Annotated in this window: 38 protein-coding genes (2 of these 38 running past the window's edge); 15 read left to right on the top strand and 23 right to left on the bottom strand. The window is 71.3% G+C overall.

Annotated elements, in window-relative coordinates; genetic code table 11:
• The 5 genes in view from JGU66_11490 to JGU66_11510 are tightly spaced (at most 28 nt apart) and all read right to left on the bottom strand, a layout consistent with a single transcriptional unit that may run on beyond the window.
• Positions 1 to 3,330: the 5' portion of a VCBS repeat-containing protein gene (locus JGU66_11490; protein MBJ6761389.1), read on the bottom strand. It extends 384 nt beyond the left edge of the window; only the first 3,330 of its 3,714 coding nucleotides appear in the window; its start codon is at positions 3,328 to 3,330; the stop codon falls past the left edge of the window.
• A 28-nt stretch (positions 3,331 to 3,358) separates the two neighbouring features.
• Positions 3,359 to 4,882, bottom strand: coding sequence for a hypothetical protein (locus JGU66_11495; GenBank protein ID MBJ6761390.1), 1,524 nt, complete (start codon positions 4,880 to 4,882; stop codon positions 3,359 to 3,361).
• Positions 4,883 to 4,887: 5 nt separating this feature from the next.
• A complete protein-coding gene (locus JGU66_11500) occupies positions 4,888 to 6,288 on the bottom strand; it encodes a DUF1501 domain-containing protein (protein ID MBJ6761391.1) in 1,401 nt (466 codons plus the stop codon).
• Between the two features lie 19 nt (positions 6,289 to 6,307).
• Positions 6,308 to 6,970, bottom strand: a complete 663-nt coding sequence (locus tag JGU66_11505) for a hypothetical protein (GenBank protein MBJ6761392.1) — start codon at positions 6,968 to 6,970, stop codon at positions 6,308 to 6,310.
• Positions 6,970 to 8,985: a DUF1585 domain-containing protein gene (locus tag JGU66_11510; protein MBJ6761393.1), complete on the bottom strand. Its 2,016-nt coding sequence runs from the start codon at positions 8,983 to 8,985 to the stop codon at positions 6,970 to 6,972. Before JGU66_11510 ends, JGU66_11505 begins: the two co-directional genes overlap by 1 nt.
• A gap of 158 nt (positions 8,986 to 9,143) precedes the next feature.
• On the opposite strand from JGU66_11510, the gene JGU66_11515 reads away from it, so the two are divergent.
• Positions 9,144 to 9,707 carry a DUF420 domain-containing protein gene (locus JGU66_11515; protein MBJ6761394.1) on the top strand — a complete coding sequence of 188 codons (564 nt, stop codon included), beginning with the start codon at positions 9,144 to 9,146 and terminating at the stop codon, positions 9,705 to 9,707.
• Positions 9,708 to 9,768: 61 nt separating this feature from the next.
• Here JGU66_11515 and JGU66_11520 read toward each other — a convergent pair whose 3' ends face one another.
• Positions 9,769 to 10,692 carry a LysR family transcriptional regulator gene (locus JGU66_11520; protein ID MBJ6761395.1) on the bottom strand — a complete coding sequence of 308 codons (924 nt, stop codon included), beginning with the start codon at positions 10,690 to 10,692 and terminating at the stop codon, positions 9,769 to 9,771.
• A 159-nt stretch (positions 10,693 to 10,851) separates the two neighbouring features.
• Between JGU66_11520 and JGU66_11525 the strand changes: the two genes are divergently transcribed.
• A complete protein-coding gene (locus tag JGU66_11525; GenBank protein ID MBJ6761396.1) occupies positions 10,852 to 11,880 on the top strand; it encodes an NAD(P)-dependent alcohol dehydrogenase in 1,029 nt (342 codons plus the stop codon).
• 27 nt (positions 11,881 to 11,907) lie between these two features.
• On the opposite strand, the gene JGU66_11530 is transcribed toward JGU66_11525, so the two are convergent.
• From JGU66_11530 to JGU66_11540, 3 genes are all read right to left on the bottom strand, one after another.
• A complete protein-coding gene (locus JGU66_11530) occupies positions 11,908 to 13,269 on the bottom strand; it encodes an ammonium transporter (protein ID MBJ6761397.1) in 1,362 nt (453 codons plus the stop codon).
• 169 nt (positions 13,270 to 13,438) lie between these two features.
• Positions 13,439 to 17,788 carry a DEAD/DEAH box helicase gene (locus JGU66_11535; protein MBJ6761398.1) on the bottom strand — a complete coding sequence of 1,450 codons (4,350 nt, stop codon included), beginning with the start codon at positions 17,786 to 17,788 and terminating at the stop codon, positions 13,439 to 13,441.
• Positions 17,789 to 17,961: 173 nt separating this feature from the next.
• Positions 17,962 to 19,122, bottom strand: a complete 1,161-nt coding sequence (locus tag JGU66_11540) for a hypothetical protein (GenBank protein MBJ6761399.1) — start codon at positions 19,120 to 19,122, stop codon at positions 17,962 to 17,964.
• Between the two features lie 168 nt (positions 19,123 to 19,290).
• Between JGU66_11540 and JGU66_11545 the strand changes: the two genes are divergently transcribed.
• Positions 19,291 to 20,256, top strand: a complete 966-nt coding sequence (locus JGU66_11545) for a cysteine synthase family protein (GenBank protein MBJ6761400.1) — start codon at positions 19,291 to 19,293, stop codon at positions 20,254 to 20,256.
• Positions 20,257 to 20,272: 16 nt separating this feature from the next.
• Here JGU66_11545 and JGU66_11550 read toward each other — a convergent pair whose 3' ends face one another.
• A complete protein-coding gene (locus JGU66_11550; protein MBJ6761401.1) occupies positions 20,273 to 21,103 on the bottom strand; it encodes a helix-turn-helix transcriptional regulator in 831 nt (276 codons plus the stop codon).
• Between the two features lie 157 nt (positions 21,104 to 21,260).
• Between JGU66_11550 and JGU66_11555 the strand changes: the two genes are divergently transcribed.
• Positions 21,261 to 21,668, top strand: coding sequence for a hypothetical protein (locus JGU66_11555; GenBank protein MBJ6761402.1), 408 nt, complete (start codon positions 21,261 to 21,263; stop codon positions 21,666 to 21,668).
• Positions 21,669 to 21,766: 98 nt separating this feature from the next.
• A complete protein-coding gene (locus JGU66_11560) occupies positions 21,767 to 23,131 on the top strand; it encodes a C4-dicarboxylate ABC transporter substrate-binding protein (GenBank protein MBJ6761403.1) in 1,365 nt (454 codons plus the stop codon).
• An 11-nt stretch (positions 23,132 to 23,142) separates the two neighbouring features.
• On the opposite strand, the gene JGU66_11565 is transcribed toward JGU66_11560, so the two are convergent.
• Positions 23,143 to 24,231 (bottom strand): aromatic ring-hydroxylating dioxygenase subunit alpha, encoded by a 1,089-nt coding sequence (locus tag JGU66_11565; GenBank protein ID MBJ6761404.1) that lies wholly within the window; start codon positions 24,229 to 24,231, stop codon positions 23,143 to 23,145.
• Between the two features lie 35 nt (positions 24,232 to 24,266).
• The gene (locus tag JGU66_11570) at positions 24,267 to 26,762 is read right to left on the bottom strand and encodes a heavy metal translocating P-type ATPase (GenBank protein ID MBJ6761405.1); all 2,496 of its coding nucleotides are present in this window, start codon (positions 26,760 to 26,762) and stop codon (positions 24,267 to 24,269) included.
• Between the two features lie 239 nt (positions 26,763 to 27,001).
• Between JGU66_11570 and JGU66_11575 the strand changes: the two genes are divergently transcribed.
• The gene (locus JGU66_11575; GenBank protein ID MBJ6761406.1) at positions 27,002 to 29,053 is read left to right on the top strand and encodes a hypothetical protein; all 2,052 of its coding nucleotides are present in this window, start codon (positions 27,002 to 27,004) and stop codon (positions 29,051 to 29,053) included.
• Positions 29,054 to 29,056: 3 nt separating this feature from the next.
• Here the strand turns inward: JGU66_11575 and JGU66_11580 are convergent, their stop codons facing one another.
• Together JGU66_11580 and JGU66_11585 are read right to left on the bottom strand one after the other, a co-directional pair.
• Positions 29,057 to 29,641, bottom strand: a complete 585-nt coding sequence (locus JGU66_11580; GenBank protein ID MBJ6761407.1) for an RNA polymerase sigma factor — start codon at positions 29,639 to 29,641, stop codon at positions 29,057 to 29,059.
• Positions 29,642 to 30,181: 540 nt separating this feature from the next.
• Positions 30,182 to 30,772 carry a hypothetical protein gene (locus JGU66_11585; protein MBJ6761408.1) on the bottom strand — a complete coding sequence of 197 codons (591 nt, stop codon included), beginning with the start codon at positions 30,770 to 30,772 and terminating at the stop codon, positions 30,182 to 30,184.
• A 134-nt stretch (positions 30,773 to 30,906) separates the two neighbouring features.
• On the opposite strand from JGU66_11585, the gene JGU66_11590 reads away from it, so the two are divergent.
• Positions 30,907 to 31,350 (top strand): tetratricopeptide repeat protein, encoded by a 444-nt coding sequence (locus JGU66_11590; GenBank protein MBJ6761409.1) that lies wholly within the window; start codon positions 30,907 to 30,909, stop codon positions 31,348 to 31,350.
• On the opposite strand, the gene JGU66_11595 is transcribed toward JGU66_11590, so the two are convergent.
• Positions 31,334 to 32,752 carry a sigma-54-dependent Fis family transcriptional regulator gene (locus JGU66_11595; GenBank protein MBJ6761410.1) on the bottom strand — a complete coding sequence of 473 codons (1,419 nt, stop codon included), beginning with the start codon at positions 32,750 to 32,752 and terminating at the stop codon, positions 31,334 to 31,336. The genes JGU66_11590 and JGU66_11595 overlap by 17 nt on opposite strands.
• Positions 32,749 to 34,209, bottom strand: coding sequence for a HAMP domain-containing protein (locus JGU66_11600; protein ID MBJ6761411.1), 1,461 nt, complete (start codon positions 34,207 to 34,209; stop codon positions 32,749 to 32,751). The genes JGU66_11595 and JGU66_11600 overlap by 4 nt, the downstream gene beginning before the upstream one ends.
• A 136-nt stretch (positions 34,210 to 34,345) precedes the next feature.
• On the opposite strand from JGU66_11600, the gene JGU66_11605 reads away from it, so the two are divergent.
• A complete protein-coding gene (locus JGU66_11605) occupies positions 34,346 to 35,281 on the top strand; it encodes an MBL fold metallo-hydrolase (protein MBJ6761412.1) in 936 nt (311 codons plus the stop codon).
• Positions 35,282 to 35,322: 41 nt separating this feature from the next.
• Positions 35,323 to 37,086 carry a peptidase M14 gene (locus tag JGU66_11610; protein ID MBJ6761413.1) on the top strand — a complete coding sequence of 588 codons (1,764 nt, stop codon included), beginning with the start codon at positions 35,323 to 35,325 and terminating at the stop codon, positions 37,084 to 37,086.
• 118 nt (positions 37,087 to 37,204) lie between these two features.
• Here JGU66_11610 and JGU66_11615 read toward each other — a convergent pair whose 3' ends face one another.
• The gene (locus JGU66_11615; protein ID MBJ6761414.1) at positions 37,205 to 40,609 is read right to left on the bottom strand and encodes a VWA domain-containing protein; all 3,405 of its coding nucleotides are present in this window, start codon (positions 40,607 to 40,609) and stop codon (positions 37,205 to 37,207) included.
• Positions 40,610 to 40,801: 192 nt separating this feature from the next.
• Between JGU66_11615 and JGU66_11620 the strand changes: the two genes are divergently transcribed.
• Positions 40,802 to 41,551 (top strand): TIGR02266 family protein, encoded by a 750-nt coding sequence (locus JGU66_11620; GenBank protein ID MBJ6761415.1) that lies wholly within the window; start codon positions 40,802 to 40,804, stop codon positions 41,549 to 41,551.
• Positions 41,548 to 42,483, top strand: coding sequence for a serine/threonine protein kinase (locus JGU66_11625; GenBank protein MBJ6761416.1), 936 nt, complete (start codon positions 41,548 to 41,550; stop codon positions 42,481 to 42,483). The genes JGU66_11620 and JGU66_11625 overlap by 4 nt, the downstream gene beginning before the upstream one ends.
• Positions 42,484 to 42,493: 10 nt before the next feature.
• Here the strand turns inward: JGU66_11625 and JGU66_11630 are convergent, their stop codons facing one another.
• Positions 42,494 to 46,345, bottom strand: a complete 3,852-nt coding sequence (locus JGU66_11630) for an AAA family ATPase (GenBank protein ID MBJ6761417.1) — start codon at positions 46,343 to 46,345, stop codon at positions 42,494 to 42,496.
• Entirely contained in the window at positions 46,342 to 47,586 is a 1,245-nt protein-coding gene (locus JGU66_11635) for an exonuclease SbcCD subunit D C-terminal domain-containing protein (GenBank protein MBJ6761418.1), read from the bottom strand. Before JGU66_11635 ends, JGU66_11630 begins: the two co-directional genes overlap by 4 nt.
• Before the next feature lie 234 nt (positions 47,587 to 47,820).
• Here JGU66_11635 and JGU66_11640 point away from each other — a divergent pair, with 234 nt between their 5' ends.
• Positions 47,821 to 48,405 (top strand): hypothetical protein, encoded by a 585-nt coding sequence (locus JGU66_11640; GenBank protein ID MBJ6761419.1) that lies wholly within the window; start codon positions 47,821 to 47,823, stop codon positions 48,403 to 48,405.
• Between the two features lie 109 nt (positions 48,406 to 48,514).
• The gene (locus JGU66_11645; GenBank protein ID MBJ6761420.1) at positions 48,515 to 49,171 is read left to right on the top strand and encodes a hypothetical protein; all 657 of its coding nucleotides are present in this window, start codon (positions 48,515 to 48,517) and stop codon (positions 49,169 to 49,171) included.
• Between the two features lie 66 nt (positions 49,172 to 49,237).
• Here the strand turns inward: JGU66_11645 and JGU66_11650 are convergent, their stop codons facing one another.
• Both JGU66_11650 and JGU66_11655 read right to left on the bottom strand, forming a co-directional pair.
• Positions 49,238 to 50,278 carry a hypothetical protein gene (locus tag JGU66_11650; protein MBJ6761421.1) on the bottom strand — a complete coding sequence of 347 codons (1,041 nt, stop codon included), beginning with the start codon at positions 50,276 to 50,278 and terminating at the stop codon, positions 49,238 to 49,240.
• Positions 50,279 to 50,310: 32 nt separating this feature from the next.
• Positions 50,311 to 53,010: a PQQ-dependent sugar dehydrogenase gene (locus JGU66_11655; GenBank protein ID MBJ6761422.1), complete on the bottom strand. Its 2,700-nt coding sequence runs from the start codon at positions 53,008 to 53,010 to the stop codon at positions 50,311 to 50,313.
• A gap of 177 nt (positions 53,011 to 53,187) precedes the next feature.
• On the opposite strand from JGU66_11655, the gene JGU66_11660 reads away from it, so the two are divergent.
• Positions 53,188 to 55,005 carry a hypothetical protein gene (locus JGU66_11660; GenBank protein MBJ6761423.1) on the top strand — a complete coding sequence of 606 codons (1,818 nt, stop codon included), beginning with the start codon at positions 53,188 to 53,190 and terminating at the stop codon, positions 55,003 to 55,005.
• 135 nt (positions 55,006 to 55,140) lie between these two features.
• On the top strand, positions 55,141 to 56,145 hold the full coding sequence (locus JGU66_11665; protein MBJ6761424.1) for a formylglycine-generating enzyme family protein: 1,005 nt from the start codon (positions 55,141 to 55,143) through the stop codon (positions 56,143 to 56,145).
• Positions 56,146 to 56,148: 3 nt separating this feature from the next.
• On the opposite strand, the gene JGU66_11670 is transcribed toward JGU66_11665, so the two are convergent.
• A complete protein-coding gene (locus tag JGU66_11670) occupies positions 56,149 to 57,402 on the bottom strand; it encodes a threonine/serine exporter family protein (protein MBJ6761425.1) in 1,254 nt (417 codons plus the stop codon).
• 146 nt (positions 57,403 to 57,548) lie between these two features.
• Positions 57,549 to 57,671, bottom strand: partial view of a symporter gene (locus tag JGU66_11675; protein MBJ6761426.1) — the 3' end only. The gene runs 789 nt beyond the window's last position; the window shows 123 of its 912 coding nt (coding positions 790-912); its start codon lies beyond the right edge, outside the window; the stop codon is at positions 57,549 to 57,551.

The raw sequence follows: 57,671 nt of genomic DNA on the forward strand, positions 1-57,671 counted from the left end.
GGACACCAGGACCTCGGTCCCCGGAGCGGGCCGCAAGCTCGCGAGCGGTGCCACGTCGAAGAGCAGCACCGCGGGCTGCGTCACTCCACCCACCGGGATGCTCGCGGCGCTGATGGCCAGGAAGTCTCGCGTACCGCCGAGGAAGCGGCCCACGCGCGTCGTGGCCACGCCCAGTCCGAGCATGTTGAGGTTCACCTCGCCGTCTCCCGCCACGCGGACCATGGCCGGCTGCGTGCGTCCGCCGCAGCGCGCGCCTCCCGCGTCGTAGCCAAAGAGGATGACGACGCCAGAGCGCGAGCCGTCCGAGTAGCGCCACGACACCTCGGCACACGTGTCCCCGTCCAGGTCTCCCAGCGCCGCGGGCGCGGAGGTCTGCTGCACGGACGTGGGCCACGTGTAGACGGGGTCACATCCCATGCTCAGCTTCGCCAGCGTGGCGTCATCCGGAGCGCGGCCCAGGTACAGGTCGAAGCCCTTGTCGCGCAGCACGCCCAGGTCCTCCTTGCCGTCCCCGTTGAAGTCGAAGCCGCCCACCACGCCGCGGCCGATGCTGGCGCGCTTGCACTTCGCATCCGTGTCTGGCGTGCAGCCCGCGATGAGCGTGGGCGCCCACAGCCGATAGGCCGGCTTGAACGTGCCATCCGCCTGCCCCAGCGACACGAGCACGCCACCCACGGACTGCGTGCTCGCGGCGACGCACTCGGCCCGCACCTGCGCGTAGGCGTCACGCTCCGCGGCCGTCGAGTTCATCCCCGGCGCGACGAAGGCCGGCGCGCTCATCACCAGGTCCTTGATGCCATCGCCGTTGAAGTCGGTGAACGTGACATCGGTGCCCACGCTCCGGCCGCGCGTCAGCGGCGCACCCGCGCCCTCCCCCGCCACCGCGGGCGTGGTGGGCGTGGCCATGTTGAACGCATAGGCCCGACCCACGGACAGGTCCGCGCCGTCACCGTTGACGCCCGGGCCCGAGAAGCCCGGCGCCCCCACCGCCGCGACGACACGGTCGGCTCCGAAGCGTGCCACCGCGACCGCCTCGCCGTAGCGCTCCACGCTCGCCTTCGCCGGCACGGGGATGCCCGTGCGCGTCCACTCCGCGAGCGACGCACCCGCGCGCTGGAAGACATCCACCCGGCCCGTGAAGGCACCCTGATCCGACGAAGCCCTGCCCGCGAAGCCCACCAGCGCGGGCGCGGCCGATGTGCCAAGGACCGCGAGCCCCGCGCCGAGCACCTCCGCCTTCGCCGCGCCTCCCAGCGATGCGATGGGCTTGTTGAGCGTGCTGCCCTTGGCCAGCGTGGCCAACGGATACGCGAGCACGCGTCCCGCGCTGCCCAGCGTGGTGCTGCCCACCATCGCCGTCCCGTAGGGCGCGCCCAACAACAGCTCCGGCCCGGCCACGCCATCCACGTCCATCACCGCCCAGCTTCGGCCCGCGTTGATGGACTTCACGTCGCCGTAGATGCGCGCATAGGCAGCGTCGCGCGTGAGCTGCACCGGCGTGGCCGCGGCCTCACCCGTGGGCGTCTGGCCGGTCAGGTCGAACAGGAACGCGCCACCCGCGTCGGCGCCGGACTGAACGCCTCCGGACGTGCGCAGGTCGGGCGAGTCCGCGCGATCCGCCAGCACCATCAGGAGCGGAGGCCGCGAGCCCTCGCCCGGGATGGCGCCCAGCCGCCACGTGCCCTCGTTGGCGATGCCCTCCGCGAGATTCGAGGGCAGCACGTACACGTCCGGCGTGGCGTTGAAGCGCGAACCCGAGGCCCGCGCGAAGAAGACGGAGACGGAGATCTGCTGTCCGCCCACGCTGCCATCCGCGTTGTACCGAGAGGTCTTCCCGAGCGCGGCGACGTCCGGCCGCCCGTCGTTGTTGAAGTCCGCCATCACCACCGCGCGGCCCAGGTCCGTGTTGCTGCGGGCCACCAGGCCTCCCGCCTGCGTCAGGTCCGTGCCACCGAGCCGCACCGACGGCAGGTCCGGGATGGGCTTGCCGCGCTCCAGCACGAAGAAGTCCACCACGCCGCGCTTGTTGATGGCCGTCGTGGCCGCGAGGTCACCCACCGGCGAACCCACGAGCAGGTCCAGGTCGCCATCGCCATCCACGTCCGCGATGGCCAGACCCGTTCCGAACCCACCGCGCCCCAGCCCCGTGAGCGGGGCGCGCATCGGCAGCGGCTCTCCTGACTTGAAGGTGTAGACGTACACCGCGCCCGAGTCGCCCACCGTCACGTCCGCGCCGGGCGAGGACACCGCCAGCTCCGCGCGTCCGTCGCCGTCCAGGTCGCCGGCCGCGAGCATGTCGCCGAACTGCGCCGTGTCCGAGTCGCCCATCAGCACCCACGTGGGCTTCGCCGGCAACCCCGACGCGCTCCCCTTGAAGATGAAGACCGCGCCACCCGTGGGACGCGACAGGTCGCTCTCGCGCTGGCCCACCGCGAGATCCAACGTGCCATCGCCGTCGAAGTCCGCGGTGAGCAGCGTGGCCGCGTCCGACAGACGACCATGCGGCTGCGTGGGACGGATCAGCTCGGTGAGCACGCGCACGGACAGGTTCGCCACGTCCTTGGTGAACCGGTCCTCCGCCTTCAACACCGTCACGCCCGAGGCGCTCGCCTCCACGCTCAGTCGCCCATCCGCGATGACGCCGGGACCGGACACCTTCGACCAGGTGATGGAGTCACTGCCACCGCGCGTGGCCAGCGGCACCGAGCCGCCCGCGGGCAGGGCCAGGAAGCCCGGATCCCCCACGAGCTTCGCGTCCGGACGCACGTCGTACTGGAGCAGGACCTCGTCGCCCGTCTTCGCATCCCGCACGGAGATGAGGTCGAGCCCCGTGCCAGCGCCCGCCGTGTAGACGCCGTCCGCCGTGAGCGTGGCGCCCGAGCCCGACTTCACCAGCAAGTACGTGGGCGAGCCCACCAGGCCCGACACCTCGACCTTGAAGGACGTGGTCGGGCGCACCGCCGCGCGCGCGGGCGCGACGTTGAACGACGCCACCACCTTCACCGCCGCGCTCACGTCTCCCGAGCACACGGCGTCCTGGGCGACGAGCACGTCATTGCCCGGCGTGGAGCCCGCGACGAACCGGTCTCCGCGCACCTCGCCGGACGAGCCACCCGGCATCGCCACGAAGCGGTAGTGGCCGCTGCCGCCCGACGCGGACAGCACCACCACGCCGCCCACGCGCACGTTCGCGGGCTCGGCGGTGAGCTTCAGCGGGGCCAGGCCATCACAAGGGCTGGCGTAGGGGACTTCCGCCGCCGGTTCGAGCCCGTCTCGACAGCCCACGGACAACAGGGCGAGGAGGGGGGCCGCGCGGGTGATTCGCTTCATGATGAAGAGCCTCGAGGATGCGGAGACGTCAGGGCTGCGCGCCGGACGCAGCCCAGCGCTGGATGAGGGAGATCTGCTGCGGATCCATCGGACCGTCCGCGGGCATGCGCTGGTCGCGCACCGCCGCGGTGATGAGGGCCGCGTTCTCCTTCCACAGCGCATAGGTGTTCAGCGGCCGGCCCGGACCCGTGGTGTGGCACTTCGCGCAACGCGACTCATGCAAGGGACGGATGTCCTTGTCCCAGCTCAGCGCCACCGTGTTGAGCGGCTGGTAGCTGAAGGGCACCGAGCGGCGCGCCTCCGAGCCATCCGCGAACCGCGCGACGACGCCCAGCGTGTGCATGCCGGGCGTCAAGGCGGAGAGCGAATACGCCTTGGGCGTGCCGTCCGTCTCCATGCCACCGAGGCTGTAGTCAGGCGCGGTCGCGGGCACCTCCGCGTCGCCGAGCTGGAAGAAGACGCTCGCGCCCGCGGCGCCAGGAGGCAGCACGGCGCGCACCACCACCCCGTCCTCGACCACGAGCGCTCCCTGGTTCATGCCGGTGACACGCGGCGCGGGCGCGGCGCTCAGCGCCACGGTGTCCTCTCCCAGGCGAACCCAGGCGCAGCCGCTCTCGTCCACCGCCAGGAACGTCACCGCGTTCGCATCCACGTCGCTGGCCGAGCCCCAGGTGTTGGCGTCCGCGTCGTAGAGCCACAGCTCGGCGCCGGCCTTCGCCCAGAGGAAGCGCCCCGCGGCGTGCAGCTCCGAGGGCAGCCGGGACAACACCACGCTCTGCCATCCGCTCTTCTGGTAGCGCAGGAGCCGCTCGGTGGTGAGCACCCACGGCTCTCCGGAGGTGCCCACCCCCGGCCCCAGCGCGGCCACCGCCGTGACGATCTCCCCCTGCTTCAAGGGGATCTCCGTGCCCATCACGCGGTACGCCTTGGCGCCCGCCGCCACCGCCACCGCGAGCGTCTGCTGGCGCAGGAACAACAAGCCCGACGTGCCATCCGCGGTCGGCGCCGCCGCCAGCGACACCACGTCATCGAGCGGCCGGCCGTTCACCTTCAGCTCGGACAGCACGCCATCCTGGAGCCGGTACAGCCCCTGCGGATGGGCGAGCCACACCGCGCCATCGGGCGTCTGGGCCGTGCCCCGCAGGCCCGACGTGAAGGGCGCGCCCCACGGCGCCGCGAGCAACCAACCGCTCTCGGCGAGGAACAAGCCGTTGGAGGTCTCGGCCAGCGCGGAGTGAGGCCCCAGCCGATGCACGGCGAGCACCGTGCCCACCGGGCCCGGGTTGGCCGGATGCGCCTCCAGCGGCGCGCGCGAGCCATCCAAGCGCAGGCGCACGGCGGTGCCATCGGACGAGACGAAGATGCCGCCTCCCGACTGGTCCGCGAACGACACGGCCGCGCTCACGCCCAGCTGCGCCTTCACCCGTGTCGGGGTGAAGGCGACGGGGCGGATGGGCTCCGTCGAGGGGGTGTCCTCACAGGCGGTCAGCACCACCCCGGCGGACAAGAGAAGAGAGACGAGGACGGGACGGACGAAGGAATGAGCGGGCATCTCGGTCAGGCGAGGATGGGACGCAAGGGGTCCACGCGGGTGATGCTGTAGTCCAGCTTCGCCGAGGCCAGCACCGTGGCGATGACGTGCTCGGGGAAGATGTTCGTGCCGCTGGGGTCGGCGGCGCCAGTGCGCAGGTCGAACGTGCCGGGCGCCATGCCAATGTCGCCGCTGCGGCCGAACACGTAGTTGTGCTTCACGCCCGCGCCCATGAGCATGCAGCTGCTGCACAGGTGGTGGTCGCGACCGCCCTGGCTGTTGATGAGCGGCGTACGGGCGAACTCGCTGAACACCATGATGGTGGTGTGGTCCATGAAGTTGCCACCACTCGGGTGCGTGCTTCGCCGGAGGTCATCCACCAGGAGCGCCAGCGCGTCGAAGCCCACGCGCAGGTTGCTCGCGTGCGTGAGCTGCGTGCCGAAGTGGGTGTCCAGGCCGCCCGTCAGGTTGATGGACACGCACTGGCTGATGCCCTTCTTCAGCGCCGTGGCCACGGTGGCCGCGCGCCCCGCCGCGCTGTTGAACGGGAAGGCCTGGTTGCGCAGGCCGTAGAAGTCCAGCAGGCCGCCGGCCTCGGTGGCGTTCTGGAACTTGAACGCGTCACTCAGCTTGTTGGCCATGACCGCGCTCATCTGGCCGCGGCTGTTCTCGTACGTGGTGCCCACGCCGCGCGCGCCGTAGGCGGCCTCCTCGCACGAGATGGGCTGGCCGTTGAAGTCGACGAGCTGCTTCTCGATATCGCTGTCGAGCTGGCGCGTGCTGGGCGACAGCGTGAGCACCAGGTCGTTGAGGCCGCTGACGCGCAGCGCGTTGGCGTAGCCCGCGTACCGGTCGTTGTACGACTCGATGTTGTACGCGATGGAGGCGATGGGCACCGTGGGCTTCATCTGCCCCACGATCTCCGTCGCCGTGGACGAGCCGCGCGCCGCGCTGCCGTTGGGCTGCTTGCCCGTGAGGAAGTAGCGGTAGCCCACCTCGTGACCGAGCGTGGTCATGTTGATGCCGCGCACCACGGTCATCAGGTCGTAGTGGTCCGCCAGCCGGCCCACCGCGGGACCGAAGGTGATGTTGCTGCGGCCCACGCCCGGCTTCTCGGCGGGGATGATGGGCTTCGTCTGGAAGCGCGTGTCCGTGGACAGCAGGCTGTAGCCCGGGAGGATGCGCGTCTCCGTGACGCGGTCCGGGGTGAACTCGTCCGGGTCTCGCGGGTCGAAGGCGAGGAGCTGATCCCACCCTCCCGCGAAATAGACGAAGACGAAGCAGCGGTCCGGGGGCGCCAGGTTCGTCGCCTGGGCGAAGGCGCGGAAGGGCACACCACCCAGCAGCGTGGAGCCCATGAAGCCCGCGGCGGCCTTGAGGAAGGTCCGGCGCGCGGGACGCAAGTCGTCGGGGGGCGTCTTCTTCATCGGAGGCACCTGGGAGACGTCAGTAGGTGATGAACCGCGAGTCCGTCATCATGGCGATACACACCACCGCCAGCGCCTGGTCTCGCTTCTTGATGGTCTCGGCCCGCACGGCGGCCTGGGTGAACAGGTTCACGTACCGGGTCAGCTCGTCGCCAGACAGCGGAGCGCCCCAGAAGCGGGTGGACTGCTCCACCAGCAGCGTGCGCACCTGCGCGTCCGTCAGCTTGCGCAGGTCATCGAGCTTGCCTGGGATGGAGCGGGTGAGCACCCGGAGCTGCGGATCCACCTGGTTCAGCTCCGCGGCGGCTTGGAGCATGCAGACCTCGCGCGCGCCGTCGTCCAGGAACTTGGCGAACACGAGGTTGGGCTCGGTGTTCTCGCTGGCGATGAGCGCGAAGTCCGCGCGGCCGAGCGACTGCGCGCGCGACTCCAGCTCGGACCAGTCGCGGCCCACCACCGTGCGGATGGACTCCTTGAGCTGCGCCACGGTGATGCGGCGGGGCGCGCGGCCCACGTGCCCACCCTGCGCCTCGGGGTCCGGCAGCGGCACGGGCTCCTGGGCGTGGGGGTTGTTCACCGGCTCCAGCTGGCCGTCACGGTCCACCGGCTTGGGGGCGTCCACGGAGCCCTGGGTGCAGCCCGCGACGAGCGCGAGCAACGCGGTCAACACGAGGCGGCGCATCAGTCGATCCTCCGGTAGGCGTCGGACATCACCACGCGCTCGATGAGCGCCTTGAGGCGGTGGCCGCTCTTGGCGAAGTCCTGCGAGAAGGGCACCAGGTACATCGACTGCTCCTCGGCCGTCATGGGCCGGCCAAGGAACTCGTTCCAGATGCGCTTGACGGCGCAGCGCTCCAGGTCGCCCGTCTGCATCATCCGCTGCACCAGCAGCGCCGGGCCGCCCTCGATGTTCTTCTCCTCGTCCGCGGTGCGGTACAGGTACGTCTTCAGGAGGCCCAGCGAGTTGGCGCCGTCGCCGTCGTAGGCCTGCATCACGTACTGCGCGCACTCGCCACCGCAGCTCGTGTCGCCGTTGAGCGCGCAGTCGCGGCACTTCGGGTCGTAGCGGGGGAACTGGTCGGGCGGCAGGTACAGCGCGACGCGCTCACCGTAGCGGCCCCAGTGCGCGCCCGTGGGCTCGATGGTGGCGTGGCAGTAGTTGCAGCCGCAGCGCTTGGCCAGGTTGTTCTCGCGGTTGCACGCATCCTCGGGCGGAGGCAGCGAGGCATCCTGCGCGGGTGAGAACGTCTTGCAGAGGAACGAGTCGTAGAACTCGTTGACGCGCGAGCGCTGGGTGGGGAAGCGATAGAGGAACGCCGGCGTGGTGAGGATGCCCGAGTGCGGCGCGTCGCGCGTGTACTCCGTCCAGGTGTCCACGTCCGAGTAGGCCAGCGCGGGCAGCGCATCCACACCGCCGGGCGCGTTGACGCTGAAGACCCCCACGCCCTGCTTCTGCCGGTAGAACTCGGCGAGCGTGCCGTTGATGAAGGAGCGGCGCGTGGTGAGGATGTTGAAGTACGGCTCGTCCCGGCGCAGCACCGAGTCCGCGATGCGCTCCGGCTCCTGGTTGAACGCGGCGACGCGCGCATTGTGCACCGCGGTCACCTCACAGCGCCGCATGCCCACGCCGCAGCCGCAGGTGCGGTCGGTGACGAAGCGGGTCGTCTCGCAGGACTCCAGCGTCCACGGGTTCGCGGGGCGCTCCTGCGCCTCGATGGCGCAGACCTTCACGGGGTCCGCGGTGGTGGCCCAGTAAGGCGCGGGCTTCATCACGTAGCCCTCGCGCTCCAGACAGCCGCGCGGCGGGGCGTAGGTGCCGTTCACGTTGTTGCGCTTGTTGAGCGTCAGCGTGCAGCGGTCCAAGCGCGCCAGCGTCGGGTTCGTCTCCGGGTTCGGGTGCGCGAAGGCCACCACGTTGCCGCCGGTGTCCGTCTGCTCCACCGTCAGCGCGGAGGTGGTGTTCTTCGCCGGGTCCGGCAGGCAGAGGAACGGATGCAGCGTGCCGTTGGCGATGCGCCGCATGTCACAGAAGTAGAGGTACTTGGCCGGCAGCACGTCCGGCTTGGACTTCGCCACGGTGCAGTCCGTGAGCGTGGTGTCCGTCACGTCGAGCTGCGTGCACTTGTAATAGCTGGTGTCGTAGTCGTAGCTGACCGGCAGCGGCACGCCCTTCTCGTCGCGGCACTTCTTCTCCGTGACGGCGGGCTCCGCGTGCGGATCCTGCGCGGGGAACAGCGGCTTGCCGTCCGCGCCCAGCTTGTTGCAGTCGTCCTGCGCGATGTACGAGTCGCAGGTGACGCCGTTGAGGCCGCGCAATCCCGCGGAGGGGTTGTTCGCGAAGCCGTAGGCGCTCGTCGCCGTACCCGCGCCGCCAACGCGCGAGTCACCCGCATCGTAGACGCTCGCGCTGATGTTCGAGCGCAGCAGCGCGCGGTGATACGTGCGCATCCGCTGGTAGAAGGACTCTTGCTTCATCATCGCCTGGATGTCTTCGGCGGTGATGGAGCCCTTGGCCTGGACGACCTGGTATTCCTCCAGGGTCGGCGGACGGCCCAACAAGTCGAGGGAGAGCTGACGCAGGTGACGCTCCAGCGGAACCTTCGCAACAGGAGCGCAGACCGCGTCCTCAGCGGAAGCTGGCAGCGAGAGCAGAATCGCGGCGCCAGCCAGCAGGCCGAGGCAACGCACTGAGGGCACGAGGACCTCCGAGAGGGGGGATCGGGGGCGAACCGTCAGATTGTGCCTGCTTTTCTTGTTAAAGATCCAGCAGGCCTAAACGACGCCTTCATCCGACATGTGCGTCCACGCACTCGACGTGGTTGCAACCCTGGGCGGCCCGAGCGAGATAGGGCGCCATGTCCACCGCCGCCTCCGCCTCCACGCCCCCGCGGGTGTCCGACCGCGCTTTCTTCGTCTTTACCGGTGTGGTCTCCGCTGTCGCACTCGCCTTCCTGGGTTGGCTCCTGCTCATCCGCCGAGGCGGCGCGGTGGGGGGGAGCGTGGACCTGCGGTTCCTGCCCGCGGTCAACGCGAGCCTGAACGCCACCGCGGCGGTGCTCCTCATCGCCGGCTGGGTGGCCATCAAGCGGGGCGCGCGGAAGGTGCACCAGTACCTCATGGTGGGGGCCTTCGCGGCGTCGGCGCTCTTCCTCGTCTGCTACATCGCCTACCACTACGTCCACGGCGATACCCGCTACGTCGGAGACTGGCGCGGCCTGTACCTGTGCGTGCTGGCCAGCCACGTCCTGTTGTCCATCTCCGTGGTGCCCATGGCGCTGGTGGCCTTCTACTTCGCGTGGCGCCGCGACTTCGCCCGTCACCGGAACGTGACGCGCTGGCTCGCCCCCATCTGGACCTACGTGTCCATCACCGGCGTGCTCGTGTTCTTCATGCTGCGCGGGGGCATGCCAGCCGCGTAGCGCCGCGCACGGAACGCGGACGAGGTGCCCTGCGCGGACCGCGTCGCGGCCACGCAGTTGGTCACTTGTCGGCGGTCACCGGGCGGTGCAGCACCTTGGGAATCTCCGCCGCCAAGAGGTCGATGGCGGCGCGGGTCTTCGACGGGAGGTAGCGCGTCTTGGGCCAGACGGCGTGAATCTCGGCGGAGACCACGCGCTCCGCGTCCAGCACCAGCGACAGCTCCCCGGAGCGCACGTAGCGGCCCAGCAACCAGCACGGCAGCCACGCGAGCCCCGCGCCCGCGATGGCCGCGTCGGCGATGGCCTGCACGTCATCGAAGCGGATGCGGCTGGCGATGCGAATCTCGCGGATGCGCCCCTCCGTGTCGCGCACGTGCCAGCCCTTGTCGTTGCCGAAGCTGCCGTAGACGATGCCCGTGTGCGACGCCAGCGCGTCGAGCGTGGCGGGCCACCCATGCGCCGCCAGGTACGCCGGCGACGCGCAGATGCCCATGGCCTGAGTGCCCAGGTGTCGCGCGGCGAGGCTCGCGCTGTCCGGCAGGCTGCCCACGCGCACGCCGAGGTCGAACCCCTCGTTGACCAGGTCCACCGCGCGGTCGTTGAAGGACAGCTCCACCTCCAGGCGCGGGTACTGCTTCGCCAGCGTCATCAGCAGCGGGGCCACGCAGTGGCGTCCGAACAGCACCGGCACGCTGACGCGCAGACGCCCGGTCGGCTCGCGTCGGCCCGAGTCGAGCGCGGCCTCGGCCGCATCCAGCTCGCCCAGCGCACGCACGCAGCGCTCGTAGAACGCCTGCCCGTCCTCGGTGAGGCTCTGGCGTCGCGTGGTCCGGTGGAACAGGCGCACGCCCAGCCGGTGCTCCAGCCGCGCGATGGTCTTCCCCACCGCCGAGCGCGTCAGCCGCATCCGCTCGGCGGCCTCCGCGAAGCTCCCCGCGTCCACGGCCTGGACGAACGTGGAGATGCCACTCAGTCGCTCATTCATGGCGGTCGATTGGTTCCTCTGAGGCTACACAGTGCGTAGCACAAGACGTCACTGAGGATAATCCGGCACCGATATCTTCGCTTCACGGGTCACGGCCACCGCCGAGATGGCGGCGCTCGATTGCCTCCCGCTGAAGCCCCTCTTCTGGAGATATCCCCCATGCAGGCCTATCGCATCGCCCCCAACACGCAGGTCCCCTTTGGCCTCGAGCGCTTCGAGCGCGAGGCCCGCGCTCCCGGTCCCCACGAGGTGCTGGTGCGCGTGCGCGCGGTGTCCCTCAACTACCGCGACCTCATCATTTCGCGCATGGCCAACTCGATGAAGGGCAAGGTCCCCACGCCCATCCCCTGCTCGGATGGCGCGGGTGACGTCATCGCGGTGGGCACGAACGTGACGCGCTTCCGGCCGGGTGACCGCGTGGCCGCGTCGTTCTTCCCGCACTGGGTGGATGGCCCCGTCAGCGCCCAGCGCACCTCGGAGCCGCTCGGTGGCCTTGACGCGGACGGCATGCTGGCCGAGCACGTGGTGCTCCCCGAGAGCGCCTTCTACGCGGTGCCCGCGCACCTGGACTACGCCGAGGCCGCCACCCTGCCCTGCGCGGGCGTCACGGCCTGGAACGCGCTCTTCGTCGAGGGCCACGTGAAGCCAGGCGGCACCGTGCTCATGCTGGGGACGGGCGGCGTGTCCGTGTGGGCCATGCAGCTCGCGCGAGCCGCGGGCCTGCGGACGATCATCACCTCGTCCAGCGATGAGAAGCTCGCGCGGGCGCGGGCGCTCGGCGCGCATGAAACCATCAACTACCGCACCACGCCGGAGTGGCAGGACGAGGTGCTCCGGCTCACCCAGGGCCAGGGCGTGGACATGGTGGTGGAGGTCGGCGGGCAGGACACCATCAACCGCTCCATCGCCTCGCTCCGCATGGGCGGGCGGCTGACCATCGTGGGCCGGGTCAGCGGCGCGGGCGGCGCCCCGGTGGAGCCCATCAGCCTCATCGTTGGCAACAAGCACATGTCGGGCGTCTACGTGGGCAGCCGCGCCATGGCCGAGGACCTCTGCAACTTCGTGTCGTTGACGGGCATCCGCCCGGCGGTGGATCGCGTCTTCGACTTCGCGGACGCGCCCCAGGCCTTTTCCTATCTGGAGAGCGCCGCGCACTTCGGCAAGGTCATCATCCGCGTGGGGAACTGAGTCCCACGCGGAGGAGCGAGCGACGCCTCACGCCAGCGCTGGCACAGACGTGCTGGGCTCGGGAGGCGTCGCGCTGGTGAATGTCCCAGGCGACAGTTCCCCCACCGTCTCGCCGTGCTGGCTGAGGTCGAGCCCCTCTTCCTCGGCCTCGCGCGTGACGCGCAGCGGGACGATGCGGTCCACCAACTTGTAGAGCAGCCACGAGCCCGCGAACGAGAACACCGAGACGATGAGCAGCCCCAGCAGGTGCATGAGGAACGTGCGCGTGCCGCCGTAGAGCAGGCCCACGTCCTTGGCCAGCACGCCCGTGAGCACCATGCCCACCACGCCGCCCAGGCCGTGGCAGGGGAAGACATCCAGCGTGTCATCGATGGCGGTGCGGCTCTTGAAGTTCGCCGCCGCGTTGCTCACGAAGCTGGCCACCAGCCCCACCAGGATGCTCTGCCCCACGGTGATGTAGCCCGCGGCGGGCGTCACCGCGACCAGCCCCACCACCGCGCCCACGCAGGCCCCCAGCGCGCCCGGCTTGCGTCCGCGCAGCCAGTCAAAGGCAATCCATCCGAGCATCGCCGCGGCGGACGCCGTGTTCGTCGTGGCGAACGCCAGCGTCGCCGTGCCCGACGCGGCCAGCGCCGAGCCCGCGTTGAAGCCGAACCACCCGAACCACAGCATGCCCGTGCCCAGCATCACGAAGGGCAGGTTGGCGGGAGCGTGCGTCGCGTGCTCCTTGTGCCCCTGGCGCCGCCCGAGCACCAGCGCGCCCGCCAGCGCCGCGAAGCCCGCGGACATGTGCACCACCGTGCCGCCCGCGAAGTCCAGCACGCCCCAGCGATGCAGGAAGCCCTCCGGGTGCCAGGTCCAGTGCGCCAGGGGCGCGTAGATGAACAGGCTGAAGAGGACCATGAAGAGCACGTACGCCTTGAAGCGCACCCGCTCGGCGAACGCGCCCGTGATCAGCGCGGGCGTGATGATGGCGAACTTGAGCTGGAAGAGCGCGAACAGCAGGAGCGGCACCGTGGGCGCGAGGTCGGGGTGCGTTCGAGTCCCCACGCCGCTGAACATGAAGAAGGTGCGCGGATCCCCGATGAGGCCGTGGAAGCTCGCGCCGAAGCTCAGGCTGAAGCCCACCACCACCCAGAGCAGGCTGATGACCGCCATGGCGATGAAGCTCTGGAGCAGCGTGGACACCACGTTCTTCAGCCGGACCATCCCGCCATAGAAGAACGACAGGCCGGGCGTCATCAGCAGCACCAGCGCGGTCGCCGTGAGCAGCCACGCCGTGTCCGCGGCGTTGAGCGGACCGCCTTCCGTCACCTGCTCGGCCGGCACCCACAACAGCCCCGCCACTCCCACACCCACCAGCAGCGCCAGAACCAGCCACTTCCGCATCGCGGCACCTCTCGCAAGAGTCGACGCAACGCATCATCCGCATGGATGTCCTTATTTTCAATCCGTTGGACCTAATTCATCTGGAAATATGGATATCTCCGAGCGAATCTAGGCCATTTGTCCAACCTCTTGCTCGAAGCCAGGTGTACCCGGCGGCTTGCTCGCCGCCTCAGTTCATCCGGGATGCGTTCGTGGCCCCCGTTTCGGTGTCCTCTTCGGGGCCTCCGTCATCGGTCTCTTCGTCCGCCTCGGCGGAGATGTCCTTCGGGAGGCCGTCCACGTAGGTGACGACATTGCCGGGCATGGCGGGCACGCGCGGGCCGGGCGTCACCACGCCCGTGAGGTTGAGCGGATCCACTCCGGACAGGCTCACCGTCACGCCCGAGGGCGGAGACCGGCGCACCGCTCGCGCCATGTCCACGGCCTCGGGCAGCGCGAACTGCTCACCCACGAAGCCCGCCACGAAGCGGCCTCCGCGCAGCTCGCCGCGCGCCTCCATCCGGCGATACACGCGGAGCAGCTCGCGCCACGACGGGGCCAGGGACTCGCGCATCACCAGGTCGCGCCACACGATGCCGTAGCGCTGGAGGAACAACCGCGCCAGTGAGTCCATCACCTCGTCCGCGGACTTCGGCTCGGCCGGAGCGAGCAGGCTCCAGCGCCCCGGGCCGCCGCGCTGCAACAGCTTCTGCCGCTTGCGGTGCGCGGGACTCTGGAGGACGCGCAGGTTCTGCACCGCGTCCGCCGTGACGAGCCCCCGCGCCACCAACTCCCACAGCGAGTCCTCCACCTCGGCTGGCAGGCGCCGCGCTCGCGTCACCAGCTCCTGGAAGAAGCACGCGCCTCGGCGCTCCAGCACGGCCACCACGTCTCGCGCGGGCGCGCTCAGGTCGGGCGGCAGCCACACTCCGCCATCCGCCAGCACCGCGTGAGGGCGCGCGGCGGCGAGCATCCACTCCAGGTCCTCGCGCACGGTGAACGTGAGCGGAGCGTTGCGCGTGGGCGAGGCCCGCGAGGTGCGCACCGGCTCGGGCTCCGGCGGAGGCACGGCCGCGCCTCGACGCGGCCCCGGCGGCTTCGGGGGATCCTTCAGCGTGACGCGTCCCCAGGCGACCTCGCCCGCGTAGCACGCGCGCTCCATGAGGTCGGGCGTGTAGCCACGCATGCGCGCGGGAAGCAGGAAGCGCTCCCACGCGGAGGCCGGCGCTTCGTAGCCTTGCAACAGTCGCACGGCCTTGAGCAGGCCCGTGGAGCCCCGCAGCGCGTCCACGTCCTCCAGGTGGTGCCAGCGAAAGAGGAAGCGCATGAAGTCCTGCGCGCTGAGCGGCTCGATCTCCCGGCGCAGGCGCCCCACCGTCATGCGGTGGATGCGCTGCAGCAGGCGACGGTCACACCACTCCAGCGGCGGTGACTCGGACGCGGTGTCGCGGGGGCGGAACTGGCCGCGCAGCACCGAGCCCTGGCTCTCCAACTGGTGCAGCGCCGCGTCCACATCGGACGGGTCCAGCATCGTCAGCCGGGCCAGCTCCTCCACGGTGGTGGGCCCGAGCATCTCCATGCGTCCGCGCACCACCTGGAGCACGGCCGCCTCGCGCTCCACGGGCCGGTCGTACTCCAGCACCGGGAGCGGTGGCTGCGTCGACGCGGACGGGAAGAGGGCGCGCACCGCGTTGCCTCGCTCGGCCGTCACGAGGAAGCGCGCGGCCGGCAGCTCCAACCACGCCACGCGCCCCTGCGCGAAGAGCGGAACCTCCATGCCGCGCGGCACTTCCGAGGCTCGCACCAGCACGAGCTGCAAGAGCGCGTCGTGCAGCTCGTCCTCGTCGCGCATGGGCGGCGCCGCGTCCTCCACCACTTGCGCGATGGCGTCCGCGTCGAGCGCTCCGAAGGCGGCGGCGTCCTCGGCGGGCAGCGCGCGGCGCAGGGCCACGTTGCGCACGCGGCGCTCCTCGGCGGGCGCGTCATCCAGAAAGGTGTAGGGCTGGCTGTTGATGAGCGCGTGCGCGAACACGCTGGGCTCCGGCACATCGCGCGCGACGAGCTGGACAGAGCCGTCCTTCATGCGCCGCAGCACCTCGCGGAGCCCCTCGATGTCCATGGCCTCGCGCAGACAGTCCGCCATCGCCTGGTTCACCAGCGGATGGTCGGGCAGCTCGATGTCGCCTCCGCCGTGGTTGTCCTGGCACCCCACCTGCGCGGGGAACACCGCGGCGAGCAGGTCCTCGCTGCGCGCGCGCTGGATGTTCGGCGCCACGCGCTTGCCGCCCATCATCCGACTCAGCGTCAGCGCCCGCGTGGCCACCCACCGGAAGCGCGTGCCGAACAGCGGCGACTGGAGGATGGCCTGCACCAGCACCTCCTCCACGTGGTCCGGGTGGAGGAAGTCGAAGATGTCCGCCAGCGGGAACGAGTGCTGCTCGCCCAGGGACAGCAGGATGCCGTCCTCGGTGGCCGCGGCCTGAAGCTCGAAGTCGAACGAGCGGCAGAAGCGCTTGCGCAGCGCCATGCCCCACGCGCGGTTGATGCGACTGCCGAAGGGCGCGTGGATGATGAGCTGCATGCCGCCCGCTTCATCGAAGAAGCGCTCGGCCACGACGGTGGTGTTGCTGGGCACCACATCGCCGAGCATCTTCTTCCCCAGGCGCAGGTAGCCCAGCAGCGCGTCCACCGCGGGCGGCGGCACCTTCAGCTCCTTCTCCAGGAAGCCCGCCGCGTCCTCGCGCGCGAGCAACTCGGTGCGCAGGCGGCCCACCTGGAGGCTCAGCTCGTCGGTGCGTCCGGGCGCCTCGCCGCGCCAGAAGGGCACGTTGGGCGGAGCGCCATGCGCGTCCTCCACCACCACCGTGCTGCCCAGCACGCGCTGCACGCGCCACGCGGTGCTGCCCAAGAGGAAGATGTCTCCCGCCGAGGACTCCACCGCGAAGTCCTCGTCCAGCGTGCCCACCACCTTGCCCTCGGGCTCCGCCGTCACCGTGAAGGTGAAGGTGTCCGGGATGGCGCCGCCGTTGGTGAGCGCGGTGATGCGCACGCCTCGCCGCCCCTTGAGCCGCTGGTTCACCCGGTCGCGGTGCAGGTGGATGCCGCCTCGACCGCGGCGCTCGGCCACGCCCTCGGAGAGCATCTCCAGCACCTGCTGGTACTCCTCCCACGTGAGGTCGCGGTACGGGTAGGCGCGCTGAAGGATGCTGAAGAGCGCGCGCTCGTCCCACTCCTCGCAAGCGCATGCGGCGACAATCTGCTGCGCCAGCACGTCCATCGGTTTCTCGGGGATGATGACCCGGTCCAGGTCCCCCTCGCGCACGGCGTTGAGCAGCGCGACGCACTCCACCAGCTCGTCGCGGGTCATCGCGAAGAGTACGCCCTTGGAGATGCCGGCCTTGTGGTGGCCCGCACGGCCCACTCGCTGCAACAACACCGAGATGGCCTTCGTGCTGCCCAACTGCACCACGAGGTCCACGTTGCCCACGTCGATGCCAAGTTCGAGCGAGGCGGTGGCCACCATGCAGCGCAGGCGGCCCTCCTTCAGCTTCTCCTCGGCGACGAGCCGCATCTCGCGCGACATGCTGCCGTGGTGCGCGGCCACCAGTTCCTGGCCCAGGCGCTCGCCCAGGTCGTGCGCCACGCGCTCGGACATCTTGCGCGTGTTCACGAAGATGAGCGTGGTGCGGTGCTCGCCGATGAGCTGGAGGATGCGGTCATAGACCTGACCCCACATCTCATGGCTCGCCACGGAGGACAGCTCCGCGTCGGGAATCTCCACCCGCAGCTCCCACGGGCGCAGGTGGCCTACCTCCACCCGCTTGCAGTCGCGATGCGTGGCGCCGGTGAGGAACCCGGCGATGGCATCCAGCGGCTTCTGCGTGGCGGACAGACCGATGAGCTGCGGCCTCACGTCCGTGAGCGCCTTGAGTCGCTCCAGCGACAACGTGAAGTGACTGCCGCGCTTGTCCCGCGCCAGCGCGTGGATTTCGTCCACGATGACCGTGCGCACGGAGCGCAGGGTGGCGCGGGCGCGCTCGGCGGTGAGGTAGAGATAGAACGACTCGGGCGTGGTGATGAGGATGTGCGGCGGGCGGCGCACCATCTGCGCGCGCTCGGCGGCGGGCGTGTCACCGCTGCGCACCTGCACCCGGAGCGGCTGGGGTGAGAAGCCCTCCGCGCGAGCCAGCGCCATCAGCTCCTCGAGCGGCTGGAGCAGGTTCTTCTGCACGTCATTGCCCAGCGCCTTGAGCGGGGACACGTACAGGACCTGCGTGCAGTCCGGCAGCGTGCCCTCCAGCGCCAGTCGGAACAGCGAGTCCAGCGCGGCGAGGAAGGCCGCCAGCGTCTTGCCGCTGCCGGTGGGCGCGGCGACGAGGACGTCATGGCCCGCCTGGATGAGCGGCCAGCCCTCCACCTGGGGACGACTGGGCTCGCCCAACCGCGAGGCGAACCAGCGACGAACCACCGGATGGAATGCGGCCAGCGCGGGGTGAGCCGCGTACTCGGCCGCGAAGTCGAGGTGAATCTGCGGGGACATGGCAGCGCTCTCCCGTCTCAGCCTGAACACAGGTACAGGCCGCCGTCAACGCGCGCGGACGCGACCTGTCCGGACAGCCCACGAAGGCCCGCGCATCCCTTCTGGAACAACACTCGGCCAGGCCATCCACCGCACGACTCTCGTGCGCCCCAGGGCCCGGCTCCTTGCCCGCCTCAGTTGCGCGGCAGGTGCACGGTGAAGGTCGTGCCCGAGTCCGCGCTGGAGGCCACCTCCACCGAACCCCCGTGCGCGGTGATGATCTGCCGCGTGATGTAGAGCCCCACGCCCAGCCCCGTGGGCGCGCCCTTCTCACGCGGCGCTCGCCCCGCCTGCCGCCACACGCCGAAGAGTCGCGGCAGGTCCATGGGCGCGATGCCCGGCCCTTGGTTGTGCACGCACAGCACCGCCTCGGAGTCCTTGCCCTCCGCGAGGACGCGCACCCGACTCTCGACGGGGCTGTAGCGCAGCGCGTTCGCGACCAGGTGCGTGATGACCTGCTCCAGTCGGTCCGCGTCCCACGCGCCGCGCCCATCCCCTTGCAGCTCCAGCTCGACGGCCCGGTCCGGGTGGCTCGCTCGCAGCGCTTCCACCGTGCAGCGCACCACCTCGAAGAGGTCGCAGCGCTCGCGCAGCACCGGCATGCCACCGCCCAGTCGCGCACGCGCGAAGTCGAGGAGCTGACGAATCATCCGGTCCATGCGACCGGCGCTCGAGAGGATGCGGCCTGTCAACATCGCCTGTCGCTCGTCCAGCGTGCCGCGTCGCTGAAGCTGCTGCGCGGACATGGACAGCGCGTTGAGCGGGTTGCGCAGGTCGTGCCCCAGCATCCCGAGGAACTGCTCCAGGAACTCCTCGGCGCCGCTCTCGCGAGTCGGCGGCGCGACCATGGCCAGCTCCAGCAGGTGTTGCTGGTGGCTCACCTGCTCGGACAGCTCGCGGGCCTCACGCTCGGCGCGGCGCAGGCGCAGCAGCAGCGTCACCTGCGACAGCAATCCGCCCGCGTCCACCGGGGCCAGCCGCCAACAGTCCGGGCCCCACTCCGAGCCCGCGGGCTCGGCACCGGATGGCGCCTCCGCGTCACCCACCCACAGCACCCAGGCGCCGTGCGTGCGCGATGCTCGCCGCAAGCCCTGGCACGTCTCCCGCGCCTCGGACCGAGGGGCCCGCGTCTCCACGAGCACGAGGTCCACGTCCACGGCCAGCCGCGTCAGGGACTCTCCGTGGACATCCGAGGCGAGGACCTCGAAGCCCGCGCGCTCGAGGAGACGTGCGGTGCTGGCGCGGCTCGCGGGGTCGTCGTTGACGTGAAGGATGACCGGGGGCGAAGGCATCATGCGAGGCGTCCGGGAAGTGCCCCCTTCGTAGCGTCAGGGCTCCCCAGGTGCCAAGTCCCGGACGCTCGGGAAACGTGGCCGCTCGCCGAGGAGGCGGGGGGTCAGTGGGAGGCAGTGGGTGACACGCGCCGCTCCCCCATCGGCGCGTTTCGCGATAGGGAGGAGGCCATGCGCGCTCCCTGTCGCCCGCTCCCCGCGGATGGACGTTTCCTCCAGTCCGTCGGTCCCACGCCGCTCGTCCCTGTGAAGCTGGACGCGGATGGACCCACCATCTGGTGCAAGCTCGAGTTCCTCAACCCCAGCGGCTCCACCAAGGACCGCATCGCGCGGTACATGCTGGAGAAGGCCTGGCGCCTGGGTGAGCTGTGCCCGGGCGGCAAGGTGGTGGAGGCCTCCAGCGGCTCGACGAGCATCGCCCTGGCGCTGGCCAGCGCGCAGATGGGCTGCAGCTTCACCGCGGTCATGCCCGAGGGCGTGACGGACGAGCGCCTCCTGACCATCCGCGCGTATGGCGGTGACGTGCTGCTCGTCCCGCGCGCCGAGGGCATCCGTGGCGCCATCGCCCGCGCCGAGTCCTTCGCGAAGGAGCACGGCGCCTATGCGCCGCGCCAGTTCGAGAACCCCGACAACGCCGAGGCGCACCGCGTGTGGACGGGGCAGGAGATTCTCGCGCAGGTGCCGGGCGGGCTCGTGCACGGCGTGGTGAGCGGCGTGGGCACCGGCGGCACCGTGGTGGGCCTGTATCAGGCGTTCGCGGAGGCCGGCTGTCCGGTGACGGCGTTCGTCGCGCGGCCCGTGGCGGGCCTCGGCTGCGACATCGAGTGCTGCAGCTTCAGCTCGCGCGTGCCGGGCGTGGTGGACGGCCTGTCGCGGCTGTACCGCGAGGCCGACATGCCGGGCACCGTGGAGCTGGACATCTCCGACGACGTGGCCATGGGCACCGCGCGCGCGCTCATCCGCCGAGGCTTCCCCGTGGGCCCGTCCTCGGGCCTCAACTACGCGGCCGCCGTCGAGGCCGCCAGGCGCCTGGGGCCCAGCGCGCAGGTGGTGACGGTGTTCCCGGACCGCATGGAGCGCTACTTCTCCACCGAGCTCATCCAGCCGAAGCCCGCGCCCGCCAAGGGCGTGGCCTAGCAGTCCCGTCTCACGGCTACGGCCGGGCTTCGTCCGAGGAGCCCGGCCGCGCGCCGCTCTGCCCCAACCGCCGCAGGGCCTCCGCCGTCGCCGCGTCCGCTGGGAAGAAGGACTCGATGGCCAGCTCCGACAGCGTGATGTCGTTGGCCGTGCCGAACACGGTGATGGTGCTGAACAGCGAGAGCTGACCCGCTTCCGTGTCGAGCCGCAGCGGCACCACCACGCCCACGTCCGGGGACTCGTGCATGGACGACCCGCCCGCGGGCGCGGGCAGCGCCTTGAGTTCCTCCAGCAGGTTCGACAGCGTGCTGTCGGTCGACATCTCCACCTGACGGTGCAGCCGCGCCAGCAGGTGTCCGCGCCACTGCGCCAGGTTGACGATGCGCGGGGCGAGTCCTCGCGGATGCAGGCTCAGCCGCAGCACGTTCACCGGCGGCTGGAGCAGCGCAGGGTCCACGCCCACGAGCAGCGGCGCGATGGCCCCGTTCGCGGAGACGAGCGTCCAGTGGCGATCCACCGCGAGGGCCGGATAGGGCTCGTGTCCCGAGAGCACCATGTCCACGGCCTCGCGCGCGGCGCGCAGCGCGGGGTCATCCAACTGCCGCTCTACGTAAGTAGGCGCATGGCCGGCGGCCACCAGCAGGCCGTTGCGGTCGCGCAGCGGAATCTCCAGCTCCTCGGCCAGGTGGAGAATCATCTCCCGGCTGGGAATCGAGCGCCCCGTCTCCATGAAGCTGATGTGCCGCGTGGAGACTTCCGCGCGCAGGGCCAGCTCCATCTGACTGATGCCCCGCTGCTGGCGCCACTTGCGCAGCAGCTCTCCGACAGGACGACTCCGGGGTGCCATGGCCGCTCACCATAAGCAGGGGCCACGCGCCAATCCACCGGATGCGCACCCCCCCCGGCAATTACCTCGCGCGTCATCGCGGGCCTCGAGCGACCTCTCTACTTTGCGACTCACTCACCGGGCGGCACCGCACGCCGCCCTCACCCAGGAGCAGAGCATGGACACCGTCGCCAACTCCCAGTCCCCGCTGCGCAAGGCCTTCATCCTCGACGCCGTCGCCACGAGCGCCATGGGCGTGATGCTCGCCGCGGGCGCCGGGATGCTCACCTCCTTGCTCGGCCTGCCCGTGGAGTTGCTGCGCTGGACCGGCCTCGCGCTCATCCCCTTCGGCGCCATCCTCGCCGTGGTGGGGATGCGGCAGAACATCCCGGCGGGACTCGCCTGGCTCCTCATCGGCTGCAACGCGATGTGGGTGGTGGACAGCCTGCTGCTCCCCTTGAGCGGCTGGGTGCAGGCCACCGCGCTGGGCACGGTCTTCGTGGTGGGCCAGGGCCTGGTGGTCGCGGTGTTCGTGGGCCTGGAAGTCGCGGGGCTCCGTCGCGCGCAGCGCTCCAGCGTGGCCTGACCTCCGGGGTGCGCCGCCCGGCCCCGTGAAGGGCAACCGGGCGGCCCCTCGGGGCAGGACAGGCGCGCAGGACACCGGCGCTATAGTCCGCGCCCACCATGAAGAAGGACTCCCTCTCGGGACGCACCCGGCGCGCGGCCTGGCGCGAACTGTGGCTCACGCTCGCCCCCGCGCTGCTGCTCGTCGCCGCGGCGTTCGCCGGCACCTTCTATTTCGTCCAGCCCGCGCCCCCCATGAAGCTCGTGCTCGCGGTGGCGCCCGACGAAGGCGGCTTCAAGTACTACGCGCGCCGCTATCAAGAGTTCCTCGCGCGACACGGCGTCACCCTGGAGCTGCGCGCCACGAAGGGCTCCGCCGAGAACCTCGCGCTGCTCAACTCGGACACTCCGGGCGCCGACGTGGCCTTCGTGCAGAGCGGCACGCCCGGCATCGACAAGGTCAGCCACGTGCTGTCGCTGGGCAGCGTGGCCTATGTGCCCCTCTGGGTGTTCTACCGAGGCGAGAGCGTGGAGGACCTGCGCGGACTCCAGGGCCGGCGCATCGCCGTGGGCCCCGAGGAGAGCGGCACGCGGGCCCTGGCGCTCACCCTCTTGAAGGCCAACGGCGCGGACGCGTCCCCCGCCACCGAGCTGCTCCCGTACGAGCGCGCCGAGGCCATCGAGCAGCTCAAGGCCGGACAGGTGGACGCGGTGTTCCTCGTCTCTCCCGCCGAGTCGCCGGCCATCCAGAAGCTCGCGGCGATCCCCGGCGTGCGCCTGCTCGACTTCGTGCGCGCCGAGGCCTATGTGCGTCGCTACCCGTACCTGTCGAAGCTCGTGCTCCCGCGCGGCGTCTTCGACCTGGCCCGGGACGTTCCAGCGAAGGACGTGACGCTCGTGGCGCCCACCGCGAACCTGGTGGTGACGGACCGCCTGCACCCGGCGCTCAAGTACCTGCTCCTGCGCGCCGCGAGCGAGGTCCACGGCGGCTCCGGCCTGCTGGACCGGGCTGGTGAGTTCCCGTCACCGCGTGAAGCGGGGCTCGTGCTCGGCAGCGAGGCGCGGCGCTACTACGAGTCCGGTGTCCCGCTGCTCCAGCGTCACCTGCCCTTCTGGGCCGCGAACCTGGTGGATCGGCTGTGGGTGATGTTGGTGCCCTTCATCGCGGTGGTGGTGCCGCTGGGCAAGGCCGTGCCCGCGTTCCTCCTGTGGCGCGTGCGCTCGCGCATCTTCAAGTGGTACGCGCGACTCAAGGAGATCGAGATTCAGCTCGAGGAGAACCCCGGCCGCCCCATGCTGGAAGGGATGCTCGCGCGACTCGACGAGGCCGAGCGCGAGGTGAACCGCATCCCCATGCCCATCGCCTACGCGGAGAACCTCTACTTCTTCCGCGAGCACATCGACGTGGTGCGCCGCCGCATCACCCGCCGACTGACGGACGCGCCCTCGGAGAGCATCGACCCCGCGGTCTCCGCGTTGAGCTGACGGACTCCGGGCTAGGTGCGCATGCGCAGCCGCGTCTCGTGCACGGCATCCAGGGGCGCGGTCTTCTCGCGCTCCGCGGAGCGCAGCAGGCGCAGGATGCTGGGCCCCAGCACATCAATCTCCGTGGACGCGTACGTCTCCGTGCCGAAGCGCTGAATCGTCTTGAGCTGCTCCTCCAAGATGCGCACGTCCTGCCGGAAGATGTGCAGCGCCACCGGCACGGCGAGCGGCAGCACCGCGCGCAAGAGCAGCCGGGGCAGCGGCAACCGGAACGTGGCCACCGCGTACACCTGCGTGTCGTAGTCGGACACCGGCGTCATCGCGGAGGTGACGAGGATGTGGCTGCCCTCGCCGATTCGGTACTCCACCTGCGCGATGGACGGCAGCAGGAAGCGGTCGAAGTGCTGCACCACGCCGCCTCCGGGCGCGAGCACCCGGCCCACCAGTCCCGTCGGGCGCGGCTCGCCCACGTACTCCGCCTCCACCCGGTCCGCGCTCCGGCGCACGACGACGTCGATGTCGTTGCGCTTCGCCTCGGTGCGAAAGAGGCCGCCGTGCAGGTAGGCGGTGTGCGGAACATCCAGCGTGTTCTCCAGCACCGCGTGCAGCGTGCCCGGCGCGCGCAGCACGCGGCGCACCGTGGTGTAGTCCGCGGCGTCCAGCAGCGGGAAGCGGAAGGGCTCGGAGGTCGGCTCGACGCCGGGCGTGGAGTAGACCCAGATGAAGCCGTCCTGCTCGCGGGTGGCGTACGAGGCCGCGCAGCGCGACTTCGCGGCGGGCTCACCGAGGAACCCCGGGATGGCGCGGCACTGGCCCTCCCGGTCGAACTTCCACCCGTGATAGCCGCACTGGAGCTGCCCGTCCCGCACCTGCCCCAGGGACAGCGGCACGTTGCGGTGAGGGCAGCGGTCCAACAGCGCGGCGGGCTTGCCCGTCTCGTCGCGGAAGAGGACGAGCGGCGTGCCTTGCAGCGTGCGCGCCACGGGCTTGCGACCCAGCTCCCGTGACGCGCAGAGGATGAACCACGAATTCGGCAGGCGGACGACCGAGACATGGCCCGCGGGGGCGGCAGGGGTTCGCGACTCCTCGCGAGCGTTCATGCCGCCAGTCTAATGTCACCCGCGCCCGGCGTGCGCTAGAGCTTCAGCCGACGCAGCCTGAGGGCGTTTCCGATGACGGACACCGACGAGAGGCTCATCGCCGCGCTGGCGAAGATGGGGCTCAGGAGCAGGCCGAACACCGGATACAGGACGCCCGCCGCCAGGGGCACGCCCAGCAGGTTGTAGATGAAGGCGAAGAAGAGGTTCTGCCGGATGTTGCGCAGCACGCCCTCGCTCAACCGGCGCGCTCGGACGATGCCGCGCAGGTCTCCCTTCACCAGCGTCACGCCCGCGCTCTCCATCGCGATGTCCGTGCCCGTGCCCATGGCGATGCCCACATCCGCCTGAGCGAGCGCTGGGGCATCGTTCACCCCGTCCCCCGCCATCGCCACCACGCGCCCCTCCTGCTGGAGCTTGCGCACCGCGTCTCCCTTCCCGTCCGGGAGCACGCCCGCGATGACCTCGGTGATGCCCAGCCGCTTCGCCACCGCCTCGGCCGTGGTGCGGCTGTCGCCGGTGAGCATCACCACGCGCAGGCCCTCGGAGCGAAGCTGCGCCAGCGCCTCGGGCGTGGTGTCCTTCACCGGGTCTTCCACGCCCAACAGCCCCGCCAGCCGTCCGCCCGCCGACACGAGCACCACCGTCTGGCCCTCCGCGCGCAGGGACTCGGCGCGCTCCGTCAGGGCCCGAGCGTCCACGCCGCGAGCGTTCATCAGCGCCGCGTTGCCCAGGGCGACATCGGTTCCGTCCACGCGCCCGGTGACGCCCTGCCCCGTGTGGGACTGGAAGCCCTCCACCGACGCGAGCACCACGCCCTGCGCCTGCGCACCGGCCACGATGGCCGCCGCGAGCGGATGCTCACTGCCGCGCTCCAGGCTCGCGGCCAGCCGCAGCAGGTGCGACGCATCCAGACCCGCGGCGGGAAGCACCGTGACGAGTTGGGGCTTGCCCTGCGTCAGCGTGCCCGTCTTGTCCACCACCAGGGTGTCCACCGCCGCCAGCCGCTCCAGCGCCGCCGCGTCTTTGATGAGCACGCCCACGCCCGCGCCTCGGCCCGTGCCCACCATGACGGACATGGGCGTGGCCAGGCCCAGCGCGCACGGGCACGCGATGATGAGCACCGCCACCGCGTTGACGAGCGCATGCGCCAGCCGCGGCTCCGGGCCCCAGATGGCCCACACCGCCGCCGTCAGCACCGCCACCGCGATGACCGCCGGCACGAAGACGCTGGCCACCTTGTCCGCCAACCGCTGGATGGGCGCGCGGGTCCGCTGCGCCTCGCTCACCCGCTGGACGATGCGAGAGAGGAGCGTGTCACGCCCCACGCGCTCCGCGCGCATCACCCACGAGCCCGTGCCGTTCACCGTCCCGCCCGTCACCTTCGCGCCCGCCGACTTCTCCACCGGCACGGACTCGCCCGTCACCATCGACTCGTCCACCGCGCTGGCGCCCTCCAGCACCACGCCATCCACCGGGACCTTCTCGCCAGGGCGCACCCGGAGCCTGTCCCCCACGTGCACGTGAGACAGCGGCACGTCCTCCTCGTGGCCATCCTCCCGAACGCGCCGAGCAATGGCCGGGGCCAGGCTCAACAGCGCCCGCAGCGCGCCGGACGTGGCGTGCCGCGCTCGCAGCTCCAACACCTGCCCCAACGCCACCAGGGTGACGATGACCGCCGCCGCCTCGAAGTAGACGGGCGCCGTGCCGCCGTGGCCGGTGCGCGCGCCCTCGGGCAGCGCGTGGGGGAACAGGGTGCTCACCACGCTGAAGACGTAGGCCGCGCCCGTGCCCAGCGCGATGAGGGTGAACATGTTCAGGTGCCGGTTGCGCACCGACGTCCAGCCGCGCTGGAAGAACGGCGCGCCGCCCCAGAGCACCACCGGCGTGGCCAGCACCAGCTGCGCCCACGCGAGCAACGCGGGCGACACCGCGTGCTGCAACGGCTGCCCCGGAATCATGTCCGACATGGCCAGGATGAGGAGCGGCACGGACAGCGCCACGCCCACCCAGAAGCGCAGCGTCATCGAGCGCAGCTCGGGGTCTGGCGGCTCCTCGGGCAGCACGGTGCGCGGCTCCAGCGCCATGCCGCACTTGGGGCACGCGCCGGGGTGCTCGCTCACCACCTCGGGGTGCATGGGGCAGGTGTACTCGACGCGCGCCTCCAGCACGGGCGGCGACTCGGGCTCCAGCGCCATGCCGCACTTGGGGCACGCGCCCGGGTGGTCCTGCCGGACCTCGGGGTCCATGGGGCAGATGTACGCGGTGCCCGGGGGCGCGGCCGGCGCGGGCTCGGCGGCGGCGGGCTCCAGGAAGCGCCGGGGGTCGGCGCGGAAGCGCTCGCGGCACTTCGGGTTGCAGAAGAAGTACGTGTGGCCGTCGTGCTCCAGGCTGCCCCCCTTGGGGGCGTGGCGGTCCACCTTCATTCCGCAGACCGGGTCGATGGCGGGCTCCCCGACCTCGGGGGTCGGCGGATGCGCGTGGCCATGGGGGTCGGCGTGAGCGTGGGAGTGCGCGTGCGGGCGGGACGACATGTCGGTTCAGCTCCTTTTCATCCCGGCCAACGGAGCACCCGGCGGCCTCTTACACAGGGGTAAGCGCGAAAGTGCCGGGGGGAACCATCGGTTTGCCTCCCCGCCGCCTCGGGAACCGGGCAGGCTGCGCGCCTTCGGGCCGAAAACGACCCGGAGTCCGGGCTCGCTCCGTACTCCGAGGCGGGCAAGGGGGCGGCCCCTCGCTTTCGAGGGCACCGCGCCGTCTGGGGAGCTGCGTGATGCGTGGGACTTGGGGGACCTGGGCCGTGTGCGCCCTGGTCATCAGCGGATGCGACGGAATCTCCATCAGCCCCGCGCATGCCTCGCGCGCGCGGACCCTCGCCGAGCCGCCGGGAGAGAACTGTCCCCTGGGCGGACAGGCCGTGCAGACGGGCCTGGACACGGACAAGAGCGGCCAGCTCGATGACGCCGAGGTCACCAGCACCACCTACGTCTGCGCGGCCACCCCGCTCGCCGCGCGCACCCGCGTCCTGCCGGAGCCCACCGGGGCCCACTGCGAGTGGGGCGGACAGGCCGTGCAGACGGGCCTGGACCTGGATGCGAACGGGCGGCTCGACGACGCGGAGGTGACGGCGACCGAGTACCTCTGCGCCTCGCGGACGCCCGAGGTCCTGGTGCGCACGCGCAGCTTCGGGCCCGATGCCCGCTGCGCGAATGGTGGCCAGGAGACCTCCGCCGGAATGGACACGAACGCGGACGGACAGCTCGCGGAGGGGGAGGTCACCCGGACGACGGTGGCGTGCCTCACGCCCGCGCCCGTGCTCGTCCGACTGAGCCCGACCGAGCCCCCCGTCGCCTGCGTCCGCGCGGGCGTGCTCGTGGAGGCGGGCCCCGACACCAACGCGAACCAGGTGCTGGACCCCACCGAGGTGCGCGCCGTGACAGGCATCTGCGACACCACGCTGGCCCGCGTCCTCGCGCGAACCCGCCCCGAGCCCGCGGGCGAGGTCTGCGCCCTGGGCGGCACGCGGGTGCTCGTGGGGGAGGACCGCGACGAAAACGGGCAGCTCGAGGACGCCGAGGCCAGCACCTTCGCCACGGTGTGCGAGGCCGCGCCCACGCTGGAGGGCACCTACGTGGTGCGTGGTCCGGCGGACCTCGCGGCGCTCCAAGGCGTCGCGCGCATCGTGGGCGGGCTGGAGTTGGTGGGCAAGGAGCTCACCGAGGTGAAGCTGCCCGCGCTGACGACCGTGGAGGGCGCGCTGAGCATCACGGACACGCTCCGCCTGGAGCGCGTCCAGCTCCCGAGCCTGCGACTCGTGCAGGCCGACGTCATCGTGCGCAACAACACGCGGCTCGAGACCTTGGAGCTGGGTCCGCAGCGCGCGCCCGAGCAAGGCACCAAGAGCGAGTGGTGGGTGCAGGGGTCGCTCCACGTCGAGAACAACCCCTCGCTGGCGAGCCTGGGCGGGATGGCCTTCATGGTGCCTCGCCTGAGCATCAACGTGCACAACAACGCCAACCTGCGGGTGCCCGGTGAGATGAGCATGGTCGAGAACCTGCTCGGCTCGCTCGTCCTCCAGGACAACCCCCAGTTGCAGAGCATCCCCTTCCCCCGGCTCCAGTCGGCGCAGGCGGATGTGACGATCTGGAACAACAGCGCGCTCCCGAACCTGACGGGGCTGGACGCCCTGCGGCGCATCGGGGGCGCGCTCAACATCCGGAACAATGCCCACCTGAGGAGCCTCGTGGGGCTGGACTCGCTCGACTCCGTCGAGGTGCTCCAGGTGTTCAGCAACCCGGAGCTGAAGACGACGCAGGGGCTCACGAACCTCTACCATGCGCGGCTCCTGGAGTTCTCCAGCAACGGCAGCCTGGAGTTCGTGGGCGACTTCCTCTCACTTCAGTCGCTGGACACGCTCTACGTGTCGAGCAACGCGTCACTGGTGAGCATCACGGGGATGCCTCGGCTCCAGGCCCTCAACGAGCGCCTCTTCCTCCACAACAACCCCTTCCTCGAGGGGCTCAAGGGGCTCGGGGGGCTGCGGTACGTGCGCGCGCTCCAGGTGACCAGCAATGCGTCCCTGACGACGCTGGAGCCGCTGCGCAACCTGCGGGAGGTGGAGGAGTTCACGCTCTTCGGCAACCTCAACCTCCTGCGGCTCGACCTGGGGGGATTGGCCCGCGTCAGCGCGACGCTCTCCATCGAGAACAACCCCAAGCTGCCCACCTGCCTCGCCACCACGCTGGCCGAACGGACCTACGCCGGCGCGCCCGAGCAGCTGAACATCTCGGGCAACAGCGACGATGCGGCGGCTTGCATGCGGTGAGCGTCAGCGCTTGGAGCGGCAGGCGCAGTCCAGACAGCCGTGCGAGGCGCACGTGCCGCAGCTTCGCTCCAGCTGCTTGCGCAGGGCCTGTCGAGCGCGGTGCAGGCGCACGCCCGCGTTGTTGGCGGTGATGCCCACCTCGCGCGCGACCTCGGGCACGGCGCGCTCTTCCAGGTCCACCTGGCGGACGATGTCCGCGTACTCGGGCTTGAGCGTGGAGAGCAGGTCGCCCACGCACGCGCAGACGGCGACCTTCAGCTCCGGGTCTTCACTCGCCTCCTGTGCCTCGCGGGCCTCGCGCTCCAGGGCGCGACCCTCCGCGGCCTGACGACGGTAGTGGTCCACCAGCGCGTTGCGCAGCAGCCGGTAGAACCACGCCACCGCGCCCTCGCCATCCCGCAGCATCCCGCCCTTCTCCAGCGACTTCACGAAGGCGGCCTGCAACAGCTCCTCGGCGATGGCGCGACTGCCCACGCGCCGCTCCAGGAACGACAAGAAGCGGCGGTGGTTGTCCACCAGCGCTCGGATGACCTCGCCCGAGTCGTCCCGCGCGATGTTCGCGGACTCCTGCCCCTGACCTGACTCCATCACTGCGCCACCCGCGTTCCTTTCCTCCGGGCCGGGCCGCGCGCGACAGGCCCATGCCTTCGCCGGGCCGAGACCCGCTCGACGTTCATCCTGCCCACCGACCCTCGTGCGCGCACGCGCCTCGTGGACCCACCGAGGCAACGGCATGCGCCGAGACGACCGCACCTGCCTCCCGGACTCCTCGACCGAGCAGCCGACGGGAGCGGACATGGCGCGGCCGTATCGCAAGCGACGTACCAGCATCGCCCGCTCACGATTCCAGGGACTTGTGGGGGACTCGCCTGCCCGGACTGTGACCGGACACATCACACTGTGACGTTCCGGGTGCCGTTCAAGACGACTGGGGCGGAGTCACAGCGGGGCGAACTCATCGAGCAGAACACTCGGGCCAACGCATCACGGAGGCTCGACTTACGGCCCGTGGAGCGAACGGACGACGCGCTGACGGCGAGAGCACAGCTCGAAGGTCGTTGAACAGCGCAGCGCCCGCACGCGGGATTCGCGGCGGGCGCTGGGGTGCTGAGGGATGAAAGCGTTCGCTCAGGGAGGGCCGTAGTTCTGGCGGCGCGAGTTCAGCTCGACCGCCGTCGCGTAGATCTGCGCCCACGTGCGGTACTTCCAGCGCGCGCCCACGCTCTTCTGGTCGTTGGCGTAGTCGAAGAGGTCGTTGCGGAACTGCGCATCGGCGGCCTTGCGGGCCTCGGGCGCCAGGGGCGTGCCCTTGCGCGCGTAGTACCGCAGGAGGTCGTAGCCGTAGTCGTGCGTCTTCGCGGCGGGATCGAACTCCTTCGTCGGTCCAATCTTCCCCGGTGACGACGCGTCGCCATACGGGTCCTGCATCCGCGTGCCGTGCTTCGTCTGGATGGCGTAGGGCGTGTAGCCCATCACCTGCGCGAAGTCGGCGGGGGGCGGACGGGCGCCCGTGAGGTACTCGTGCATCAGCGCGCCATGGTCACCGGCCGGCGCCGCGGACACCTGGGCCGTGCGCTGCGTGGCGGAGGTGCCCGGGGTGAAGGCGTCCCGCGCATGAGGCGAAGCGGCCGGGGCCTTCGCGGCCTTGGTCGCGGTGGGAGACCCCGGGCGGGAACTCACCGGGGCACGGGCGGGAACTCGGTCGTTGCGGATGAGCATGGGAGGCGCAGGGGGAGAAAGCTGCGATGTATTGGTTTTTCGCACACGGCGAGACGAAAGTTGCGCGGCGCGGGAATGACGCACCGCGAGACGCGGAGGAGGCCACGGTGGAGACGAACCTGTATCGCGAGGGAATGGCCCGGCTGGAGGCCGGGGACGCGGCAGCGGCGAGGGCCCTGCTGGAGGAGGCACTCCAGGCCGCGCCGGACGCGCCCGAAGTCCTCCACGGGCTGGCGAGGGCCCTGGACCTGCTGGGCGAACGCGATGCCGCGCGTGAGCTGCTGGAGCGTGCCCACGCCCGCGCGCCCACCGAGCCGGGGCCCGCCTGCGACCTGGCGATGACCTACCTGGAGCGCGGCGAGGACACGCGAGCCCGGGAGGTGCTCGCCCCCGTGGTGGCGGTCCATGCGACGCACCCCGCCGCGAACCTGCACCTCGCCCTGGCCCTGGCGAAGACGGAGCCTCGCCGCGCGCGCGAGCACCTGGCCCGTGTGCTCCAGGGCTCCGATGCCCAGGCGCGCCAACAGGCCGAGGCGCTCGACCGCGCGCTGGCGGAGGACGCTACTCGGCGCGCTTGAAGTCGTCCGAGCGAACGCCGTAACGCTTCAGCAAGCGATGCAGGCTCTCGCGCTCCATGCCCGCGCGCTCGGCCGCGTGCGTGACGTTGCCGCCGAACTCCTGCATCAGCGCCGCCAGGTAGTCGCGCGACACCGAGTCCCGAGCGCTGTCCACCGCCTCGCGGTAGGGCAGCCGGGCCAGTGACTCCGAGGAGGTCCCCGCGCTCGTGACAGGGCTCCGAGTCGCGCTCAGTCCCGAGTCCAGCTCGGGCGGCAGATCCTCGCGCTGGATGCGAGGCCCCACCGCCACCGCCGCCGCGCGCGCCATCGCGTTCTCCAACTGGCGCACGTTCCCCGGCCACGCCGCGCTGGTGAGCGCGCGCAGGGCCTCGGGGGTGAAGCCCTCCAGCTCCGGCCGACCCGCGCGCGCGAGGAAGTGCATCGCCAGCAAGGGGATGTCCTCGCGCCGCTCGCGCAAGGCGGGCAGCCGCACCGTCACCACGTTGAGCCGGTAGTAGAGGTCCTCGCGGAAGCGGCCCGCCGCCACCTCCGCCTGGAGGTCTCGGTGCGTCGCCGCCACCACCCGCACGTCCACCTTCACCGGCGCGGTGGTGCCCACGCGGCGCACTTCCTTCTCCTGCAAGGCCCGGTTGAGCTTCACCTGCACGGGCAGCGGCAGGTCACCCATCTCATCCAGGAAGAGCGTGCCGCCGTGAGCCTCTTCGAAGAGCCCGGCCTTCGCGGCCGTGGCGCCGGTGAAGGCGCCCTTCGCGTGACCGAACAGCTCGCTCTCCACCAACTCCGCCGGCAGCGCGCCACAGTTGACCGCCACGAAGGGCCGAGCCGCGCGAGCGCTCTCCGCGTGCACCGCGCGCGCCGCCAGCTCCTTGCCCGTGCCCGTCTCGCCCGTGAGCAGCACCGTCAGGTCGCGCGCCGCCACCTGTGCCAGCAACGCATGGAGCTGACGCATGGGCGCGCTCGTGCCGCGCAGGCCGTGGAAGTCCGGGGCCGCCGCGAGCCGCGCCGGGAGTCCCGCCGCCTCGCGCCGCTGACGTCGCCGCTCCAGCGCGCGCGCCACCACCAGCGCGACCTCGTCTGGGTCAAAGGGCTTGGAGAGATAGTCATACGCCCCCTCGCGCATGGCCTCCACGGCCTTCGGGATGCTGGCGAACGCGGTGACGAGCACCACCTCCGTGTCCGGCGCGCGCCGCTTCACCTCGCGCAGCACCGCGAAGCCATCCGCGCCGGGCATCTGGATGTCCGTCACCACCACGTCGAACTCGCGCGAGGCCAGCAGCGCCAGCGCGCGCGTGCCGTCCGCGGCCGGCGTCACCTCGTAGGCGTCTCCGAGGATGCGCGAGAACAGCTTCAGCATGTTCTCCTTGTCATCCACCACCATCACCTGCGGCCGAGGCTCACTCATGACAGCGCCTCCTGCGCGCTCGTGGGAGGAGGCAACCGCAGCGTGAAGCGCGCGCCGCCCAGCGGACCGGTGTCCGCCTCGATGCGTCCGCCGTGGGCCTCCGCGATGGCCTGACTCACCGCGAGCCCCAGCCCCGTGCCCGTGGGCTTGGTGGTGAAGAACGGCTCGAACAACCGCGCGCGCTCGTCCGGCTTCATCCCCGGCCCCGAGTCCGATACCGCCACGCTCGCCGCTCCGTCCCCACCCGCCTCGATGCGCACTTCCACACGCCCTCCCTCTCCCGCCGCCTCCGCGGCGTTCTTCACCAGATTGAGCAGCACCTGCCGCAGCCGAGGCGGCTGGACCCACGCCGCGGCCTCGCCCTCCACCGACACCTTCACGTTGCCCAGCCGCTCCGCCTCGCGCAGCCGGCCCACCACGTCCTCGCACGCCTCGCGCAGCGGCACCCGCTCCAGCGGCCCCCGGCCCGGACGCGACAAGTCCAACAGCCCCTCGACGATGTCCTGACAGCGCATCGCCTCCTCCTCCACCACCTTCAGGTCCTCCGCCAGCCCGCCCTCGGCCTTGCGCTGCAGGAGCCGCACGTACCCCAGGATGACGCCGAGCGGGTTGTTGATTTCGTGCGCCACGCCCGCCGCCAGCCGCCCGATTCCCGCGAGCTTCTCGTGCTGGACCCACTGCTCCTGGTGCGTGCGCACCGCCTCCATCATCCGGTTGAACTGCGCGGCCAGCTGGCCCAGCTCCCCCGGGTCATCCTCGGGGATGCGCGTGCGCAGGTCGCCCTGGGAGAGCCGCAGGGCACCCTCGGACAGCCGAGCCACCGGACGCGCCACCGAGTTGCCGATGTAGACCCCCACGCCCGCCGCGAACAGCGTGGCCCCGCCCAGGAACAAGAGCGCCCAGCGGAAGCTCGCGCGCTCCACCGCGCCCACGTGGTCCTCGAACCGGCCAATGGACGCATCGAAGCGACTGGCCAGCGCGTCCGCCCGCGCTTGGATGATGTTCACCTTCTCCAGCGCGTGCCCGTGCGCCGCCGTCACCGCGCCCTGGTCCTTGGCCAGCACGGCGGGCAGCAAGCTCTCCCGGTACAGCCGATCCAACGCGTCTCCCGACTCCTGGATGTCCGCCACCCAGGCGCGCTCCTCCGCGTCCTGCGCCTGGTCCCAGAGCTTGCGGGTGAGCGCCTCCACCCTCGCGCGCGCCTCGCTGTGGAAGCGCACATGGCTGGCATTGCCCAGGATGACGGTGTGCGCCAGGTGGGCGTATTCGTCGCGCACGGCGGTGGCCAACTCCAGCGCGTCGCGGACCCGGCCCCCTGCCTCGCGCAGCGTGCGCGAGCCCTCGTGGATGTCCGACAGCCGACCGAGCGCGAACCCCGACGCCGCGGCGAACAGGGCCACCAGCGCACCAAAGGCGAGCAGCAGTTTCCGAGTCGTGCTTCCAGCAGAGGGCCGCATCCGGGGCTGTATACAAGGCACGGGGGCGTCGCGCCCGGACCCAGTGTCCGCGAACACCCCACCCGCTCCGTTCATCATTCCGCTTGCGCGTCCGGGCACCGGGCGAGCATGACGAGAGTCTGGGGAGGAGCCGCTCATGGCCCTGCGCTTCAAGAACCTCGATGGCAGCGGACCGCAGCCGTTCAACACGGTCTTCAAGTGGGCCTTCCTGGACAAGGTCACGGGCAAGCGCCGCAAGTCTCCTGACCGCGCCCCCGTCCCGCGCGTGGAGCCGGACCTCGCCGTGCTCGCTACGCCACCCGCTCCGGGCGAGGGCGCGCGCCTCACGTGGCTCGGACACGCGAGCTGGCTCGTGCAACTGGATGGCGTCTCGCTCCTCGTCGACCCGGTGCTGCGCGACGCCATCAACGTCGTCATCCACCGCAACGTCCCGCCCGGCGTCCCCATCGAGAAGCTTCCGCCCATCAGCGCGAGCCTCGTGTCACACAACCACTATGACCACCTGGACCTGCCCACCTTGCAGGGCGTGGGCGCGCCCATCGTGACGGGACTGGGGCACGAGCGCGTCTTCCGCGGCAGCCACCTGCCCGTCACCGAGCTGGACTGGTGGCGCTCGACGCAGGTGGGCCCTGTCACGGTGCACTTCGTGCCCTCGCAGCACTGGAGCCGCCGCGGCCTCAACGACGTCAACGAGATGCTCTGGGGCGGCTTCGTCATCGAGGGCTCGAGTGCGCGCGTGTACCACTCCGGCGACACGGCCTACTTCGAGGGCTTCCGCGAGATTGGTCGGCGCTTCCCGGGCCTCGACGCGGCCCTTCTGCCCATTGGCGCGTATGACCCGGCGTGGTTCATGAGCCGCCAACACATGAACCCCGAGGAGGCCGCGCAGTCCTTCGAGGACCTGGGCGCGCGCGAGTTCCTCGCCATGCACTGGGGCACCTTCAAGCTCACCGACGAGCCGCTCGACGAGCCCCCCGTCCGGCTGGACGCCGAGTGGCACCGCCGCGGCTGGCCGCGCGAGCGCATGCATGTGCTCGCGGTGGGAGCCTCTCTCACCGTCAGACAGGGCTGAGCGCGGTTGAGCATGGCGGGGCTCTGTGTTCTGAGGAGCCCATGCTCCTGCCCGCACTCGTCGCTGTGGCGCTCACCCAGGCGCCTCCTCCCCTCACGACCCTCTCCGAACAAAGCGGCTGGCTGCGCACCGGCCGCGCCGCCGAGTCCGAGGCGCTGTGCCGCGCCTTCGCCAAGGCCTACCCGGGCAAGGCGAAGTGCGACACCGTGGGCACCACGCCCGAGGGACGTCCGATTCTCGCGCTCATCGCCAGCGCGGATGGAACGCTGACGCCCGCCGCCGCGCGCAAGAAGAACCGGCCCGTCGTCTTCTTCCAGGGCGGCATCCACGCGGGCGAAATCGACGGCAAGGACGCGGGCTACTGGCTCCTGCGCGACCTGCTCTCCGGCAAGGAGCAGCCGGACGTCCTCAAGGGCGTCACCGCCGTCTTCGTCCCCATCTTCAACGTGGACGGCCACGAGCGCTTCGGCGCCAACAACCGGCCCAACCAGCGCGGCCCCGAGGAGATGGGCTTCCGCGTCACGGGCCAGGGCTACAACCTCAACCGCGACTACATCAAGGCGGAGGCGCCCGAGATGGGCGCGCTGCTCACGTACCTCAACGCGTGGGATCCGCTCGTGTACCTGGACCTGCACGTCACGGACGGCGCCAAGTTCGAGCACGACGTGTCCGTCTCGCTGGAGCCGCAGAAGGGTGGCCCCGAGTCGCTGCGCCCGCTGGGCGTCAAGCTGCGCGAGGACCTCTTCCAGGTGCTGGAGTCCGAGGGCCACCTGCCCGTGGAGTTCTACCCGTCGTTCCGCCAGGACGATGACCCGGCCAGCGGCTTCGCGTACGGCATCGCCCCGCCGCGCTTCAGCCACGGCTACTGGCTGCAGCAGGGCCGCTTCGGAGTCCTGGTGGAGACGCACTCGTGGAAGCCCTACGCGCACCGCGTGAAGACCACGCGCGACATCCTCGCCAGCATGCTCCAGCAGGTGGCGCGCAACGGCGCCGCGCTCCAGGCCGCGGTGAAGGCGGAGGACGCCCGCGCCGAGTCCGGTCAGGTGAAGGAGGCGGTGCTCTCCTGGGAGGCGACGCAGAAGAACCACCCCATCGCCTTCCGCGGCTACGCGTATGAGCGCGGCCTGTCCGACCTGTCCGGCCAGCAGTGGGTCCGCTACGACGAGTCCAAGCCGCAGGTGTGGACCGTGCCTTATTTCGACGAGGTGAAGCCCGGGCTCACCGTGTCGCTGCCCGCGGGCGGCTACCTGATTCCTCCCGCGTACGCGGCCTGGGCGGCGCAGAAGCTCACCGCGCACGGGCTGCGCTTCGAGCGGCTCACGAAGCCCCTCTCGCCCACCGACGTGGAGGTCTTCCGCGCCACCGACGTCCAGTTCAACGCCCGGTCCTTCGAGGGACGCCAGGGCGCGGTGCTCAAGGGCGCGTGGACGCGCGAGTCGCGCGCCATCCCCGCTGGCACGCTCTACGTCCCGACCGCGCAGAAGGGCGTGCAACTCGTGGCGCACATCCTGGAGCCCACGGGCGCCGACTCGTGGGCGGCCTGGGGCCTGTTCAACAACGCGTTCGAGCAGAAGGAGTACATCGAGGACTACGTGGTGGAGCCCTTCGCGCGCGAGCTGCTGGCGAAGGACGCCCGCGTGAAGGCCGAGTGGGAGGAGCGCCTCAAGGACCCGGCCTTCGCCAAGGACCCGCGCGCCCGCCTGCGCTTCTTCGCCGAGCGGCACCCCGCCTTCGACCCGGCCTTCCGCCTGTACCCGGTGTTCCGCATGAGCGCGGCGCCCACCGCGCCCACCGCCGCGCGCTAGTCCTCGCGGCCCGCTGAAAAAACCGAGGCCCTCGTCCCCGCCAGGCGGTCTGGCTTGGGGCGAGGGCCTCTGTCATGTCAGCCCCCGGGCAGGCTTGCCCGGGGGTGACGGGCGCTCATCAACCGATGGGCTTCTCGCAGACGCAGGTGTTCTGGTTGCAGACCTCGTTCGGGCCGCAGCCACCGCACTGCGGCTTGCAGACGCAGGCGCACGCGTTGGCGTCCGCCTGGTAGTGCGCTCCGCAGTTCAGCGCGCCGGTGTCGCAGACACAGCCGCACGCGTTCGCGTCGAACTTGAAGCCCGCCGCGCACGAGGCCGTCTGCACGCAGGTGCACGCGCAGGTGGCCGAGTTGCACGTCTCGAAGGTGCCGCACGCGCCGCCGCAGTCCGGAGCGCAGCTGTACTTGCAGACGTCGCGGTCGGTGTTGCAGACCTGCCCCGGCGAGCCCGTGGTGCCGCAGTCCGCCGGGCACTCGCACTTGTCCGTGGCGCGGTTGCAGACGAGCGGCCCCTTGCAGAAGTCCGCCTGCGACGGGTCGTAGTAGCCCGTGTCCGACGAGCACGGCGGCGGGTTGCCGTCCGTCCCCGTGGTGCGGTCAACCCAGTAGCGGTACGACACGGCCGACTGCGTGGTGCCCGGGGTCTTCGGACGGCACGCGCCGTAGAAGGACACGGTGCCGTTGATGCCGTCCACGTCGAAGCCGTTCACGCGGCTGCGCGGGATGTCACCAATCGTCGGGCACGTGGTGGCGTTGGCCACCTCCGCCACCGCCACCTTCATGGAGGCGCCAATGGGCGGCTTCAGCGTCTTGTAGCCCACGGAGGCGATGACGCTGTCCACGATGGCGTTGATGGTGTTGGTGATGGACGTGGAGTCACGGATGCTGCCGTAGACGCCGCCCGTGTTCTGGATGACGTCCAGGTGGCGCGGGTTGGTGTTGTCCTCGGACGAGTCGCACTTCGCGCCATCCGGCGGGCAGATGATGCCGTGGAGCTGGATGGGACGGTTGAGCGGGTTCTTCGTCGCGCCCGCCGTGATGCCCGTGTTCAGGAAGAACTGCGTGTAGTCCTGAATCGTGCTGTTCAGCTTGTCGTCGGACTGGTCGCGCGTGTCGGTCAGCAGCACCACCGCCACCTGGGCGTTGGCGCGAATCTGCGTGTCCGCCGCGCCACCCGCCGTCGCCTTGTTGATGGCCGCGCGCGCGGACTCCAGGAGGCGCTCGCGGGCATCACCGCCGGTGCCCACCCAGCACTGCTTGTTGTCCACGCAGGTGGTTCCGGTGATCGGCGTGTACGTCGTCGGCGTCGTGGTGGACTTCACCGCGCACACCTGGTTGTTGCAGACCGCGTCCTTGGTCAGCCACCCCTTGAACTGCTGGATGTTGTTGGTGAAGGGCCGCAGCACGTCGGTGTTGTCCTTGCCCGCCGTGAGGTAGCTGGTCGTCACCATGCCCACGCGCCAGTCCAGCGTGGAGTTGCTCAGCTTGTTGGCCACGGCCGTGGCCGCGTCCGCCAGGTACGCCTGGGAGGCGGCCATGGAGCCGCTGTCGTCCACCACGAAGAGGAAGTCCACCACCGCCTGGTTGGCGGTGAAGACCTCGCACTGCACGGCGTCCGCGTCACCGAACTGCGCCAGCGCCGTGCCGCCCGCCGTGTCCGCCATGGAGAAGAGGCTGCCCGCGTCGTTGTACTTGGAGGCCGGGGTGATGGCGATGACGGTCAGCACGCTCTTGTCCGAGCGGTGGACGTACTGCGCCTGCACCTTGAACGGCCCCGCGATGCCCGCGGCGCCCGCCAGCGCGCCCGTGCTCGTGGGAACCAGGCCCCGCGCCAGCGTGTTGGTGAACGTCTTGAGGTCCGAGGTGTTGGCCTGCGTGTAGCGCGCGGCCAGCGCGTTGAAGCCGTCCCACGTCTTGAACGTCTGGGTGAACTCCGTCACCGCCGCGTTCAGCTCCGGCACGGCCGCGCGGATGCCCGTCTCGTCCGCCGCGGGCGTCGTGCTGCTGCCCACCTGGCCCCGCTTGTAGGCGATGAACGTCACCTGCTTGGTGTCATCCCAGCCGATGATGCCCACGGTGCGGTTGGCCGAGTCCTTCACGTCCACCATGTTGGCGGTCTTGAAGGTGTTGGGCAGCGCCAGGCGCACGTCCACGCCGCTGTCCTCCTTGAAGCTCACTGTGCGCAGGTTCTGCGTGCTGCACGCGCGGCCCGCTGGCGTGGAAGACGCGCCGTCCGCGGGGTTGCGCGGATCCAGCTCGCCCGGGTCCGCCTTGCCGTTCTGGTTGGAGTCCTCGGCGCCGTCCTGGATGCCGTCGTTGTCCGAGTCGTTGTCGAGCGGATCCGTCTTCGTGGTGGGGTCCGCGTCGCCCTTGTAGCCGCAGTTGGTGCGCGGGGCCGCGGACGTGGCCACGCCACGCTCCAGGCCGTCCGACAGGCCGTCGCCGTCCGTGTCGGGGTTGGTCGGGTCGGTCTCGCCCTGGTCCACCTTGCCGTTCGAGTTGGGGTCCTCGCCCAGGAAGCCGTTGCGGCCCGGGCCATCCTGCAGGCCGTCGCAGTCCGAGTCCGTCAGGCGCGGGTCGGTCTCGTTCGTGTCCACGCGACCGTTGTGGTTCTCGTCCTCGATGCCGTCCGACACGCCGTCGCCGTCCGTGTCGTTGTTCTTGGGGTCCGTGCCCGTGGCGGACTCGACGCTGTCCGGGATGCCATCAAAGTCCGAGTCAAGGACGGTGGCCGCGCAGTCGCCCGCGAGGCGCGGATCCGACTCGTTGGCGTCCTTCACGCCGTTGTGGTTCTTGTCCTCGTCGCCATCGCGGCAGGTGTCGCCGTCGGTGTCCGGCTTGAGCGGATCCGTCTTGGTGCGCAGCTCCACGTCATCCGCGAGGCCGTCATTGTCCGTGTCGCGCAGGCGCGGGTCGGTCTCGCCGGGGCTCACCGAGCCGTTCTTGTTGGCGTCCTCGACGCCGTCCGCCAGTCCGTCACCGTCCGAGTCCACCGCGTTGGGGTCCGTCTCGGTGGTGTCGCGCTTGCCGTTGCGGTTGGCGTCCTCGAGGCCATCCGGGAGTCCGTCACCGTCTGTGTCCACCTTCACCGGCGAGGTGCGCGTCGTGGGGTCCGCATCACCGCGGAAGACGCAGCTCGGGTCGGTGGAAACCGTCGTCGTGCGACCCAGCTCCACGCCATCGCGGATGCCGTCGCCGTCGGTGTCGCGCAGGCCTGGATCCGTCTTCAGGCCGTTCGCGTACACGGTCGAGAACTCTTCCTGGTCCGTCAGACCGTCACAGTCCGAGTCCAGGTTCGCGTTGTTCTTGTTTTCGACGTCCGTGGGGACCTTGCCCGGGTCCGGATCGGGGTCAACGATGACGCCGGCATCTTCGTCGACGTGCCCAGCGTCGATGCCCGCGTCGACGCCACCGTCAACGTCGGGGCCTGGAGGGGGATTGATGGGTGGGTCATCACCGCCGCACCCGGCCAGCAGCGCAGCTGCCAGCAAGGGGCCGGAGAGGAGTCGGATCCAATTGCGCATAGGTGTCATCGCTCCGGAGAAGGGGGGTTCGGAGGGCTGAATGATAGGCCGGCTGTGCTCGAAAACCGATGTAAGTCCCCCTTTTGGACGAGGGGTGCGTCGGTACCTGGAAGGTGGCGATCCAGCCCCGCCGATGGATTCCGATTGGGCTGTCTGGACGTCCGTTGGGAGGCCTCGGCTATCGTCATGGTCGTGCCTGTCTTCGGTCTCGCGGCGATCTGGAGTGGAGGAGCCTCACCGGGGGAAGCAGCCGCCGTCCTAGAGAGACTCGGACAGACGCTGCCAGCCACACAGGCCCTGCACCTGGTGCTCGCGCTGCACGAGGACTCCGCCGCGCTGGAGCTGAAGGTGGAAGTGCCAGGCTATCCGCGCGCCGCCGTGGAGCGGCTCGCCGAGGACATCCAGCGCAGCGGCGGCACCTTCATCGAGCTGTGGCGCCTGCCCAAGACCGAGCGCGATGCCCTGCGAGCACGAACCCTGAGTGGAGGCACGTCATACCTGGGGGATGAGCGCACGGGTGCGGCGAAGGCGCTCCTCCAACACCTGGAATCCCTGAAGGATCGCAAACCCCGCGCGCGCCCTCCAGCGCCCGAACCCGCGTCGCCGCCCTCCAGTCCTCCGCAGCGACGGGGCCGGCGGTTCGCGGTGAAGCTGGAGCTGGAGTTCCGCACGGAGCTGGATTTCGTGCGGGAGCACGCGCTGAACATCTCCAACGGCGGCCTGTTCGTGCGCACGGCCCACCGCCCTCCTCCGGACAGCATCGTCACCGTGGACGTGCGCCTGCCGGACGGCCAGCGATTGCAGGGCGAGGCGGTGGTGGCGCACGTGCTGGACGAGCCGTACTCGGGAGGCGTGGGGCTGACGTTCCTGAGTGACGACTCGAGCTTCTCGCGGACGCTCGACGACTACCTGGCGAGCCTGGCCCGAGGAAACCGGACGTGAACTCGGAGTCCTGGCCGCGCGTCTGCGGCCCCTTCGAGCTGCTGGAGCGGCTGGGCCAGGGCGGCAACGCCGAGGTGTTCCGCGCGCGGTTTCGCGAGGGGCCGCACCAGGGTCTGCACGTGGCGCTCAAGCGCGTGCGTCCCGAGCGGCTCAGGGACGCGGAGGCGCGCGAGCAGCTGCTGCACGAGGCCGAGCTGGCCCGCTGCCTGCGCCATCCGCACATCGTCGGCTTCGTGGCGTACGGCGAGCTGCCGGATGGGGGCTACCTGGCGCTGGAGCTGGTGGAGGGCACCGACCTGGGCAAGGTGCTGGCGCAGTGCAGGAGGCGCCGCATCGAGCTGCCCATCGACATCAGCGTGCTCATCGTCCGGCAGGTGCTGGAGGCGCTCGCGCATGCGCACGCGGCCACCAGCTCCACCGGGCGTCCGCTCGCGGTGGTGCACTGCGACGTGTCCCCGCACAACGTGCTGCTGTCCCGTGAGGGAGAGGTGAAGCTCGCCGACTTCGGCGTGGCGCGCTCGCGCGTGGCGACGGCGGCGATGGACTCGCGGCGCCTGGGGAAGCAGGCCTATCGCTCCCCGGAGCTGCTGGCGGGCGAGGTCTCCGTCGCGGTGGACCTCTGGGCGACGGCGGTGCTGCTCTACGAGCTGTTGTCCCTGGAGTCCCCCTTCCCCTCCGGCCCCGCCGACGAAGTGGACGCCTCCATTCGGGGTGGCCGCGTGACGCCCGTGCGCATGCGCGTGCCCGAGGTCTCCGACGCGCTGGCGCTGGTGCTGGACCGAGCGCTCGCGCCCAGCCCGGCGCAGCGCTTCGCCTCGGCGGAGCAGTTCGCGCGGGCCCTGGCGGCGCTCAGCGATGACCGGGTGGCCACGCCCCTGGCCGTGGCCGCCGTGGTGCGTGGCCTCATGGGCCCGGAGGCCGCGCGCGACTGAGGTGCGGCCCTCAAGCCACCTGGATGGCCGAGGGCACCATCCCCGGCTCGCCCTCCACCACCAGCCGGCTGCGGCCTCCGCCCTGCTTCACCACGCGCACCTGCACGCCGAGGCGCTCGGCCAGTCCGCTCACGTGCGAGATGATGCCCACCTGCCGCCCCGTGGCCTGGAGCGCGTCGAGCGTGGCGAGCGCCACCTCCAGCGTCTCTGGATCCAACGTACCGAAGCCCTCGTCGATGAAGAGCGTCTCCACCTGCGTCGTCTCCGACGAGAGCGAGGCCAGCCCCAGCGCGAGCGCCAGCGACACGAGGAAGCTCTCTCCACCGGAGAGGCTGGCGACGCTGCGCACCTCGTCGCCCATGTCCTGGTCCACCACCTGGAGGTCCAAGTCGTGCCCCGGCACGCGCATCAGCCGGTAGCGCCGCGCCAGCTCCGTCAGGTGTGCGTTGGCGTGCAGCAGGAGTGCATCCAGCGTCAGGCTCTGCGCGAAGATCTTGAACTTGCGGCCATCGTGCGAGCCGATGAGGTCGCTCAGCGCCTTCCAGACCTCGGCCTCGCTCCGGCGCTGCTCCAGCTCCCGCGCCTCCGCACCGTGGCGCTCGCGGGCCGCGTCGTCCTGCGTGAGTCGCGCGCGCAGGTCGGCCTCGGCGCGCCGTCTCGCCTCGGCATCCGCGCGCAGGCGCTCACAGGTGGCCGCCACGTCCGCCTCCGCCAACGCGGGAGCGCCCGAGGCCTCGTGCGCCATCCGCCGCGCCCCTCGCTCCTCCAGCACCGCGCGCGCCTGCCCCAGGGCCTCGCGCAGCGCCTGGAGCGCCCGACCCTCGGCCTCGCACCACGCCGCGTCTCGCGACAGCAGGGCACGGACGGCCTCCAGCGTGGTCCCCTGGCTCGCCAGCCGCGCCTCCAACTCGGCTCGGGCGGCATCGAGGGCCTTCGCGGCATCGGCCGTGGCTCGCACCGCGTCCTCCGCGCGAGCCTGGGCCACCGTCTCCGCGTGCCGCGCGGACTCGGCGGCATCGCGGGCCCGGTCGTGCGCCTGTTGGGCCGAGTCCAGCCGGGTTCGCAGCGCCGCGCGCACGGACTCTGTCGAGCGCCCGTGGAGCAGCGCCGCGCGTGATTGGGCCACCGCCGCGCGCTCCGCGGCCTTCGCCGCTGACACGCGGGCCTGAGCCTCGGCCTCGCCTCGCCGAGCCTCCACCCAAGCCTCAGCCTTGGCGTACTGCCGCTGCTCCGCGTCCAGCCGCTCCCGAGCCTGCTCCTGGGCCTCCACGCGCGAGCGCCACAGGTTCACCCGGTCGCCGCACTTGCGCCGGAAGGTAGCGGGGTCGGCGGCCAGCTTGTCCGCCCAGCCCGCGTCCGTGGGGAACAAGGGCGTCAGCTCCTGGACCCCCGCGCGCCGTGCCTCCACCGCGGCATCGACGAGTTGGAGCGCCTCCTGCAATGACTGCTCGGCGCGTGTCCGCAGCTCCTCTGCTTTGCGAAGGGCCTCCGCCGCGGCTTCGCGCCGGGTGCGCTGAGCCTCCAGCGCCTCGCGAGACTCGCGCGCGGCCCGAGCCCGGCTCTCAGCCGCTTCCTCTTCCGCCTTCGCCGCGGCGAGCCGCGCCCGCACGTCCTCGCTCGTGGAGACCAGCCACGCTCCCGCCTCGGGAGAAGCGCCGTCCTCCGGCACCTGGGCCGCACCCGGACCTCGGGCGTCGCTGGACGCCAGCGCCGCGTCCTTCGCATGGCGCAGACCGACTGTCGGCGCAGTGCCCGCACGGATGTCGAGGTAGTCCGCTCGAGTTCGCGCCCAGGCTTCGAGGTGCGCGGACTTTCGGGTCATCGCGATACGACGCCGCTCCTCCGCGTGCGACAAGCGAGTGGTCGCCGCCGCTCGACGCGCGCTCGCGTCCGCCTCCGCACGCTCCAGCCCCGCGCGTTCGGCCTCGAGCGTTTCCACGCGCGCCGCCGACTCCGCGACCAACCCCTCCAGCACCGCTCCCTCGCGGGCATAGGGATGCTCTGTCGCGCCACACAGCTCGCACGGCTCGCCGTCGCGCAGGGCCGCTCGGTGCGAGGCGAATCCCTGCGTGGCCTGTGCTCGCGAGAGCGCTCGCCGCGCCTCTCTCAGGGCCGCGTCCTGCGCCCCTCGCTGGGTCGACGCCTCGCGTGCCTCGGCGTCCGCTCGCGCCACGGCTTCGCTTGCGTCGTGGGTCTCCCGCTCCGCGTCGCGCGCGGCATCGCCCTCCTCTCGGGCCCCACGGTGCGCGGCCTCCAGTGCTCGCAGGGCCTCGCGCCGGGCCAGCAGCGCCTCGCGCAGGGCTCGCCGTGCCGCGCCCGTGTCCTCACCCATGGCCGCGTCGGCATGAGTGGCCGCGGCCTGCGCCATCTCCTCCGCGCGCACCGCGGCCTGGTGCTCCAGTTCGCGCTGCGCCACGGCCTCGCGCCGTCGGGTCGCCTCGGGCAGCAAGCGCTCCACTTCCCCGCGTGCCCGAGCTTCGTTCGTCGCCTCCGCCTCGTAGCGGTCCAGCTCGCGCTGCCACCGCGGCCACTCCGCCGCCAGCACCTCCCAGGCCGCGCGGTCGGTCAGCCACGTCCGCGCCGCCTCCATCGCCGTGCGCTCCGTCGCCACGCGACCTTGCACGGCCTCCAGCTCGCTGCGCGCCGCAGCCTCGGCCTCTCGCGTCGCCGCGGCCCGCTGAGCGGCCTCGTCCGCATCGCGCGCGGCCTGCGCGAGCCGCGCGTCCAGCCGCGTCGCCTCCTCCAGCTCCGGCCGCGCCGCCTCGTCCGCCGCCACCGCCTCCGCGCGCTCCGCCTCCGCCTGGGTCAGCACCCGCCGCCGCGCACCGGACTCCTCCCGGGCGACGTCCACCTCGCGCAAGCGTGCGGCCTCGCCGCTCCGTGCTTCATCGAGCCGGCGCTCCGCCGCGTCGCCCGCCGTCACCGCCGCGCGGAATGCCTCCGCCGCGCGCACGCGCTCCAGTGCCTCCACCCGAGGCGCCGCCGCGTCCAACGCCGTCGCCGCGCCCGCCTCGCGGGTCCGCGCCGTCTCCTCCGCGTGCACCAGCTCCGCGCGAGCCCCGTACCAGGTCGCTGCCCCCTCGGCTTCGCGCAGCCGCACCTCCGCACCGGCTCGCGCGACCTCCTCTTCACCCAACCTCGCGCGCGCCGCCTCGCGCTCCGCATCCGACAGCAGCGCGATGGCAGCCAGCCCCTGCGCGCGCTTCGCCAACAACTCCTGCTCCTGGCGGTTCTTCTCGTGCGCGGCCACCGAGACACGGCTGTACACCTCCGTGCCCGTCATCCGCTCCAGCAGCTCCGCACGCTCGGTGGCGTCCGCGCGAAGGAACGCCGCGAACTCTCCCTGGGCCAGCAGCGCCGAGCGACGGAACTGATCGAACGACAGCCCCAGCCGCTCTTGAATGGCCGTCAGCACCTCGCCCTTGGTGCGGCCGTGCTGCTGTCCGCCGGCAAGCTCCGTGAGGCTCATCTCCTGCGGCCGGAAGCGACCCTCGGCCTTGTTGCGCGCGCGCCACACGCTCCAGCGCGCCCGGTAGCGCTTGCCGTCGCGCCCCAGGAAGTCCACCTCCGCGAAGCCCTCGCCCGCCCCGCGCCGCAGCACACCGCGCACGTCGTACGCGAGCAGCCGCGCGTCGTCCTCCTCGTCCGCCCGCCCCACCGGCGCGCCGCCACGCCCAGCCAACCGGGGCGTGCGGTCGAACAGCGCCAGACACATGGCATCCAGCAGCGTGCTCTTGCCCGCACCGGTCGCGCCCGTGATGGCGAACAGGCCCAGTCGGTCGAGCGGCGGCGCATCCAGCGCCAGCTCGAACTCCCCGGCGAAGCTCGTCAGGTTGCGCCCGCGAATCGCCAGGATCTTCATGACGCGTCCTCCTGCACCTGCGTCAGCAGCGTGTGGAAGGACTCCAGGAGCCCGCGTGAGGGCGGCTCCGCGTAGTCACGCGCATGGCGCGCCCGGAACACATCCTCGGGGGTGCGCTCACGCAGGGACAACGTCGGCTGGGCATCCGCCAGCGCGCCGCCCGCGCCCGTGTACGCGGGCGTCAACTTCACCAGCCGCGCCGCACGGCCCTCCAACGCGTGCTCCACCTTGTGCCGCAGCGCGGGCTCCGGCCGAGGCAGGGCCACGCACACCTCCAGGTACGGCCGCGTCCACTCCGCCGTCCCCGGCACCCACTCGGGCAGGTCGGCCAGCGCCTTCAGCACCTCCTCCAGCGGCGCGGCGTCCCGAGCGGGCACGCGCACCATGGACGTGGTGCGCGGCACCGGAAGCGACCGCACCTCCCCGAGTGCCTCGCCCTCCAGCTCCACGCACAGCACCTGATGCCGATAGTGGGCCTCCGAGAGCGACAAGGGCAGCGGCGAGCCGCTGTAGCGGACCCCCTCGCGCGCGCCAACCCGCTGCGCTTTATGCAGGTGGCCCAGCGCCGCGTAGGCCACGTCCTCCGGGAAGAGGTCCACCGGCAACGCGTGCTGGTTGCCGCCCAATATCTTCCGCTCGCTCAGCACCGACAGCTCCGAGCCCGTCATGTAGCAATGGCCCATGGCCACCAGCGCCTGGCCAGGCTGGCGTCGGTGCCTCGCGGCCTCCAGCACCTCCGCGTAGATGGCGCGCACACCGGCCACCAACCGGTCGCCCTCGTCGGCGGACACGGGCGGCAGGTCCGACGGTCGCAGGTACGGCACCGCCGCCACCCACGCGCCCACGCGCCCACGCGCGTCGTGCAGCGGCACCAGCAATCGCTCCAGGTCCAGCGCGCCCTTCGCGCGAGGCAGCCCTCCCACCACGCGCACCCCCAACGCGGCGAACAGCGGATCCGGCGCATCCAGCCGCGCCGCCGAGTCGTGGTTCCCGCCCACCACCACCACGTCCAGCCGAGGCCGGCGACGCCGCGCCCGCGCCACGAACTGGTACCAGGCGGCCTGCGCCTCCGCGCCAGGATTGGCCGTGTCGAAGATGTCCCCGGCCACCAGGAGCGCATCCACGGACTCCGCCTCCAGCGTGTCCAGGAGCCAGTCGAGGAACGCGGCGTGCTCCGCCTCCCGAGAGACGTCGTACAGCGTGTGTCCCAGGTGCCAGTCCGACGTGTGCAGCAGGCGCATCCCGCGTTCATCCTCCCTCGGCCCAGGCACTGGCGCGGCCGGACAGCCTCGCCCGGGGACGCCTCCCGCACCAAGCGCCGGGCGCCCGCTCCCTTACTCTCCCCCTCTGACATCCGCCAAAAGCCTTGGAGTTTCCGCTCCTTGGACTCACACCCGGCGTAGCGGGTCCCGCTCCCTTGCCTCACGTGGCGAGGAGGCTGGCAAGCGGATGGCCTGACTTGCCAGAGTTCCAGCATGGACTTTAAAGACGTGCTGGGCCTGCTCGTCCTGGTACTGCTCGTAGCCTTCACGATGGCGCTCCAGGTGAGCCGCTACAAAGCGTGGTTCAGGTTCGCGAAGGCACACGACCTCACGTGCGCGCGGGACGAGCTGCTCGTGGAGGGTCAGCGCCGGGGCCACGCGGTGAAGCTCTTCACCGAGCAGCGCATCACGGATGCTCGGCGGAACCTCATCACGGTGCTGGAGCTTCACCTGGGCAACGATGCGCCCCAGGAGCTGGCGCTGCTTCCCCCGCTCATGGCCTGGAACCTCGACGCGCAGCCCCGCGTCATCGGTCCGCCCTACCCGCTCGAGCCGCTGCTGCCCCGGGTGGAGCCCCAGGCCCGGGACGTCCTCGACCTCCCGGACGTGAAGACGCCGCTCACGGCCGTGCTGAAGACGTGCCATGCCCTCGTCGTCCACCAAGGCGTGCTGCGCGTGGAGTGGTGGTTCGTGCACAGCAAGCCCGAGGTGATGCGCGAGGAAATCTCCCCCGCCTTCGAGCTGGCCCGCGCCCTGGAGGAAGCGGCGTGGGAGCAGCGCATGCTGCGACGGGGCTGAGGCACGCCCGCCTGGACGGTCGCCACGGTGGGCCCGGAAAAGAAAGTCGGGCCCGCCCCCGAGCGCGAGGGTGGTCCCCCGACCCGCCTCCAGTGCAGAATGCGCCGCCATGTCCCCGGCGGTCCCTCTTCCGTTCGTCCTCCTCGCCTCCGCCCTGTTGCTGACGGCGCTCGTGTTCCTGACGCTGTGGCAGCGCCAGCGCATGCGCCGTTCGGCGTGGGAGTCCTTCGCGAAGGCCCACGGCCTGAGCTGCGCCCCCACCCGCCTGGAGGTGCAGGGCCGCTACCAGGGCCGGCAGCTCCTGCTCGCCACCGCGCGGCGCATCCACGCGCGCAAGCGCAAGGACACCGTCACCGTGCTCCGGCTGGACCTGGAGGGCGCCCTCCCTCCGGAGCTGCTCCTGGAGCACGAGCATCCCGAGGACAAGGCCCCCGGCGTCCCCTCCAGCCGCGACGAAGTGCTCGGCGACACGGAACTCGACGCCACCTTCGTCGTGGAGAGCCTGGCCCCCGAGGCCCGCCCCATCCTCGCCGACACGCGCGTGCGCGAGCGGCTGCTCGGCCTGCGCGGATTCCGCCGCGCCAGCGTCAAGGGCGGCTGGCTCCAGGTGGAGCAGCGCGGCGTGCCCTCCAACCTGCAGGCCTTGGAGTCCCTGGTCCGTGGCCCGCATGAGTGGGTCCAGGCCGTGGTCGAGGCCGCCACCCACGCCGCCCAGGCCGTCCACGAGCTGGAGCCCGTGCGCGAGGAAGTGCGCGAGCACGCCTGAGCCCGCGGCGCGGACGCCCAACCCGGGCCGCCGCGTTGCGCTGCCGCCCGACACGGCCCGCGGCGCTCAGCGCAGCGTGTCGCTCGACTCGTCGGTGCGCGGAGTCTCCAAGGTGGGCTCCGGACGAAGCCCCGGGGCTGGAGTCCCCGCCGTCGCGGGCATGCGCCGAGGAGGCCGCCAGCTCAACAGCAGCCGCACGTACGGCGCGGGCCCCGTATGGAGCGTGCCCAGGTCCAGCCGCTTGCGGTCACGGTCCAGCAGCGCGAAGTCGTTCAGGAAGTCCAGGCCCACCGACGTGCCCAACCAGACGTTGCCCCCCAGCCGGACGTTGGCCGTGGGCGCGAAGCGCAGGGACGTCTCGCGCACGTAGACCGCGCCCATCCCCGCGGCCTGCTCCAGCTGCACATGGGACACCGACTGCTCGAAGGCGCCGGTGAGTCCCAGCTCCAGTCCCTCGCCCAGCGTCCGCATCAGCGTGAGGCGCGGCACGCCCAGCTCCACGAGGTACGGCCCCTTGCGGTAGGTGAAGCCCACCATGGGGAAGATGGGCGTCTGGTCAAAGGGCCACAGCGCCACCAGACCGAAGCTCAGCCGCATCCCCGGGTCGCCGCCAATCAGGTAGCTCGCCATGGCATAGCCGGCCCATGACGTGTCCAGGGCCGGGTCGAACGCGCTATGGAAATCCGTGCGCGTGCTGCCCGTGACGCCGCCCATCACCATCCAGCGCGGCGACAGCGGGCGAATCAGCGTGAGCCCCAGCTGGATGCGGTGGACGCTCCGCGAGTGCGTGTCCCCGCTGTCCACCTCCTGGCTCACGCCCAGCAGGTGCCCCTCGTAGCCCAGCGACGGCAGGAGGATGAGCTTCCCCAGGAAGGCCGCGGGCAGCGGCAAGCGCAGCTCGAGCTGGGGACGCTCATCGATTCGCCAGCCGCTCGAGCCAATCGACGTGCCTCGCGACACGGTGTAGCCCAGGTAGGCGCGGTCCTCGGAACTCTGCGCGCGCGACGCGCCCGCGAGCAGGAGCGCGACGCATGCGGCGAGGACGCGGACAGGAGCGAAGCCCCCCGCTCGCGCGGGGACGGCGAGACCGAGCCCGGACACGACCATGTTGCCCCACTCCTTCAAGCGAGTCCGCGAGTCTACCTCGGGCCGGGGTCATCCGTCCGCCGCCGGCGCGCGAGCAGCGACGACAGGGCCAGCCATGCGAGCGGCCCCACGGCGGTCGCACCGCAATCGCAGCCGCTGTCGTCCGGCGGCGGAGGCCCGGGGTCCGTCCCCGCGTCCGTGGCCAGGGAGCAGTCACCATCTCCCATGCACACCGTCACCTCGGCCGCGCCCGTCTGGCCCGACGTGTCCTCGACCTCGAAGCGCACGCGGTGCCCTCCCGGCGACAGGCCCGTGGTGTCCCAGCGGTTGTGCTCACCGCCGAAGTGGAAGTGATTGCCCGCGTTGCGGTCCGTGTATTCCAGCCGCCCGTCCACGTAGAAGCGCCCGCTGGGGCAGCCCACGTCGTCCACGCAGTCTCCAAAGAACTCGCCCATGGTGCCGGACACGCGCTCGCCCTCGGTGGGGCGGGTGAGCACCGCGCGCGGGGCCGCGTCCATCGCGACGGTCAGCGTGAAGTCCTGCCGCGCATCTGGCGCCACGCCGTTGGCCACCTTCACGGACACGTCCACCGTCCCCGCCGTCGTGGGCGTCCACGAAAGAACGCCCGTGGTCGCATCGAGCGTCATCCCCGGCACCGAGGACAGCAGCGAGTACTGAGGCGCGGGCCGCGCGCGCGCGTCCACGTCATAGACCAGCGGAGTGCCCACCACCGCGCGAGCGGGCGGCGTGGAGGTGATGACCGGCGCCAGGGGCTCGTCGTCCCGCTCCGTGGCGACGAGCGCGCGCGCATCCACGCCCGGGGCCGCCACGGTGAATGTGGCGACGCCGTCATCAGGGTCCGCGTCCTGCGCGGCCGTCACGGTGACGGTCTGAGGCACGCTCCAATTGGATGGAGTGAACGCCAACGGCGTGGAGTTCGCGACGGCGAGGTCCACGTCCCCAGCGGTCCGCGCGACGTTCACGCGGATGGTCGTCCCCGCCGCGGGCGCCTGCGACAGCGCGACGGTGAAGGTGGCCGAGCCGCCCTCCGGCACATCGAGCGCGGTGGTGGAGAGCACCAGCCGGGGACCGTTGTTGTCGATGCTGGTGGCCGTCACCACCTCGGGCGACAGGCCCGCGGCCGACACCGTGAACGAAGCCGCGTCCGCGTTCGTGTCCGCGTCCACCGCCGCCGCCAGCCGCACTTCCTGGGGCACGTTCCAATTGGCCGCGGTGAAGGTGAAGGACGTCGCGCCCACCACGCTCAAGTCCGAGTCCCCCGCCGTGCGCGCCACCGACACGGAGACGTCCGCGGTGGGCGCCTGCGCCAGTTGCACGGTGAAGGACGCCATGCCGCCCTCCACCACGCGAAGGTTCAGCCCGGACACCACCAGCTTCTGCCCCATCAACTTGGGCGCGATGCGATGCAGTGTCCCGCCCACGTAGCTCATGCCATACAGCGCGCCATCCGGCCCCACGCTCAGGTCCACGGAGCTGCTGAAGCCGGTGCCCCATCCATCCACCTGAGACACCGAGTTGTCGCCCGCCAGTTGCACGCGCGTGAGCTGTCCGGAGTTGTAGTCGCCGAAGAGGAAGTTGCCGCGGTAGTCCGCCGGGAAGAGCGTGGCGTCGTAGAAGGTGCCTCCGGTGATGGAGCCACCCAGGCTCTCCGTCGTCGCCGAGCCCCCGCCGCTCGTCGCGTTCGCGCCGGGCTGGAGGACCTCGAACGCGGTGTCGCTCACCAGGCGGGACACGTAGAACGTCCCGTTGAAGCTCGGGTCCGTCACCCCGTCGATGACGAGCTTCTCGCCCTTGCGGAACAGGTGCTTCGCGGTGGTGGTGAACGTGGCCACGCCCGAGGCTCGCGAGGCCCCGGTGGCCGTGAAGGTCCGCGTGTCCACGCCGTTGGTGCGGTACTTCACGACGGGCGTGATGTAGCCCGCGGGCTGATTGTTCTCGTAGTCGTTGTAGCCCGCGTGGTCTCCCCGGCGGACCACGAAGATCTGCTCGTAGCCGTCGCCCACGGTGTCGACCCACAGCAAGCCGGTGCTGGGCTGGAACGTGAACGTGAACGGATTGCGCAGGCCGCGCGCCCAGATGTACTCGTTGTTGGGCCCGACCCCGTCGAAGTAGGGGTTGTCGTTGACGGGCGTTCCATCCAGGTTGGCGCGCCCCACCTTCGCCGCCAGCGACGTCAGGTCCGCGTCCACGCCCGTGCCGTTGCCGTTGTCTCCAATGGACCAGTACAGCTTGCCGTCCGGCCCGAAGCCCAGGCCGCCGCCGTCATGGTTGACGCCTCGCGTGGGCAGCCCCACCACCACCTCGGTGCGCGCCGTGCCGATGGTGCCGGTGTCCGTGTAGCGGACGATGCGCTGCTCCGACGAGGTGACCGTCACGAAGAAGTACACGTATCGGTTCACGACGTAGTTCGGATCAAACGCCATGCCGATGAGACCACACTCGCTGTTCGTGAAGATGGGGGTCTCCGTGGCGAACAACTCCGACGCCGGCGCGCTGGGCTTGCCCGGCTGCGCGACGAAGGCGCCCTCCTCCAGCCTCACCACGCGCACCGTTCCGCCCTTCAACGTGATGAACAGGCGGCCCGAGCCATCCGGCGCCCACGCCATCCCCGTGGCGGGCCCCAAGTCCGGCGAGCTGTACACCGTGTCCGTGAAGCCGGTGGGCACCGTGGCCGCCCACGCGGAGGTTGTCAGCCACCAGACCCAGAGCCCTGACAGGAAGAGCGTGCGCATGCCCCCACGCTAGGGCGACTGTCCTTCGCCGCGCGAGGCCCGACCCCACACCTGTCGACTCGTGACACCTCGCGATACAGGCGGAACGGCATAGCCACATCGTCACCCGAATCCGTCGGCGCGGCGTCCCCACCCCGGATGCCGTCTTCGCGCGCCATGCCTATCTGGGCCGACAGGATGTCCACCCGTGGCGACATGCCCGCGCAGCCCGCCACCCCGCCTCGACGACGGCGACGCGCGGTCCGCGCGCTGGGATGGGGACTCGTGGCGCTGCTCGTGTTCGAGGGCGTGCTCAACCTCGCCCTCAACCTCGGCGTCATCCCCCGAGTCGTCCACCGAGCCACCGCTCGGACCCAACTGGGCTGGAGCCGCGCGTGGTGGCTCTGGCCCGCGCCGGTGCACGTCCAGGACTTCTTCCTGGAGCAGCACGACCACGACGCGCACTGGCGTGTGGACGTGGAGCGGAGCGAGGCGCGCCTGTCGCTCACCGCGTTCCTGCATCGCCGCGTGGACATCGGCTTTCTGCGCGGCTGGGGCGTGCGCGTGCATGTCCGGCCCATTCCCCCGGAGGAGCGCGCCGCGCCGGGCCCTCCGTCCGCGCATCCCTGGAGCGTGTCACTGCGCGGCCTGGAGATTCGCGACGGGCGCGAGGTGGCTTGGGGCAACGGCCGCTACCTCGGCCCGTGGGAGGCGGATGGCGCGGTGACCCTCGTCGGCGGGGAGCGCGTGTCCGTGAGCGCCTCGCGCATCGCGCTGTCTCACGGCGCCGTGGAGCTGGCCCAGCGCCGGGCCGCGAACATCGACTCGCTGCTCGCGGACCTCACGCTCGATGTCCCCAAGAAGGGCCCCGGCGCGGGCGACGCGCTGGGCGGGTTGAGCGGACACGCACGGCTGAAGGCGGAGCTGCTGCCACTCGACTGGCTGGGCCCCATGCTGGCCCATCACGAGAAGCTCGTCGTCGATGAGGGCGCGGGCCACGTGGAGGCGGACGTGCGTTGGACAAAGGGCCGCCTCGCGCCAGACAGCCGCCTGGAGGCGCGAGGCGAGCCGCTGACGCTGCGGCTCGGTCCCTTGCGCGTGCGCGCGCCGTGGCGCATGCGCGGCACCGTGACGACCCAGGGAGAGGGCACGCGAGAGTGGCTGCGGCTCGAGTTCGCGCCCGTGAACGTCGGAGGGCGCGTGGGGCAGTTGCTGGAGCTGCCCGAGGTGGCCATCACCTTCCAGGCCGAGCCGGGCCCGGGCGAGCGCCACCCCACCTATGAGCGCGACCTGACCGTCGCCCCCAGCCGCCCCATGGACCTGCGCACGCTCAACCCCTGGACCGGCCACACGTTCCGGGTGGACTCGGGAACGGCCGTCCTGGAGGCCCACGCGCAGCTCGACTCGGCGCAAGACACCGGGGACATGCACCTGTCGCTGGGCTCGGATTTGATCAACGCCCAGTCGGGCAGCGTGCGCATGTTGGGGCGCGCGCGCGCGAGCATCTCCTCACACCGGCTGGCGCTGCGTGAGCAAGAAGTCGGCTTGGACGGCACCACGCTCCAGTTGACGCAAGTCTCCGCGGACTTTCCGCACAAGCAGGTGCGCGGCTGGGAGGGCACGTTCTCCTTTCCTCACGCCCTGCTGGCGCTGTCTCCCCCCGCGCTGGACGCTCGCTTCACCGGCCAGTTCGCCAACGCGGATCCGTTCGTCGCGCTGCTGACGCGCAAGTTCGGCCTGCCGCACTTCCTGGCGCCCTTGCTGGACGCGCGCGACCTGCGCGTGTCGGGGCGCGTGCGCATGGGCGACTCGGGCATGCAGGTCCGCGAGCTCCACGCCGCCGGCTCGGGCCTGAAGCTGGAGGCGAGCCTGGACGTGCGCCGGGATGACACCCAGGCTCGCGTGCTGGCCACCGTGAAGGGCATCACCGGCTGCGTGGAGGTGACGCCGGAAGGGACGCACGTGCACCTCGGCGATGCCCGGCGCCGCTGCGAGCCGCTCGACGCGCGTCCTTGAACGTCGCGGCTCGCCCTCGGGACGGAGCCTCGCATCCACTGCGCTCCGGACACCCCGACGCGAGGGCGGGTGGTCTCGGCCTGCCGGCCCACCAGATTCCCCACGGCGGGACGCATCCGCGACGAGTGAGGACCGATGAGCCTGCATGCCCCCGAGCCCCGCGTGGCCCCCGCGGAGGATGAGCCCGCGCCACACGAAGCCCCCTTCGCGGACATGGTGTGGATTCCCGGACGGACGTTCTGGATGGGCTCGGACCAGCACTATCCCGAGGAGGCGCCCGCGCACCGCGTGACGACCTCGGGCTTCTGGATGGACCGCTTCACGGTGACGAACGCGGACTTCGCGCGCTTCGTGGAGGCCACGGGCTACGTCACGGTGGCCGAGCGCCCCTTGAACCCCGCGGACTATCCCGGCGCGGTGGCCGAGCTGCTCGTGCCGGGCTCGCTCGTGTTCCGCAAGACGAGCGGCCGCGTGGACCTGCGGGACTTGTCGCGCTGGTGGGCCTACGTGCCAGGCGCGAGCTGGAAACAGCCCGAGGGCCACGGCTCCTCGGTGAACACGCGCGAGCGACATCCCGTGGTGCACGTGGCCTACGAGGACGTGGAGGCCTATGCGCACTGGGCCGGCAAGTCACTGCCCACCGAGGCCGAGTGGGAGCTGGCAGCGCGCGGCGGTCTGGACCGTCAGGAGTTCTGCTGGGGCAACGAGTTCACCCCGGGCGGCCAACACCTGGCCAACACCTGGCAGGGCGAGTTCCCCTGGCAGGACCTCGCTGACGACGGCCATGAGGGCACCTGTCCCGTGGGCAGCTTTCCCGCCAATGGCCACGGCCTGCACGAGATGGCCGGCAATGTCTGGGAATGGACCTCGGACTGGTATCGCGCGCGCCACGCCGAGGGCCACCGAGGCAAGGCATGCTGCATCCCCGTCAACCCGCGCGGCCCGTCCACGCCAGATGGCAGCTTCGATGCGCATCTGCCCGCCGTGCGCATCCCGCGCCGCGTGCTCAAGGGTGGCAGCTTCTTGTGCGCGCCCAACTACTGCCGCCGCTATCGCCCGGCCGCGCGCTCGCCGCAGCCCGTGGACAGCGGCGCGAGTCACATCGGGTTTCGCTGCATCGTGCGCCCGACGCGCGACTGAGCCCTACGGGTCCGGCTCCACGGCGCGAACCGGGGGCCGCGCGAGCAGCGCCGCGAAGACGAGCCCCATGACGATCTGCAGCGCCACCAGCAACACATTGAAGAGGCGTGCGTCCGAGTTGGCCCCCACGCCCAGCAACGCCAGGATGGCCTGCGTCCCCATGAAGCCGGGGGCAATCTGCAGCAACCCCGGCATGATGACGGTGTTGGGCATGAAGCCGGACCGCCGGCCAAACCAGAGCCCCGCCACGCCGAGCACGAACGCGGACACGAGCGGGCTGCCTCGGTCCCCCAGCACGGCCTTGGTCAGCTCCTGCGTCCCGTAGGCCAGCAGCACGGCCGCGACGATGGGCACCACGTCCCGAGCGCGCGCGGACATGCACACCGCCAGCGCCAGCCCCCCCACCGCCACGATGGCGAGCGAGAGTGGATGCGGCAGGGCATGCGCGGAGGAGTACAGCGGCAAGGGCGCGACCAGGCTCCACGCCGTGCCCGCGGCCGCGATGCCCACGCCCATCATCACGAAGCGCAGCAAGCCATAGAGCAGGCGCGGCGTGCCGGCCTCGACCGACTCCGTCACCAACTCCAGCGAGCCGAGCGTCACCACCATCGCGGGCACCAGCAGCGTGATGCCGCCGAACAGGGCCCGGGCCGCATCGAAGGGCGGCAGCACGCACGCCAGGCCCAAAGCCACCAGCGTGCCCAGGAACGCGCCGAGGAAGCTCTTCTGGAGGTCCAGTTGCTGCGAGCGCAATGTGCCGAAGTGGATGGCGCCCGCGAGCACGCCCACCACGAAGGCCACGGCCAGCTCCAGCCACGAGCCCCCCACGCGCACGGCGACGGCCGCGCCATAGACACCGTAAGCCAGGTAGACGAGCCACGCGGGGTGGACGGGCGGCGAGGCCATGATGCGGTCCAGGTCCGTGCGTGCCTCGGGGACGCGCTTGCGCCCCGCGGCGATGTCGTCGCACAGCCCGAGCACCGCGGAGGCGCGCGTCAGGTTCCAGTGCGGATTGAAGGGCAGGCGATCCAACTCCACCACGCGTCGTCCCAGCCCCGACATCACCTCGAGGATCGCGACGCTCTGGAGCGAGAACAGCTCGACCTGGAGCCCCCACGCGCGCGCGACCTGCTTCACCCGCCCCTCCACCAAGGACGCCGCCTGGTAGGACACGTGGAGGGCCCGCACCAGGTCGCACAGGAAGGAGACGGTCGCCTCGTCATCGGACGGGCCCAAGGACTCCCGCGTGTCCGCCATGGTCGACTCTCTCGTGCATGACCACGCTTCGTCGCGCGGTGGACCGCGACACCTTGCGGTCTGAAACGAGACCTTGGCGACGAACGCGGCGAGGAGACAGTCGCCCTCCAGTGCGGTGCGACGTCCGCGCGCGGGCGTCCTCGGGCTCAGATGCCCACGGGCCGAGGACCGTGTGAGCCCGGAGGCGTGCGCCGCTGGTCTCCCGCGCCGGACTGGAGGCGACGCTTGTTCCAGACTTTGTAAGGCACCAGCGCGAGCGAACGGATGAT

It is taken from the genome of Myxococcaceae bacterium JPH2 (genome assembly GCA_016458225.1).
Lineage (GTDB): Bacteria > Myxococcota > Myxococcia > Myxococcales > Myxococcaceae > Citreicoccus.

Excerpts from the sequence above, each read along its gene's own strand:
- JGU66_11600 (MBJ6761411.1), bottom strand. The coding sequence starts at position 34,209 with ATGCGGCCCTCTGCTGGAAGCACGACTCGGAAACTGCTGCTCGCCTTT.
- JGU66_11530 (MBJ6761397.1), bottom strand. The coding sequence starts at position 13,269 with ATGCGGAAGTGGCTGGTTCTGGCGCTGCTGGTGGGTGTGGGAGTGGCG.
- JGU66_11595 (MBJ6761410.1), bottom strand. The coding sequence starts at position 32,752 with ATGAGTGAGCCTCGGCCGCAGGTGATGGTGGTGGATGACAAGGAGAAC.
- JGU66_11565 (MBJ6761404.1), bottom strand. The coding sequence starts at position 24,231 with ATGAACGCTCGCGAGGAGTCGCGAACCCCTGCCGCCCCCGCGGGCCAT.
- JGU66_11505 (MBJ6761392.1), bottom strand. The coding sequence starts at position 6,970 with ATGCGCCGCCTCGTGTTGACCGCGTTGCTCGCGCTCGTCGCGGGCTGC.
- JGU66_11640 (MBJ6761419.1), top strand. The coding sequence starts at position 47,821 with ATGGACTTTAAAGACGTGCTGGGCCTGCTCGTCCTGGTACTGCTCGTA.
- JGU66_11575 (MBJ6761406.1), top strand. The coding sequence starts at position 27,002 with ATGCGTGGGACTTGGGGGACCTGGGCCGTGTGCGCCCTGGTCATCAGC.
- JGU66_11645 (MBJ6761420.1), top strand. The coding sequence starts at position 48,515 with ATGTCCCCGGCGGTCCCTCTTCCGTTCGTCCTCCTCGCCTCCGCCCTG.
- JGU66_11555 (MBJ6761402.1), top strand. The coding sequence starts at position 21,261 with ATGGACACCGTCGCCAACTCCCAGTCCCCGCTGCGCAAGGCCTTCATC.
- JGU66_11610 (MBJ6761413.1), top strand. The coding sequence starts at position 35,323 with ATGCTCCTGCCCGCACTCGTCGCTGTGGCGCTCACCCAGGCGCCTCCT.
- JGU66_11570 (MBJ6761405.1), bottom strand. The coding sequence starts at position 26,762 with ATGTCGTCCCGCCCGCACGCGCACTCCCACGCTCACGCCGACCCCCAT.
- JGU66_11635 (MBJ6761418.1), bottom strand. The coding sequence starts at position 47,586 with ATGCGCCTGCTGCACACGTCGGACTGGCACCTGGGACACACGCTGTAC.
- JGU66_11670 (MBJ6761425.1), bottom strand. The coding sequence starts at position 57,402 with ATGGCGGACACGCGGGAGTCCTTGGGCCCGTCCGATGACGAGGCGACC.
- JGU66_11665 (MBJ6761424.1), top strand. The coding sequence starts at position 55,141 with ATGAGCCTGCATGCCCCCGAGCCCCGCGTGGCCCCCGCGGAGGATGAG.
- JGU66_11660 (MBJ6761423.1), top strand. The coding sequence starts at position 53,188 with ATGTCCACCCGTGGCGACATGCCCGCGCAGCCCGCCACCCCGCCTCGA.
- JGU66_11525 (MBJ6761396.1), top strand. The coding sequence starts at position 10,852 with ATGCAGGCCTATCGCATCGCCCCCAACACGCAGGTCCCCTTTGGCCTC.
- JGU66_11585 (MBJ6761408.1), bottom strand. The coding sequence starts at position 30,772 with ATGCTCATCCGCAACGACCGAGTTCCCGCCCGTGCCCCGGTGAGTTCC.
- JGU66_11630 (MBJ6761417.1), bottom strand. The coding sequence starts at position 46,345 with ATGAAGATCCTGGCGATTCGCGGGCGCAACCTGACGAGCTTCGCCGGG.
- JGU66_11545 (MBJ6761400.1), top strand. The coding sequence starts at position 19,291 with ATGCGCGCTCCCTGTCGCCCGCTCCCCGCGGATGGACGTTTCCTCCAG.
- JGU66_11495 (MBJ6761390.1), bottom strand. The coding sequence starts at position 4,882 with ATGCCCGCTCATTCCTTCGTCCGTCCCGTCCTCGTCTCTCTTCTCTTG.
- JGU66_11615 (MBJ6761414.1), bottom strand. The coding sequence starts at position 40,609 with ATGCGCAATTGGATCCGACTCCTCTCCGGCCCCTTGCTGGCAGCTGCG.
- JGU66_11605 (MBJ6761412.1), top strand. The coding sequence starts at position 34,346 with ATGGCCCTGCGCTTCAAGAACCTCGATGGCAGCGGACCGCAGCCGTTC.
- JGU66_11540 (MBJ6761399.1), bottom strand. The coding sequence starts at position 19,122 with ATGATGCCTTCGCCCCCGGTCATCCTTCACGTCAACGACGACCCCGCG.
- JGU66_11535 (MBJ6761398.1), bottom strand. The coding sequence starts at position 17,788 with ATGTCCCCGCAGATTCACCTCGACTTCGCGGCCGAGTACGCGGCTCAC.
- JGU66_11520 (MBJ6761395.1), bottom strand. The coding sequence starts at position 10,692 with ATGAATGAGCGACTGAGTGGCATCTCCACGTTCGTCCAGGCCGTGGAC.
- JGU66_11550 (MBJ6761401.1), bottom strand. The coding sequence starts at position 21,103 with ATGGCACCCCGGAGTCGTCCTGTCGGAGAGCTGCTGCGCAAGTGGCGC.
- JGU66_11650 (MBJ6761421.1), bottom strand. The coding sequence starts at position 50,278 with ATGGTCGTGTCCGGGCTCGGTCTCGCCGTCCCCGCGCGAGCGGGGGGC.
- JGU66_11580 (MBJ6761407.1), bottom strand. The coding sequence starts at position 29,641 with ATGGAGTCAGGTCAGGGGCAGGAGTCCGCGAACATCGCGCGGGACGAC.
- JGU66_11515 (MBJ6761394.1), top strand. The coding sequence starts at position 9,144 with ATGTCCACCGCCGCCTCCGCCTCCACGCCCCCGCGGGTGTCCGACCGC.
- JGU66_11500 (MBJ6761391.1), bottom strand. The coding sequence starts at position 6,288 with ATGAAGAAGACGCCCCCCGACGACTTGCGTCCCGCGCGCCGGACCTTC.
- JGU66_11655 (MBJ6761422.1), bottom strand. The coding sequence starts at position 53,010 with ATGCGCACGCTCTTCCTGTCAGGGCTCTGGGTCTGGTGGCTGACAACC.
- JGU66_11590 (MBJ6761409.1), top strand. The coding sequence starts at position 30,907 with ATGGCCCGGCTGGAGGCCGGGGACGCGGCAGCGGCGAGGGCCCTGCTG.
- JGU66_11560 (MBJ6761403.1), top strand. The coding sequence starts at position 21,767 with ATGAAGAAGGACTCCCTCTCGGGACGCACCCGGCGCGCGGCCTGGCGC.